Here is a 53,727-nt window from a genome sequence, read left to right as displayed (position 1 = left end):
AGGCGACGAAGAGCACGATGCCGGGGGCGAGCATCGCGTAGGGGACGCCGACCCGTGCGCGCCAGCCGGAGCGGCCGGAGCGGCGGGCCCTGCCCTGGCGGCGCGGGGGCGCCGCGCCGTCGGCGCCGCGCGTGATCGTGGGAGCGGTCATCGGGATCCTTCGTCCTGCTGTGGAGGGAGTGCTGGTGGTGCACCGGGACGGAGGCGGGGCCGTGAGCCCCGCCTCCGTCGCCGCTACTTGACCGAGAAGCCGCTGGAGACCAGGTCGTCCTCGGTGATCGACTGCATCGCTGCGACGGCGTCGACGAAGGCCTGCTGGGTCCTCGCGTCGGCGGCCTTGGCGAACTCGTCGTTGTAGGCGCTGAAGGCGACGTTGACGTTCGGTCCGTAGGTGAAGGACGAGACCGTGTCGGCCGCCTCCGCTGCCACGTCGTAGAAGTCGCTCTGCTGGCTGAAGAACTCGGGAGAGCTCGTCAGCGCGTCGGCCGCGGCGGTGGTCGCCGCGGGGTAGACGCCCGAGATGTCGGCCAGTGCGGCGACGGCCTCGGGGTCGCTGTTCAGCCACGTCGCGAACTCGACGGCGGCGTCGACGTGCTCGGACTGCGTGGTGACGGCCGTGCTCGAGCCGCCCCAGTTGCCGTTCGAGGGCGAGGAGGCGTCCCACTGCGGCAGGGTCGCCGCGGTCCAGAGGCCGGCGGTGTCGGGAGCGTTGCCGCCCAGGACTCCGGGGGCCCAGACCGAGCTGATCCAGCCGACCTGCGAGCCGTCGTTCAGACCGGCGTTCCACTCGGGCGTGTACATCGGCTTGTTGTCGATGGCGCCCTCCTCGACGAGGCCGCCCCAGTAGTCCGCGACCGTCTCGGTCGGGCCGGCGTCGATGTCGACGCCCCAGCTCTGGTCGTCGATCGACCACCAGGAGGCGCCGGCCTGCTGCGCGAGGCCCGTGAACCAGCCGGCGTCGTTCGCCGAGAAGGTGCCGAGGTACTTCGTCGGGTCGGCGGCGTGGACGGCACGCGCCACCTCGGCGTACTCCTCCCACGTCGTCGGGATCGCGAGCCCGAGGCTGTCGAGGATGTCGGTGCGGTAGTAGGCCATCATCGGGCCCGAGTCCTGCGGGATCGCGTAGACCGCGTCGCCGCCGAGGGTCACCGAGTCCCAGACGCCGTCGGAGTACTCGCCGGCGAGGTCGCCGGAGACGGTGTCCGAGAGGTCGGCGAGGGCGTCGGAGGCGACGAGGGTCGGGATCTTCTGGTACTCGGCCTGGATGAGATCCGGGGCGCCGCTGCCCGCGTTGATCGCGGTGAGCAGCTTGGTGATGGCGGGGTCGCCGCCGTCCTGCCGGTTCACCGTGACCTGGATGTCCGGGTTGTCGGCGTTCCAGATGTCGACGACCTGCTCGAGGTTCGGGGCCCAGGCCCAGTAGTTCAGTTCTACGGGTCCGGACTCGCCGGAGTCTCCGGAAGAAGTGCAGCCGGTGAGGGCCAGGGCGGCGACGGCCGCGGTCGCGATGGCGGTCCTGCGGAGTGATGTGCGCATTCGTCCTCCTTGTCGAAAGTGCTGTGGATGTGGTGCACCGGGCGCTCCGACGGGAGTGGGACGACGGTGTGCCTGTGAGCGGTTACAGTTACACACGCCGCGGCCGACCCTGTCAACTCCGACATTCCGCCGGGTCGACGCCGTCCCAGCCGTTTCTCGGGGAACTATTCCGTGCTAGAACTGGGAGCGCACACAGTCAAAGGAGATCGACGCATGACCAGCGACCTCAGCTCCCCCGCCGCGCCGGCGGCGGCCGGGCACCCGCGCACCGCCGCCCTCGGCCGACCAGGACGGGCGCTCCTGGGCGGTCGCTCCGAGATCCGCTACGGAGGCGACTACAACCCCGAGCAGTGGCCCCGCGAGGTCTGGGACGAGGACATCGCGCTCATGCGCAGCGCGGGCGTCAACCTCGTGAGCATCGGCATCTTCTCGTGGGCCCTCCTCGAGCCGCGCGAGGGCGAGTACGACTTCTCCTTCCTCGACGAGCTGATCGAGCTGCTGCACGGAGCCGGCATCGACGTCGATCTCGCCACCCCCACCGCCGCTCCCCCGGCCTGGTTCTGGACGAAGTACCCGGAGTCGCGCCCCGTCACCCGCGAGGGCGTCACCCTCGGCTGGGGATCCCGCGGGATGGTCAGCCCGAGCTCGCCCGAGTACCGGGCCGCGTGCGTCGCCCTCACGGAGCGCCTCGCCGAGCGCTACGCCGCGCACCCCGCGGTCGTCCTCTGGCACGTGCACAACGAGTACGGCGCGCCGATCAGCGACGACTACTCCGCGCACAGCGTCCGCGCCTTCCGCACCTGGCTGCAGCGCCGCTACGACTCCCTCGAGGCGCTCAACGCCGCCTGGGGCACTCTGTTCTGGGGGCAGGTCTACGGGGAGTGGGACGAGATCGACGCCCCGCGGGTCTCGGCCAGCGTCGTCAATCAGACCCAGCGGCTCGACTTCGCCCGATTCACCTCGGATGCGCTCCTCGAGTGCTTCCGCGCCGAGCGCGATGCGATCAAGCGCTTCGCCCCCGGCACTCCCGTCACGACCAACTTCATGGCGACGAACTGCCCGTCGGTCGACCTCTGGAAGTGGCGCTCCGAGGTGGACCTCGTCGCGAACGACCACTACCTCGTCGCCGAGCGCCGCGACAACCACGTGCTGCTGGCGATGGACGCCGACCTCACCCGGTCGCTCGCCGGCGGCGCTCCGTGGATCCTGATGGAGCACTCGACCTCGGCGGTGAACTGGCAGCCGCGCAACATCGCGAAGCGCCCCGGCGAGCTGGCGCGCAACAGCATGAGCCACCTCGCCCGGGGTGCCGACGCGATCCTCTACTTCCAGTTCCGCGCCTCGCGGTACGGCGCCGAGAAGTTCCACTCGGCGATGCTCCCGCACGCCGGCGTCGGCAGCAGGGTGTGGAAGGAGGTCGTCGCCCTCGGCGACGAGCTCGCAGGGCTGGCGGAGGTGCTCGGATCCCGCGTCCGCTCGCGCGCGGCGATCCTCTGGGACTGGGAGTCGTTCTGGGCGCAGGACCTGGAGTGGCGGCCCTCGGTCGAGCTCGAGCACCGCGAGCGCGTCATCGCCTACTACACCGAGCTCTGGCGTCGAGGCGTGACGGTCGACTTCGCGCATCCGCACGCCGATCTCTCGGGCTACGACATCGTCCTCGCTCCGGCGCTCTACCTCGTCGACGACGCGTCGCGGGCGAACATCGAGGGCTACGTCCGCGCCGGGGGCACCTTCGTCGCCTCCTACTTCTCGGGTGTCGTCGACGAGAACGACGCCGTGCACCCCGGAGGCGCACCCGGCTCTCTCCGCGAGGTGCTCGGAGTCGCGGTCCCGGAGTTCCTGCCGCTCTACGCCGACCAGACGGTCGCCCTGGCCTCCGGCGCCGCCGCGTCGGGCTGGGCAGAGGAGGTCGTCCTCGAGGGCGCCGACTCCGTCACGGACTACGCGGACGGCCCCGCAGCGGGCTCCCCCGCGATCACCCGCCACCACTTCGGCGAGGGCCGCTCGTGGTACGTCTCGACGCGCCTCACCGGCGACGACCTGGGCGCCGTGGTCGAGGACGCCCTGCGCGACGCCGGCATCGAGGCGGTCCTCGGCGACGAGGGCCTCGAGACCGTCACCCGCTCGGGCGACGACGCCGACTTCGTGTTCCACCTCAACCACTCCGAGGGCGACGTGTCCGTCGACGCCTCCGGGGTCGAGCTGGTCACCGGTGAGGAGGCGACGGGCACACTCGTCGTCCCGGCCGGCCTCGTCCGCGTGGTGCGCCGCCCGCGCTGACGCCGCCCCCACGGCCCCCGTCGGACCTCCGGGCCCGGCGGGGGCCGTCGTGCTGTCCCACGGACGCCGCCGGGTCTCGATACGGCCCTGAGGGCCCCCTCGAGCGGCAAGCCGGCGACACCTTGCTGGTCGAGCAGCCGCCGACGGCGGCGTATCGGGACCCGATTCCCTCCCGACGTCGGCCTCCCCACTCGACCGACGCCGCGACCCTCGCACGACGAAGGGGCCCGGTCCGAAGACCGAGCCCCTCAGTGCCACGACCGGAGTCGTGTCATGTGGTCGCTACTCGAGCGAGCCGTCGACGGTCTCCTCGAACGAGGTGACGTTGCCGGTCGAGTACTTGTAGATCGACACCGAGGCCTCGCTCGGGTCGCCGTTCTCGTCGAACGAGATCGGGCCGGAGAGACCGTTGTAGTCGATGTCGGTTCCGTCGGCGATCAGCGCGGCGCAGTCGGCGAAGGTCGTGCACTCGGTGCCGTCCTTCGAGACCGACTCGAGGTTGTCGCGGATGGTCGCGCCGTCCGTCGCTCCACCCTGCAGCGCCGCGAGGGCGAGCAGGACGGTCGCGTCGTAGGACTCGGGAGCGTAGCTGAACACCGTCAGCGGGTCGTTGCCCTGCTCCTCGACGAGGGCCTGGAGGTTGGACTGGAAGTCCTCCGACGCCTGGACGCCCGGGTTGGTGAACTGCGCGCCGGCGATGTCGACGTTGGTGTCCGCCTCACCGATGACTCCGTAGTTGCCGTCCGTGCCGTAGAGCTTCGAGAAGTCGAAGCCCTTCGCCGCGAGCTGCTCCGCGATCGTCTTGATCTCGTCGAACGAGATCACGACCAGCGCGTCGGGGTTCGGGGCGAGCACCGTGGTGAGCGCCGAGTTGAAGTCGGTCGAGGCCGGCTCGAAGATCTCCTCGGCCGCGACGGTCGCGCCGCCCGCCTCGAGGGTCTCCTTGATGTTCGACTCGAGGCCGGTGCCGTACGCGTCGTTCATGTACAGGATCGAGACGTTGGTCTTGCCGTCGCCCAGGATCTTGTTGCCGAGGATGCGTCCCTGGAGCACGTCCGAGGGAGCGGTGCGCCAGTAGAACCCGTCGTCCTCGTAGGTCGTGAAGTCGGGCGAGGTGTTCGCCGGCGAGATCTGCACGACGCCCGCCTGGGTCACCTGGTCGATGAAGGTCTTCGAGACGCCGGAGGACGCCGCGCCGACGATCGCCGACACGCCGTCGGCGATGAGGGAGGTCGCGGACTGCGTCGCGATGTCGGTCGAGGTGTCGCCCGAGTCCTTCTGCTCGACGTCGATCGAGATGCCTGCTGCGGCCTCGTTGATGTCGGCGACGGCGAGGTCGACGCCCGCGATCTCGGGCGGGCCGAGGACGGCCAGGGTGCCCGTCTGCGGCAGGATCGTGCCGATCTTGAGGGACAGGTCGCCGGAAGCGCCGTCATCGCTGCCCGAGTCGCCGCTGTCGCCGCCACCGGCGCAGCCGGCGAGGACGAGAGCGCTGGCGCCCAGAATGGCGACGCCGCCGAGGGTTGCCCGGAGGGACCGTGCGCGAGCCGAACCGGCCTTCGCGTAAACGCCCATGTTGCTCCTTGAGATGTGATTGTCGTCAGAGCGGTGCCGGAGGCAACCGCTCGGCAAACGTAACCTTCGAAGCACCCGTGAACAATACGGGGGTGTTACGAACGGGTTTCGCGACCCGATCGTTACTTTCCGTCGTAGTGAGCGCTCTCCACGACGCGATCCGCACCTCACACGGCCGTACGGCGCCTCCGACGCTCCGCGGCGACCAGATCGACTGAGAAGATCGCCAGGGCCGCCCACACCAGCGCGAAGCCGATCCAGCGCTCCGGGGGCATCGCCTCTCCGAGCACGAAGGCCCCCACCAGGAACTGCAGGACCGGCGTCAGGTACTGGATGAATCCGACGATCGACAGCGGGAGTCGCCGAGCCGCCCCGGCGAACAGCAGGAGGGGCACCGCCGTGACGATGCCGGCGGAGGCGAGGATCAGCGCGTGGCCGGTCCCCTCCGTTCCGAAGGTGAGGCCGACCATCGAGCCGACCACGACGAGCTGCACGATCGCGAGCGGAGTCAGCCACAGCGTCTCGAGGGTCAGGCCGCCCACCGCGTCGACGCGGCCGCCGACCCGGCTCTTGACCAGGCCGTAGAGGCCGAAGGAGAACGCCAGCGCGAGCGACACCCAGGGGAACGCGCCGTAGCCGATCGCGATCACCAGAACGGCCACCGCGCTGATCGCCATCGCCGTCCACTGCGCCGGGCGGAGGCGCTCCCGCAGCACGAGCACGCCCAGCAGCACCGTCACGAGCGGGTTCATGAAGTAGCCGAGCGCGGCCTCGATGACGTGCCCGGTGGTCGTGGCGATCACGTAGACCTGCCAGTTGATGTAGATCAGCACGCCCGCGATCGCCATGATCCCGAGCAGTCGCGGCTCGCGCAGCAGGGCCCGGAACCCGGACCAGCTGCGGGTGACCGTCAGCAGGATCCCGCAGAAGACGAGCGAGAAGAGCACGCGGAACGCGACGATCTCGAACGGCGAGGCGGGGGCCATCGCGATGAAGTAGAGCGGCATCGCGCCCCACAGCAGGTAGGCGCCGAAGCCGAACCAGAGTCCGGTCGAGGACATCGACCCCGTCGGGGCGGCCGCGGGCAGCGCCTCCACGCCTTCGCCGACGGGGACACCGGCGGTGGAGGGCTCGGCGGAGGGCGGCGGGGTGCGGGAGGCGGACACCCGTCCGATGGTACGCACGGTTCCGACCGCCGAGCGGTGGGGAACGGACAGACGGCGGCTCGATCAGGCCACCCGTCGCCAGGAGGACCGCGCCCGGACGACGAAGGGCCCGGCGACCGAGGTCGCCGGGCCCTTCGTCTGGTCCGCTCTAGCGGACGACGACCGCGAGGACGTCGCGCGCGGACAGGACCAGGAGGTCCTCGCCCGAGAACTTGACCTCGGTTCCGCCGTACTTGGAGTAGATGACCTTGTCACCCACGGCCACGTCGAGGGGGACGCGGTTGCCGTTGTCGTCGATGCGGCCGGGGCCCACGGCGACGACTTCACCCTCCTGCGGCTTCTCCTTGGCGGTGTCGGGGATGACGAGACCGGAAGCGGTCACCTGCTCCGCCTCGACCTGCTTGATGACGATGCGATCTTCGAGCGGCTTGATGGACACCGACACGGTTGACCTCTTTCTTGACGACGATGGGAGGAGCGCGCTCATTGGCACACACGCTCCGAGAGTGCTAGATCCACTGTAGAGGCTCCGCTGGCACTCGTGCAATCAGAGTGCCAGGAGCACCCGGTCGGGGCGGTGCGACCGTGGCCTAGCATGGGCCGGATGCGACGCGACGAGCTGGTCGAGCTCCTCTCCCCGGAGGGGCTCCGGCTCCTGGACTCCCTCGACGGCTACCGCCAGGACGATCCGGTCCGCGCCGTCGCCCGGCTGCGCGCCGACGGGCACTCCCCCGGACTCGTCTCCGCCGTCCTCACGCAGGCGCGTCTCCGTGAGAAGGCCACCGCGAAGTTCGGCGAGTTCGCCCGCTCGATGCTCTTCACCGACGCCGGTCTCGAGCAGGCCACACGGCTCCGGGTCGCCGCCCTGCACGCCGGGCGGTTCGCCGCTGCCGGCGTCAGGCGCGTCGCCGACCTGGGCAGCGGCATCGGCGGCGACGCCCTGGCCCTCGCGGCGATCGACCTCGAGGTGACGGCGGTCGACGCGGACGAGGTCACGGCGACGCTCGCGAGCTTCAATCTCGCGCCGTTCCCCCAGGCGAGCGCCGTGCACGCCGATGCGGAGTCGTTCGACCTGGAGGGCTTCGACGCCGTCTACCTCGACCCCGCGCGCCGCACGGCCGGGCACCGCGAGACCCGTCGCCTGTCGGACCCCGACGACTACTCCCCCTCGCTCGACTTCGCCTTCGGCCTCGCCGAGCACCGGCCCGTGGGCATCAAGCTCGGACCGGGCTTCGACCGCGACCGGATCCCGGCGGAGGCGGAGGCCCAGTGGGTCTCGGTCGACGGCGAGCTCGTCGAGACGGGTCTGTGGTTCGGCCCGCTCGCGCGGCCCGGCGTCCGCCGATCGGCCCTCCTCCTCGGCGCGGGCGGCGCGGCCGAGCTGACCGCCTCCTCCGACAGCGACGACGAGGAGGTGGGCGACCTCGCCGAGTACGTCCACGAGCCCGACGGGTCGGCCATCCGCGCCCGCCTCCTCGGCGAGCTCGCCCGCTCCAGCGGATCCCGCATGCTCTCCCCCGGCATCGCCTACCTCACGGGCGCGGAGCCGGCGACCTCGCCGTTCCTCCGGAGCTTCCGCGTGCTCGCGGAGCTGCCGCTCGACGAGAAGACCCTGGCGCGCGAGCTGAGGAGCCGCGGCATCGGGGTGCTCGAGATCAAGAAGCGCGGAGTGGACATCGACCCCGCACGGTTCCGCACGAAGCTCGGGCTCAGCGGGCGCGGCAGCGCGGTGCTGATCCTGACCCGCGTGCAGGGCAGGCACCGCGCACTGCTGGCCGAGCGCGCCTCCTGACGCGGGCGCCCGGGCTCAGGAGCCCGGGATCGCCGTCACGCGCCCGGAGTCAGGAGCCGGCCGCCGTGCTCGCCGCGCCGATGGCGACCGCGAAGATGACGATCGTGATCGCCAGGTAGATCAGCGAGACGAGGATCCCGGCGAAGCCCGTGATGATCGCCGTGAGGGCGAACCCGCGCGCCGCCGGCTCGCGACGCCTCCCGAGGAAGCCGAGGACGACCGCGGGGGCGGAGAGGATGAAGCCGAAGCCCCAGGCGAAGACCGTGATGACCAGACCGGCGATGCCGAGGATCATGCCGACCAGGCTGAGCGTGCGCGGTGGGGCGACCGGAGCGGGCGCGTAGGCGTAGGAGGGCGTCGGCGCTCCGGGTGCGGGAGCAGCGGGAGTGCCGTAGCTCGGCCGGCCGTACTGCGGAGCTCCGGCCGACGGAGCGGTCGGCGCGGTCGCGCCAGGAGGCGCCGGCGGGGCGGGCGGAGCCGGGGGCACCGGCGGCTGAGGCGGGATCGGACCGGAGCCCTGGCGGTCGTCGGGACCGGGCTGGGTGCTGTCGCTCATGCCGCAGAGTCTAGCCAGCCGCTCCGGAGGGGGTGGGCTCCGGTCAGCGGTCAGACCGGCAGGTAGCCGTCGTCGCGCAGTCCGCCGACGAACGCGGTGTAGGCGATGTAGCCCACGACGACGCTCACGACGACGAGGTAGCCCAGCGCGAACCCGGCGACCGCGAGGCCCCGACCGCGCTGACCCGCCCGCCCGGCCTGCGCGAAGCCCACGTGTCCGAGGACGATCGCCGCCGGAGCGAGACCCAGGATCCCGCAGATGAGTGCGGCGACCGCGAGCCCGTTGAGCGAGGGGCGCCGTGCGGACGGGCCGGGAGGGGCGTAGGCGCCGGCAGGAGGCGCCGACGTGAGGTCGGCGGGCACCGACGGCGGCGGGTACATCGCCGCGGCCGCACCGGCGGGAGGGGCGGGCGGCGGAGTCGGTGCGGCGGATCCGGCGACCGGACCGCTCGCGTCCTCGTGCTCCACGTGGTCTCCCCTTCTCGAGAGGACGCTCCTCCTCCGGCGTGCGGAGGAGGAGCGCCGTGATCAGTAGCCGGTCGTGGGTGCCGAGGCCGCCAGCGCGAAGAGGGCGACGAACGCGATGATCGAGACGATCACGGCCAGGAAGCCGATGACGATCGCGGCGATCGCGAGCCCGCGGCCCTTCTCACCCGTGCGCTTGATCTGCGACAGGGCGACGAACCCGAGCACGATGCCCACGACCGAGACGAAGAACGAGGCGATGAAGCCGATGATCGCCAGGATGTTGTAGCGGTCGGTGGCGGGCGTGTACGGAGCGGTCATGGGATCCCCCTTGATCAGGAACGAGCGGTTGCGCCCCAGCGTGACAGGGGCGCGGATCGACTGTCAAAAGCCTGGGTGCCGCTTGTGCCGGCCCGTGGCGGCGGGGTAGGCCGCTCAGTGCACCTGGATCTCGGTCACAGGCAGAGTGGAGTCGGCGCCGAAGGACAGGCTCGAGGGAGCGTGTCCCGCTTCGATGAGCTGGGCTCCGAGCGCCGCGATCATCGCTCCGTTGTCGGTGCAGAGCGAGAGCGGAGGGATCCGCAGCGCGATCCCCGCCGCGGCGCAGCGCTCCTCGGCGAGAGCCCTGACCCGCGCGTTCGCGACGACTCCGCCTCCCAGGAGGAGCCGGGGGACGTCGCGATCGCGGCAGGCGGCGACCGCCTTCGTCAGGAGGACGTCGGCGACCGCCTCGCGGAAGCTCGCCGCGACATCGGCGATCGGCACCTCCTCGCCCCTGTCCTGGCGCTGCTCCACCCAGCGCGCCACCGCGGTCTTGAGGCCCGAGAACGAGAAGTCGTAGCGGTGCTTCTCCCTGTCCTTTGGAAGACTCAGCCCGCGCGGGAAGCGGATCGCCGCCGGATCGCCTCCCGCAGCCACGCGGTCGATCTGCGGGCCGCCCGGGTAGGGCAGCCCGAGCACGCGGGCGACCTTGTCGAACGCCTCGCCCGCGGCGTCGTCGATCGTCTCGCCGAGCAGCTCCACGTCCGACACCAGATCGCGCACGTGCAGGAGCGACGTGTGGCCGCCCGAGACGAGCAGGGCGATCGTCGGCACCTCGACGGGGCTGCCCTCACCGCCGTCGGCGCGGAGCACGTCGGCTCCGACGTGCCCGACGAGGTGGTTCACGGCGTAGACCGGCTTCCCGAGCGAGACGGCGAGCGCCTTCGCGGCGCCGACGCCGACCATGAGGGCGCCCGAGAGCCCCGGTCCGCTCGTGACCGCGATCGCATCGAGATCCTGCAGCGAGACTCCGGCCTCGGCCAGCGCCGCCCGCAGCGTCGGCTCGAGGGCCTCGAGGTGGGCCCGCGCGGCCACCTCGGGCACGACTCCGCCGTACCGGGCGTGCTCCTCCATCGAGGAGGCGATCGTGTTCGCGAGCAGGGTCGTGCCGCGGACGATGCCGATCCCCGTCTCGTCGCAGCTGGTCTCGATGCCGAGAACGAGCGGGCCGGCCGTCATGGAGTCTCCTCGGAGGATCGGGTCGGGCCGGCCGCATCGCGCAGGTCCAGTCGCATCACGAGCGCGTCGACTCCGTCCGGCTGGTAGTAGGCGGGGCGGACCCCGATCTCCTCGAAGCCCTCCGAGGCGTACAGCGACTGCGCGACCGGGTTGTCGGCGCGCACCTCGAGGAACACCTCGCGGGCGCCGCGCTCCCGAGCGGTCGCCAGGAGCTCGCGCAGCAGACGCCGGCCGAGGCCCGCTCCCCGCGCGGAGGCGAGGACCGCGATCGTCTGCACATCGCCCTCGTGCGCCCCCACCGGGCAGAGCAGCCCGGCGTAGCCGACGAGCTCCCCGGCGCGCTCCGCCACGATGTAGCGCGTGTGGCGGCTGCGGATCTCCTCGGCCATCATCGTGCGCGACCACGCGTCGCTCGTGAACTCCGACTCCTCGATCGCCATGATCGCGTCGAGGTCGGGGGCGACGGCGTCGCGCAGCTCGACCGCGGTCATCCGGTCACCCGCTTGGGGCCGGCCGAGAGCGTGACGTCGGGAGAGCGGAGGTAGAGCGGCTCGTCGGCGACCGCCGGACGGCCGGCGGCCAGGGCGCGCGCGGCGACGACGCCGAGCTCTGCGGCCGAGACGCTCTCCTCCTCGAGGCGCGGCAGCCCGGGGAACGGCAGTGCGGGCGGCTTGTCGAGACCCGGCCCGGAGGTGCGGACGGGGATGCCGTCGGCGTCCAGACCCTCGTAGGCGCTCCAGTAGAGCTCGCGACGGCGCGCATCCGTGACCACGAGGAAACCGCCCTCGTGGCCGTGGCGCAGCGCGGCCAGGGCGATCGCGTCGTGCGACACCACGGGCACCGTCGGGATCCCCCGGCCGAACGCGAAGGCGCGCGCGGCGGCGATGCCGACCCGGAGCCCCGTGAACGGGCCCGGCCCCATGCCGATCGCGACCGCGTCGATGTCCGCGGCGGCGACGTCGGCCGCCTCCAGGGCCTCGAGGATCAGCCGGCCGATCACCTCGGCGTGCCGCATGGTGTCGGTCTCGGTCCGCTCCGAGCGGACCTCGCCGTGCTCGTCGACGACGGCGACGGAGGTGCCGGAGGAGGTGTCGATCGCGAGAAGCACCCTGACAGGGTACCGGCGGTCGATCAGCCCCAGCGGGTCCCGCGGAAGCTCACTGCGCGGGGCTCGATCGGCTCCTCGCCCTCTGCGGCGTCGGAGGCGGCCGTCGGACGGTCGATGACGACGTCGAGCCACGACGCCGAGACGCCGTCGAGCATCCCCGCGCCCCACTCGACGACGACGACCGAGTGCTCGAGATCGAGGTCGAGGTCGTCCAGCTCGACGGGCGACCCCACCCGGTAGGCGTCGACGTGCACGAGCGGGGGGCCGTCGTGGAGCGGCGGGTGCGTGCGCGCGATCACGAAGGTCGGGCTCGTCACCGGTCCGCGGACCCCGAGCCCCTCGCCGAGCCCGCGGGTGAACGTGGTCTTCCCCGCGCCGAGAGGCCCGGTGAGCACGAGCAGGTCTCCTGCGCGGAGCACCCGCCCGAGGGAGCGGCCGAGCTCCTCCATCGACTCCGGGTCCTCGACCTCGACCGTGCGGTCGGCGAACCAGGCGCGCTCAGGCACGGACGCCGCCCTGCCCGCCCACAACCCGGCGCTGCACCCGCTGGCCGATCCGGGTGACGAGCTCGTAGTTGATCGTGCCGCACCAGCGCGCCCACTCGTCCACCGACGGGACCCCCGTCGTCGGGTCGCCCCAGAGGGTGACCGCGTCGCCGACCTCCACGGGGGCGTCGCCGACGTCGACGACGAACTGGTCCATGGCCACGCGACCGGCGATGCGGTGGCGCCTCCCGCCGATCAGCACCTCGGCGACTCCCGATGCGCTTCGCGGGATGCCGTCGGCGTAGCCGAACGGGACGAGCGCGAGAGTGGTGCTGCCGGGTGCCCGGTAGGTGTAGTCGTAGCTGACTCCGGTGCCCGCGCCGACGCGACGCACGCCCGCCACTCGGCCCTGGAGAGTCATCGCGGGCACCAGCCCGAGCTCGAGCGAGCTCTCGCCGTCGAACGGAGACAGGCCGTAGACGCCGATGCCGGTACGCACCAGGTCGAGCCGCGTCTCGGGCAGGCGCAGGGCGCCCGCCGTGGCCGCGAGGTGCAGGAGGGGCGCGGCGATCCCGCGATCGCTCAGCACGGCGGCGCCCCGGCGCAGCACGGCGAGCTGCGCGAGATCCTCCTCGCGCGAGGCGTTCGAGAGGTGCGAGAACAGACCGGTGAGGTGCAGGGAGCCGACCGCGACGTGCCGCGAGAGGGCGTCGGCGAGGAGCGGCCACTCCTCCTCCGGAGCGCCGTTGCGACTGAGGCCGGTGTCGAACTTGAGCTGCACCGCGGCGCGCACGCCGCGATCCTCCGCCGCCTGGGCGAGGGCGTCGAGCTGCGCCCGCGTCGAGACGGCGACGTCGATGCCGTGCTCGACCGCGGCGTCGAAGTCCTCACCGGGGTCGTGCAGCCAGCACAGGAGTGGGGCGAGCACCCCCGCCTCCCTCAGCGCGACCGCCTCGCGCAGATCGGCGGTGCCGAGGGCGTCGGCGCCGCCGGCGAGCGCGGCCTGCGCGGCGGCGAGCGCGCCGTGGCCGTAGGCGTTCGCCTTGACGACGGCCATCAGGCGCCGCGCACCGGTGAGCTCGCGCAGTCGGGCGACGTTCGCCGAGATCGCGTCGGCGTCGATCAGCGCCTCGCGGAACGACAGCGGCGCGATCACGACTCGGCCACCACGAACGCGCAGGCGATGCCGGCGTCGTGCGTCATCGACAGGTGCACGCGCGCGATCCCCCGCGCCTCGGCCGCCGCCCGTGCCGCTCCGTGCAGAGCGAACGAGGGATCACCGTGCTCGTCCCGCTCGACGACCATGTCGTGCCAGCGCGCGCCGGCCGAGTCGCCGAGCGCCTTGATCAGCGCCTCCTTCGCCGCGAACCGGCCGGCGAGGGAGGAAATGGGGAGCCCGCGTTCGCTCTCGGCGAACAGACGGTCGCGCAGCCGCGGAGTGCGGAGGATCGCCCGCTCGAAGCGCGCCAGATCCACCACGTCCACACCGATCCCCACGATCACGGCGCGATCACTCGACCGTGACCGACTTCGCGAGATTGCGCGGCTGGTCGACGTCGAGGCCCTTGGCCGACGCGAGCTCCATCGCGAACATCTGCAGCGGAGTCACCGCGAGCAGAGGCTCGAAGAGCGGGTCCGCGAGCGGGATCGGCACGACCTCGTCGGCGATCTGGATCGCCGCAGTGTCGCCCTGCTCGGCGATCGCGATGACCCGCGCACCGCGCGCCTTGATCTCCTGGATGTTCGAGATGACCTTGCGCTGCAGCTCGTACGACTCGCTCGGGCTCGGGACGATCACGAAGACCACCTGTCCCGGCTCGATCAGCGCGATCGGCCCGTGCTTGAGCTCCCCCGCCGCGAAGCCCTCCGCGTGGATGTAGGCCAGCTCCTTGAGCTTCAGCGCCCCCTCGAGCGCGACCGGGTAGCCGACGTGGCGGCCGAGGAACAGGACCGCCCGGGTGTCGGCCATCCAGCCGGCCAGCTGGGCGATGTCCTCGGAGGCGTCGAGCACCCGGGACAGCTTCTCGGGGATCGCGGCCAGCTGAGCGGCCTGCGACGCGACGAGCTCGGCGGAGGCGGCGCCGCGCACCGTCGCGAGGTGCAGTCCGAAGAGGTAGAGCGCGGCGATCTGCGCGACGAACGCCTTCGTCGAAGCGACCGCCACCTCAGGACCGGCGTGGGTGTAGAGGACGGCGTCGGACTCGCGCGGGATGGTCGCGCCCTGGGTGTTGCACACGGAGAGCGTCTTGGCTCCCTTCTCGCGGGCGTACTTGACCGCCATCAGGGTGTCCATCGTCTCGCCGGACTGGCTGATCGACACCACGAGGGTGCGCGGCGTGAGCACGGGATCGCGGTAGCGGAACTCGTGGCTGAGCTCCACCTCCACGGGGACGCGCGCCCACTTCTCGATCGCGTACTTGGCGACCATCCCCGAGTAGGCCGCAGTGCCGCACGCGATGACGGTGATGCGGTCGATCTCGGTGAGGATCGGATCGAGGCCCTCGAGCTCCGGCAGGGTGATCGCGCCGTCGTGGATCCGTCCGCGCAGGGTGTTGGCGACCGCCTCCGGCCCTTCGGTGATCTCCTTGGCCATGAAGCTCGACCAGCCGCCCTTCTCGGAGGCGGACGCGTCCCACGCGATCTCGAACGGCTCCGTCTCGACGGCGTTGCCGAAGAAGTCGGTCACGGTCACGAGCTCCGGAGTGATGGTGACGATCTGGTCCTGGCCGATCGCGACCGCGCGGCGGGTGAACTCGACGAACGCCGCGACATCGGATCCGAGGAAGTTCTCGCCGTCGCCGAGGCCGATGACCAGGGGCGAGTTGCGACGCGCGCCGACCACGACGCCCGGCTGGTCCTGGTGCAGCGCGAGGAGCGTGAACGCCCCCTCGAGTCGCGCGACGATCGCCTGGAACGCGAGGACCAGGTCGCCCGTGCGGCGGTACTCGCGGGCGATGAGGTGCGCCGCGACCTCGGTGTCGGTCTCGCTCTCGAAGACCGCGCCCTCGGCGGCGAGCTCGTCCTTCAGCGGCTGGAAGTTCTCGATGATCCCGTTGTGGATGACCGCCAGCTTTCCGTCGTCGGCGAGGTGGGGGTGCGCGTTGCGGTCGGTCGGACCGCCGTGCGTCGCCCAGCGGGTGTGCCCGATCCCGGTCGTGCCCTCCGCGAGCGGACGCGCCTCGAGGTCCTCGACGAGGACGCTGAGCTTGCCCGAGCGCTTGCGGCTGTCGAGCTGCCCGTCGGCGTCGATCACCGCGACCCCCGCGGAGTCGTACCCGCGGTACTCCAGACGCTTCAGGCCCCCGAGCAGCACGGCCAGGCTGTCCCGCTCACCGACGTATCCCACGATTCCACACATGTGCTCGATCCTAAACGGGGCTCGATCCGGATCGCGGCAGGGGCTCGATCCCGTCGGGCTCCCGCGGCACCGGCCGGTAGGATCGGGGGTCATGCCGTCGTCAGCTCGTGATCCCGGGCGCGAGGCGCACCCCTCTCCGTTCGTCGAGATCTCGCGATCCGACTGGGCAGAGCTCGCTCGGACCACCGAGCTCCCGCTGACCGAGACCGAGGTCGTCCAGCTCCGCGGGCTCGGCGACCGGCTCAGCCTGACCGAGGTCGCCGAGGTGTACCTCCCGCTGTCGCGGCTGCTCACCCTCTACGCGGGCGGGGCGCGTCACCTGCATCGGGCGACGAGCCTCTTCCTGGGCGAGCGGGCGGAGGCGACCCCGTTCGTCATCGGCGTCGCCGGGTCGGTGGCGGTCGGCAAGTCGACGATCGCGCGGCTCCTGCGCGAGCTGCTCGCGCGCTGGGACGACACCCCCCGCGTCGAGCTGGTGACCACCGACGGCTTCCTCCTGCCCAATCGCGAGCTCGAGCGCCGGGGCCTGATGAGCCGCAAGGGGTTCCCGGAGTCGTACGACCGGCGCGCCCTCCTCCGCTTCGTCTCGGAGGTGAAGGGCGGTGCGGCCGAGGTGCGCGCGCCGTTCTACTCCCACCTCTCCTACGACATCGTCCCCGACGCCGAGATCGTGGTGCGGCGCCCCGACGTGCTCATCGTCGAGGGGCTGAACGTGCTGCAGCCGCCGGTGCCGGGTCACGGCCTGGCCGTCAGCGATCTGTTCGACTTCACCGTCTACGTCGACGCGCGCACCGGCGACATCGCCCGCTGGTACGAGGAGCGCTTCCTCGCGCTGCAGCAGGGCGCCTTCACGAACCCGAACTCCTACTTCCACCGCTACGCGTCCCTGACACCCGACGAGGCGCTGGATCGCGCCCGCGGCATCTGGTCGACCATCAACGAGCCGAACCTCGTGCAGAACGTGCGGCCGACCCGCTCCCGCGCGAGCCTCGTCCTGCGCAAGCAGGCCGATCACGCCGTCTCCTCGGTCCTCCTCCGCAAGATCTGACGCGGCGAGGAGGGCCAGCAGGCCAGTTCACCGCCCTCAGCGTGCCGTGACGGCAGAGCACTCCTGCCGGCACCCATGGGTCTCGATACGCCCCTGCGGAGTTACTCGACCACCAGGACGGCACCAGCGCTCGGGCGAGATCTCAGCCACCGGGCCGTCGCAGATCACCCGACGTGCTGCCCTTCGATCGGCGACCACCCTCGAGGCATCGGCCGGGAGCGGCGACTACGCGGATCGGAGCTGCGCGAGAACGACTGCCGCGAGCGACTCCGCGAGCCGGTCGGCCGTCTCCTGGGTCTTCGCCTCGACCATCACGCGCACCATCGGCTCGGTGCCGGAGGGTCGCAGGAGCACGCGTCCGTCGGTCCCGAGCTGCGCCGAGGCGGCGGCCACGGCGGCGGCGATGACCTCGTCGTCGTGCACGCCCTCGCGGTCGACTCCGCGCACGTTGACGAGGGTCTGCGGGAACACGCTCATGACCGAGGCGAGCTCCGCGAGAGTCCTGCCGGTGCGGGCCATCTCGGCCGCGAGCTGCAGGCCGGTGAGCACGCCGTCGCCGGTCGTGGCGTAGCGGCTCATGATGACGTGGCCGGACTGCTCGCCACCGAGCGAGTACTCGCCCTCGGTCATGGCCTCGAGGACGTAGCGGTCGCCGACGGACGTCTCGATCACCCGGATCCCCGCGTCGGCCATCGCCAGCTTCAGCCCGAGATTGCTCATGACCGTGGCGACGAGCACGTTGTCGCGGAGCACACCGCGGCGCGCCATGGAGGTGGCGAGGATCGCCATGATCTGGTCGCCGTCGACGACGCGACCGGAGGCGTCCACGGCGAGGCACCGATCGGCGTCGCCGTCGTGCGCGATCCCGAGGTCGGCGCCGACCGCGCGGACCGCGTCGGCGACGTTGTCGAGGTGGGTGGAGCCGACGCCGTCGTTGATGTTCAGACCGTCGGGGTCGTTGCCGATCACGGTCACGGTGGCGCCCGCATCCGTGAAGACCTCGGGCGAGATGCCGGCGGCGGCCCCGTGGGCGCAGTCGATGACGACGTGCAGGCCGTCGAGGCGGGTGCTGCCGAGCGACCCGAGCAGGTGGACCACGTAGCGGTCCTCGGCATCGGAGAAGCGGCGGATGCGGCCGACATCGGCGCCCGTCGGCGTGAGCGGTGGCACGCCGAGCGCCGCCTCGATCCGGTTCTCGAGCTCGTCCGGGAGCTTGCGCCCGCCGGCGGCGAAGAACTTGATGCCGTTGTCGGCGGCGGGGTTGTGCGAGGCGGAGATCATCACGCCGAAGTCGGCGCGCTCGTCCGCGATCAGGTAGGCGGTCGCCGGGGTGGGGATGACGCCGGCGTCGAGGACGTCGACGCCCGCGCTCGCGAGGCCCGCGGCGACGGCCGCTCCGATGAACTGACCGGAGATGCGGGGGTCGCGGGCGAGCACGGCGACGGGCCGGCGGCCCTCGGCCCTGGCGGCCGCTCCGAGTACACGGGCGGCCGCCTGGGCGAGGCCGAGAGCGAGGTCGGCCGTGACCTCGCGATTCGCGAGGCCACGGACGCCGTCGGTTCCGAAAAGGCGCGGCATAGCGCTGTCCACTTCTCGAGCTACTGGTCGGACGGCCCAGGGGCCGCCGCGACTAGCGCTTCGAGAACTGGGACGCCTTGCGGGCCTTCTTGAGACCGGCCTTCTTGCGCTCGATGACGCGAGCGTCGCGGGTGAGGAAGCCGGCCTTCTTGAGGATGGCGCGGTTGTTCTCGCGGTCGATCTCGTTCAGCGCGCGGGCGATCGCGAGGCGGAGCGCACCGGCCTGGCCGGAGGGGCCGCCTCCGGTGATCTTCGCGACGACGTCGTACGAGCCGATGAGGTCGAGGACCTTGAACGGGTCGGTGATCAGCTGCTGGTGCAGCTTGTTGGGGAAGTACTCCGCGAACTCGCGGGCGTTCACGGTCAGGCCGCCGGAGCCCGGGACCAGGCGCACGCGGGCGATGGCCTGCTTGCGTCGGCCCACGGCTGCGCCGGAGACGTTGAGGACGGCGCGGGGCGTCGAGGACGCCTCGGTGGCCGGGCTTTCGGTGGAGTAGCTCTCGGGAGCCACGTCGATCTGGTCTGCGATCTTCGCCACGGTGTAGGTGATCCTTTGTCTTCGAAGTCTGAGGTGTCGGGGAGGGCCGGAGCCTACTGGGCGACCTGGGTGAAGGCGTACGCCTTGGGCTGCTGGGCCGCGTGAGGGTGCTCGGAGCCCGTGTAGACCTTCAGCTTGCGCAGCTGCGCACGACCGAGGGAGTTCTTCGGGAGCATGCCGCGGATGGCCTTCTCGACGGCGCGGGTCGGGTTCTTCTCGAGGAGCTCGGCGTACGTGGTAGCCGAGAGGCCTCCCGGGTAGCCGGAGTGGCGGTAGGCCTTCTTCTGGAGGAGCTTCTGGCCGGTGAGGGCGACCTTCTCGGCGTTGACGATGATGACGAAGTCGCCCATGTCCATGTGCGGCGCGAAGGTCGGCTTGTGCTTGCCGCGCAGGAGCGCTGCGGCGTGGGTGGCGAGACGGCCGAGCACGACGTCGGACGCGTCGATGACGATCCAGTCGTGCTGGACGTCAGCCGGCTTCGGAGAAAAAGTGCGAGTCACGTGAGTGCTGCTTTCTGGTCGGAGTGAGGTGTTCGTGAATCCCGCTCCGTGGCCGTTCGACCCGCGAGGGGGCCGAACCGATCCGGTGGAGGGCTCAACTTCGGGTGGTCGGCACACGGCCGAAAACACCAAGGGTCGACATTACAGCAAACGGCTCATCAGCGGAAGCCGCGCCCGGGAGGGTGACGCGCAGGGTGCTCGCCCGGGCGACGTGACTCAGGCGGGATCCTGACCCAGCGCCGAGAAGACGTCGGCCGCGAGCGATTCGAGTGGCTCCTGGTCGCCGACGTAGGACCGGAGGGACAGCAGCCGATCAGCGGCGAGGACGACGAGTGTCGCGGCCGGGTCGACGGCCGGGTCGCCCGCGCGGAAGAACGCCTGGTCGCCCAGATCGCTCGGCTCGGTCGCGCCGGCCGCCTCCTGCTGGGCGAGGGAGTCGCTCGTCGCCCCGGTCGCGGTCTGCAGCACGAGCGCCGAGGTGTTGCCCGCCATCGACCACGAGCAGCCGGCCCCGGTCGAGGAGGGGGTGACGAATCCTGCGGGCAGCTCGAGGGCCGCCTCGATCGTCTCGACGGGGAGCACGGTGGCGCAGTCGAGAGTCTCGGTGACGGGCGCGGGCTCCTCCGTCTCGACGGTCGCCGACGCTTCCGGAGTGGACTGCGCCGGAGCGGACTCGACGGGAGCCGACTCCACCGGGACCCGGGTCGGGGCGGCGCTCACCACTGCGCCTTCCGGGATGTCGATGGTCGACGACGAGCACCCGGCGAGAGCGAGCACGAGGGCGGCCACCACGGGTGTGGCGACGCGGAGCGAGCGGATCATTCGGAGTCCTTCCCCTCGGCACCCGCGGCCGGCAGGGTCCGTCGGACCCGGGTCAGAGCGGCGCGCTCGGCGAGCGAGGCATCCTCAGGATAGTCGACCTCGCGCAGGATGAGGCCTCGCGCCGGCATGACCGCGAAGGCGTTCGTGCGCGCGGCGGCGTCGCGGAGCCCCGGCAGCTCGTCGGCGCCGAGCTTGCCCAGCCCGACGGCGACGCAGGCGCCGACCAGCGCTCTCACCATGCTGTGGCAGAACGCATCGGCGCGCAGGTGCGCGTGCAGCACGCCGTCGGCGTCGCGCTCCCAGACGAAGTCGAGGAGGCTGCGGATCGTCGTCGCGCCCTCGCGCGCCCGGCAGAACGACGCGTAGTCATGGAGGCCGAGCAGAGAGTCGGCCGCCCGCGCCATCTCGCGCTCGTCGAGCGACTCGTTGATCCAGGTGGTGTACGTGCGCTCGAGAGGATGACGGGTGGAGGAGGCGTCGGCCAGGCGGTACTCGTAGCGGCGCCACCGCGCGGAGAAGCGGGCGTCGAAACCCTCCGGGGCGAGGGAGACCCGGTGCACGGACAAGTCCGAGTACTGCCCGAGGATCCCGCGCAGTCGCCTCTGGAGGACCGCCTCGGGCGGCAGCGTCTCGTCACCCGCCCGTCGCGGGCCGCTGAGCCTGCGCCACTGCTCCGGCGTCAGATCGAGGTGCGCGACCTGGGCGCTCGCGTGCACGCCGACATCGGTGCGCCCCGCGACGGTGACCACCGGACGCTCGTCGGCCCGCAGGACCAGCGCGAGGGCCTCCTCCAGGACGCCCTGCACCGTGCGCAGCCCCGGCTGCTTGGCCCAACCGGAGAAACGGGAGCCGTCGTAGGCCAGGTCGAGGCGGACGCGGTGAAGCACCCGTCGAGTCTAGGTCGTGGGCCGGAACCGGTCAGGCGACGACGAGGCTCACGTCGACCGCGGCGAAGGCCGAGACCGCCCAGTCGACGAGCAGGCCCTGGTCGCCCACGAACGACACGATGTGCAGCTCGTACCCGCCCGCGAGGACGGCCAGCTCGGACGGCGTCGAGGTCCGCGGGTCGCCGGCCAGCCAGTAGGCCGCGGCGCCCAGCGGTGCCGGGGTGGCCCCCTTGGCCTCTCCGCCGCCGGTGAAGGTCTCGGCGAGCGGCGCGGAGTCGATCCTGAGGACGAGGGCGGAGGGATTCCCCGCGATCGAGTAGGTGCAGTCGCCGCCGCCGGCCGCTGCAGAGACGGTGCCCGCCGGGAGCCCGACGCTCTCCTCCACGACCGAGGAGGGGAGCGCTGTCGCGCAGTCGATCGCCGGCCCTGCCGCCGCCGACGCGGTCTCCACGGGAGTGCTGATCGCGGGAGGCGGCGTCCCCGCGTCCGTGCTGCCTGACGGTGTGCCGGAGGACTCCGGCACATCGATCACGGAGTCGGAGCTGCACCCCGTCAGCGCCAGGACGACGCAGGCGGTGAGGAGAACCGGGAGTCGCAGGCGCACGCAGCCCCTTCCGAGGATCGTCGAGGCGGCGGGCCCCGGGAGCGCCGGTCGTGACGCGATCACCGTCGAAGAGGACGATCACGCCATCGTATGCGACGTTCCGCGCCACTGCGCAGACGACGAGAGCCCCCCGTCCCGGTGGGGCGGAGGGCTCTCGAGGAGGGTGCGTGACTACTTGGTCTCGCTGGTCTCCTCGATCGGCGCGTCCTGGACGGGCGCGTCCTCGACGGTGGTCTCCTCGACGGGCGCGTCCTCGACGGGCGCGTCCTCGACCGGAGCCGAGACGGGCGCCGCCGAAGTGCGCGACTTCTTCGCCTTCGGGCTCACGGGCTCGAGGACGAGCTCGATGACGGCCATGGGCGCGTTGTCGCCCTTACGGGGACCGATCTTCGTGATGCGGGTGTAGCCGCCCTCACGCTCGGCGACCAGCGGCGCGATCTCGGTGAAGAGCTCGTGCACGACCGACTTGTCGCCGATCGTCGCGAGGACGCGTCGACGGGCGTGCAGGTCGCCTCGCTTGGCGAACGTCACGAGACGCTCGGCGAGGGGACGCAGGCGCTTGGCCTTGGTCTCGGTCGTCTTGATGCTCTTGTGCGTGAACAGGGCCGCGGCCAGGTTCGCGAGCAGCAGACGCTCGTGTGCGGGACCGCCTCCGAGGCGGGGGCCCTTGGTGGGCTTGGGCATGGGTTTACTCCAGTACTAAAGGGGTGTCAGCAGGTCGATCGCGAGAGAGCCGCAGGCTCCGGAAGCTCCAGACCTAGATGCTCTCGTCGTCGTAGCTGTAGAAGTGGGCGCCGTCGAACCCGGGGACCGAGTCCTTCAGCGACAGGCCCAGCTCCGTCAGCTTCTCCTTGACCTCATCCACCGACTTCTGTCCGAAGTTGCGGATGTTCATGAGCTGCGTCTCCGAGAGGGCGACGAGCTCGTTGACGTTGTTGATGCCCTCGCGCTTGAGGCAGTTGTAGCTGCGCACCGAGAGGTCGAGATCCTCGATGGGCATCGACAGCTCGGTCGAGAGGACGGCGTCGACCGGCGCGGGGCCGATCTCGATGCCCTCGGCCGCGTTGTTGAGCTCGCGGGCCAGACCGAACAGCTCGGTCAGCGTGCGACCGGCCGACGCGATGGCGTCGCGCGGCGAGATCGCCGGCTTCGACTCGACGTCGACGACGAGGCGGTCGAAGTCGGTGCGCTCACCGGCACGGGTCGCCTCGACGCGGTAGGTGACCTTGAGCACGGGCGAGTAGATCGAGTCGACCGGGATCTGGCCGGCCTCGGAGAACTCGCTCCGGTTCTGGGTCGCCGAGACGTAGCCGCGGCCGCGCTCGATGGTCAGCTCGAGCTCGAACTTCGCCTTGTCGTTCAGCGTGGCGATGACGAGCTCCGGGTTGTGGATCTCGACACCGGCCGGAGCCGAGATGTCGGCAGCCGTGACCTGGCCGGCTCCCTGCTTGCGCAGGTAGGCGGTGATCGGCTCGTCGTGCTCCGAGGAGACGACGAGTCCCTTGATGTTCAGGATGATCTCGGTGACGTCCTCGCGGACGCCCGGGACCGTCGTGAACTCGTGCAGGACTCCGTCGATCCGGATGCTGGTGACAGCGGCGCCGGGGATCGAGGACAGCAGGGTGCGACGCAGCGAGTTGCCGAGCGTGTAGCCGAAGCCGGGCTCGAGGGGCTCGATGACGAAGCGGGAACGGAACTCCGAGATGTTCTCCTCGGTGAGCGTCGGGCGCTGTGCGATAAGCACTGATGATTCCTTTCCGTCACGTGTCCGCTATATGACACGTGCGTGTGCGAGGTATGAAGTTGTGAAAGAAATGCGCGATCCGCCGGTCGGCCCCATTCCCCGCCCGGAGGCGGTTCCTGCGGCCGACCGACGGCTGCGAGTGCTGGTGCTAGACGCGACGACGCTTCGGCGGGCGGCACCCGTTGTGCGCCTGCGGGGTGACGTCGTTGATCGAGCCGACCTCGAGGCCTGCGGCCTGGAGGGAGCGGATCGCGGTCTCGCGACCGGATCCGGGGCCCTTCACGAAGACGTCGACCTTCTTCATGCCGTGCTCCTGAGCCTGGCGCGCGGCCGACTCGGCAGCGAGCTGGGCGGCGAAGGGCGTCGACTTCCGCGAGCCCTTGAAGCCGACTCCGCCGGACGAGGCCCAGCTGATGACGGCCCCGGAGGGGTCGGTGATCGAGACGATGGTGTTGTTGAACGTCGACTTGATGTGGGCCTGGCCCACTGCGATGTTCTTCTTCTCCTTGCGGCGCGGCTTACGAGCGGCCGACTTGGGGGTAGCCAATTCTTTATCTCCTCTAGGTCCGTGTCGCCCGCGTTACTTGCGGCCGGCCTTCTTCTTGCCGGCGACGGTGCGCTTGGGTCCCTTGCGGGTACGCGCGTTCGTCTTGGTGCGCTGTCCACGGACCGGGAGGCCGCGACGGTGACGGAGGCCCTCGTAGGAGCCGATCTCGACCTTGCGGCGGATGTCGGCGGCGACCTCGCGGCGGAGGTCTCCCTCCACCTTGTAGTTGCCCTCGATGTAGTCGCGGAGCGAGACGAGCTGGTCGTCGCTGAGGTCCTTGACGCGGATGTTGCCGTCGATCCCGGTGTCGCTCAGGGTCTTGAGCGCCCGAGTGCGGCCGACTCCGTAGATGTAGGTCAGTGCGACCTCCACGCGCTTCTCGCGCGGGATGTCTACTCCTGCCAGACGTGCCATTGTGGCTTCTCCTGTGAGTGAGTGGAGGTGTGAAGCACCGTCGGTGCCCCGGCCTCCGACCGGGGGTGTCCTCGCCGTTCACCGGGGTCTCCCCCGGCGCCGCGCGATTCTGACGGTGCGATGTGTTCAGTTCTGTCGTGCTGCGGAGCGGCGGACCGCTCCTCGCGCTCCTGCCGGAGCAGCGGGCTCATCCCCTGGGGGATCAGCCCTGGCGCTGCTTGTGGCGGGGGTTGCTGCTGCAGATGACCATCACGTTGCCGTGGCGGCGGATGATCTTGCAGTGGTCGCAGATGCGCTTGACGCTGGGGTTGACCTTCATTGTTCTTGTCCTTGATTTCGCTGGCGTCGTGCTCCCGGCGGATGCCGGGGCCGTTCCTTACAGGACACGCACGTCGCGAATCTCAGCGGAGCGAACGTCTACTTGTAGCGGTAGACGATCCGGCCGCGGGTCAGGTCGTAAGGGCTCAGCTCCACGATCACCCGGTCCTCGGGGAGGATTCGGATGTAGTGCTGACGCATCTTGCCCGAGATATGGGCGAGAACTTTGTGTCCGTTGGTCAGCTCCACGCGGAACATCGCGTTGGGGAGCGCCTCGACAACCGCACCTTCGATTTCGATGACACCGTCTTTTTTGGCCATAGCCTCACTGTCGTTCGGAAGTAGTGTGTGTACTGGTCGTGCGAATGTTTCCGCGCCGATCCATCCCCGGGCGAGCGCCCGGAACGAGGTGCGCGGGCGTGCCGGAGCACGCGCAAAACACCAAGGGTCGATACTACGCCAATCCGGCCTCCTCCGCCAGCTCGGGCGTGTCGCACGGACGGGGCCCTCCGGCTCGGAGCAGGACGGCGCGCAGGATGCGCCGCCGCGGAGCCGCGTGCGCGCGCCGCCTAGGCTTTCCCCGTCACACGGAGGGAGTGCAGATGGCCCGCACGAGGAGATCGTCGACGAGCGAGCGCCACTGGTACTCGCATCCCCTGGTCACGGTCGTCGTCGCGATCGTGGTGATCGCTCTCGTGCAGACGTTCTTCGTGAAGGTGTACACGGTCCCGACGGGGTCGATGGAGAACACGCTCCAGGGCGGCGGCTTCTTCGGCGACCGCATCCTCGTCGACCGCACCGCCGCCCTCCAGGGCGATCCGGAGTCGGGGCAGATCGTCGTCTTCTCGCGCGACGCCGCGTGGGGGGCGACCGACACGACGGGGAACCCGCTCTCGGAGGCGGTGATGTACTTCGGCGACGTCACGAACATCGGGCCGTCGCACGAGGAGTTCCTCGTGAAGCGGGTCATCGCGGCCGGAGGGCAGACCGTGTCGTGCTGCGATGCCGAGGGGCGCATGCTCGTCGACGGGCAGCCGCTCGACGAGTCGTACGTGTTCGAGGACTTCCCGTTCGCCGAGGGCTCGCTCGACTGCACGACCGAGCCCGCCTCGACGCGGTGCTTCCAGGAGTACACCGTGCCCGAGGACACGCTCTTCGTCCTCGGCGACCACCGATCCAACTCGAACGACTCGATGGGCAACTGCCGCGGCGCACCGGGGCCGATCGACTCCTGCGTCAAGACGGTGCCGGTCGAGCGGGTGACGGGCCGCGTCTTCGCGGTCGCGTGGCCGCTGACGCGGTGGCGCCTGTTCTGACGCCTCCCCCGCCGCGGGATCGCGCGCGACTCCGCCCGCACGACGGCGAATGGACGGGACCGACGCCGCAGCGTTCGATCCCGTCCCTCCGGGGTTCGATCCCGTCCCTCCGGGGATGCCTCGCGAGAGGCGGGAGTCTCAGCCGCGCACGACGGCGACGACCTGCGGGAAGAGCGGGTGGTCGGCGGCGAGGCCGGTCACCTCCGCGACGAACTCCTCCGGGGCGAGCGTCGCCAGCTTCTCCTTCAGCTCGACGCTCTGCGGGTCCTCGGGGACGTCGAAGCGCAGTGCCGCCCCGATGGCGGCGAGCAGCCCCGAGGGCGTCCGGCCGCGCTCGGCGAGCTCGGCCGCCGGTCCGATGAACCGCTCGTGCCGCGAGAGCTTGCGCAACGGCTGCCGGCCGACGCGGTCGACCGTGTCCGTCAGGTAGGGGTTGGCGAAGCGCTTGAGCGTCTTCTCGAGGTAGGCCTGCTGCTCGTCGTCGCTGAAGCCGTGCTTCTGGACGATCAGAGCCTTCGTGTCCTCGAGGGCGGCCGCGACGGCGTCGTGCACCTCGGGCAGGGCGAGCGCGTCCGAGAGCTTGTGCGCGCCGGCCGCGAAGCCGACGTAGGCGGCGGTCGCGTGTCCCGTGTTCACCGTGAAGAGCTTGCGCTCGATGAACGGCTCGAGGTCGTCGACCCAGGTCGCCCCGGGCAGCGACGGCTCGCCGCCCTCGAACGGCGTGCGGTCGATGACCCACTCGAAGAAGCTCTCGACGGTGACGTCGAGACCCTGGCCCGCCTCCTGGTTGGGGACGATGCGGTCCACGGCGGTGTCGGCGAAGACGGCCCGCGCGCGCAGGCGCTCCCACTCGTCGGGCCCGAGGCTCGCGGCGACCTCGGTCTGCAGCAGCCGCGTCGCACTGATGGCGTTCTCGCACGCCATCACCGCGAGGCGGGGGGCCGACTCGGCGCGGGCCGCGAGGCCCTTGGCGATCACCGGGGCCACGAAGCGGAGGATGTTCGGACCGACGGCCGTCGTGACGATGTCGGCCGTCGCGATCTCGCGGACCAGCGCCTCCTCGTCCGAGGACGAGTTGATCGCGCGGAAGCGGTCGACCACGTGGGTCCTCGCCTCCTCCCCCACCTCGTGCACCTCGTAGCTGTCGGCGGCGGCGAGCTGGTCGATGAGGGCGGCGTTCACATCGGCGAAGACGAGCTCGTAGCCGGCGCCGTGCAGGATCAGCCCGACGAAGCCGCGGCCGATGTTGCCGGCACCGAAGTGGACGGCCGTGGGCATCAGGAGTTGACCTCGCCGAGCAGGCTGTAGAGCGCCTGCGCATCGGGGGCGTCGAGGAGCTTCTGCACCTCGTCCTCCTCCGAGAAGATGATCGCGATCTTCGAGAGGATCTCGAGGTGCTCGTTGTTGACGCCGGCGATGCCGACGACGAAGCGCACCTCGTTGCCGTCCCAGTCGATCGGCTCGGCGTAGCGGACGAACGAGAGCGCGGAGGAGCGGATCTCGTCCTTCGCGTCGTTGGTGCCGTGCGGGATGGCGAGCAGGTTGCCCATGTAGGTCGAGACGGTGGCCTCACGGGCGAGCATCGCCTCGTGGTAGGCGGGGGTGACCGCTCCGACTCCGACGAGCATGTCGGCCGCCTCCTTGATGGCGGTCTCCTTGCTGGTCGCGGTGCCGGAGGCGTTGATCTGTCCGATGGTGAGCACGTCGCTCATGTCTTCTGTCCTTCCGAGGGTTGGAAAACGGCGAGGGAACCCGCAGGGCGGAGCTGTTCGCTCAGTCGCACCCTACGGGTTCCCTCCTCGTGCGTGCCGGGTGGCCGGACTACTTGCCGTGCTGCTCTGCGACCAGAGAGACGACCTCGTCGTACTTCGGGCTGTTCATGAAGTTGTCGACCGAGACGTGGATCGCACCCGGGGTGCGCTGGCGGGCGCGCTCCGTGAGCTCGGCCTGGGTGATGACCAGGTCGACGTCGTCCTCGAGAGCCGCAATCGCCTTGTTGGTGACCGTGACGTCCTCGAAGCCCGCCTTCTTCATCTTGTTGCGGAGCACCGAGGCGCCCATGGCGGAGGAGCCCATGCCGGCGTCGCAGGCGAACACGATGTTGCGCACCTGGGTCGCCGTGGCCGTCGCCGAGGCGCCGTCCTGGCCGGAGGCGCCGCTCTGGTTGAGCAGCGAGCCGACCGAGCTCTCCTTGCCCTTGTTCGAGGCGTTCGCGGCGACCGCGGCGGCGAGCTTGTCGTCGCCCTCCGCCATCGCGTCGAGGTCGCGCTTGCGGCTGCCCCGGATGATGAACGACGCGACCAGGAACGACACGGCCATGGACAGCAGCACCGAGAGGATGACTCCGAGGTAGCTGTCGCGCGAGGTCTGCAGGAGCACCGCGATGATCGAGCCGGGCGAGGCGGGAGCGACGAGGCCGGAGTCGAACGCGACGTTGGTCGCGACACCGGTCATGCCACCGAGGATGACGGCCGCGACCAGCGCGGGCTTCATCAGCACGTAGGGGAAGTAGATCTCGTGGATGCCGCCGACGAAGTGGATCAGCGCGGCGCCGGGGGCGGAACCGCGGGCGATGCCCACTCCGAAGATCGCGAACGCGAGAAGGACGCCCATGCCGGGGCCGGGGTTCGCCTCGAGGAGGAACAGGTACGACTTGCCCGTCTCCTGCGCCATGACGGTGCCGAGCGGGGTGAGGACGCCCTGGTTGATGGCGTTGTTGAGGAAGAGGATCTTCGCCGGCTCGATGAAGATCGAGGTCAGCGGGAGGAGCCCGGCGTTGACGAGGAAGTCGACGCCGTCACCGAGGACGCCGGTGAGGAACGAGATGATCGGGGCGATGCCGAAGAAGGCGCCGAGGGAGAGCAGCAGTCCGAGGATTCCGGCCGAGAAGTTGTTGACCAGCATCTCGAAGCCGGGCTTGATCTTCCCGTCCCAGATCGAGTCGACCTTCTTCATGAGCCACGCGGACAGCGGGCCGATGATCATGGCGCCGAGGAACATCGGGATGGTGGCGCCGACGATGACGCCCATGGTCGCGATCGAGGCGACCACGCCACCGCGCTGGCCGTAGACCATGCGGCCACCGGTGTTCGCGATGAGCAGGGGCAGCAGGTAGGTGATCATCGGGCCGACGAGGCCGATGTACTGCTGGAAGGTGGCGCCGTCCTCACCCTCGGCGAGGGTGGTGCGTGCACCCTCCCAGCCGATCTGGGCGGCGTCGCCGAAGCCGCCGAGGATGCCGTTGGGCAGCCAGCCCGCGGCGATGAAGAGCGAGGTGATGAGGCCCCACGCGATGAAGGCCGCGATGTTCGGCATGACCATCCCCGAGAGGAAGGTGCCGAAACGCTGGACGTGGACGCGCGCTCCACCGCGCGTCGACGTCGCTGACGTCGTTGTCATGTGGTGTTCTCCGATTTCTTGGCGAGGGAGTCCGGCTGCTCCTGAGGCTGCCGGCTCCCGCGGGACGGGTCGTGAGGGGGTGGTGTATTCGGGGTGGTGCGAGTGGGGTCGTGCTGCGGGTGGTGCTGTCGGTGGTGCTTGCTGTCGGTGGTGGTGGTGCGGGGAACGGTCCCGAGGGACCGGGGTCGGGGGGCCGATGCTCAGGAGGCGGCGATCGCCTCGGTCACGGCGGAGCGGGCCGCTGCGGCGCTGTCGGCCGCGAGCGCGAGCTCGGCGAACCGCTTCGCGTCGTCGAGGGTGTGCTCGGCCAGCTCGGCGCGGACGTCGGCGAGAGCCGACGGCGACATCGAGAGGCTCGTCGCGCCGAGGCCGACGAGGACCACGGCGAGGAGCGGGTCGGCGGCGGCCTCGCCGCAGATGCCGACGGGCTTGCCGAGGGCCGCGCCCGCCCGACCGACCTCCTGGACGAGCCGGAGGACGGCCGGGTGCCACGGGTCCTGGTACGCCGAGACGGTGCCGAGCATCCGGTCGGCGGCGAGGGTGTACTGGGTGAGGTCGTTGGTGCCGATCGACGCGAAGTCGGCGACCCCCAGGATCCGATCGGCGAGGAGGGCCGAGGAGGGGACCTCGACCATGACACCGGCGGTGCGGATGCCGAGCTCCTTCGCCATCGCGGTGAAGTAGCGGGTCTCGTCGACCGTCGCCACCATCGGCGCCATGACCCAGAGGTCGGCGTCGGTCGCCGCATCGGCCTGCGCGAGGGCGGTCAGCTGATCCCGGAGGATCTGCTCGCTGGCGCGGAGCGCCCGCAGCCCCCGCAGCCCGAGGGCGGGGTTCTCCTCGTGGTTGTCGTTGAGGAACGCGAGGGGCTTGTCCGCTCCGGCGTCGAGGGCGCGGACGACGACCTTGCGACCCGGGAAGGCGGCGAGCAGGCGCGTGTACTGCTCCGCCTGCTCGGCGACGGTCGGCGCCTCCTTCGCGTCGAGGAAGAGGAACTCGGTGCGGAAGAGGCCCACGCCCTCCGCTCCGAGCTCGACGGCCTGCTCGGCGCCGTCGGCCGAGCCGAGGTTCGCGAGGAGCGGCACGGCGTGCCCGTCGGCGAGGGCACCGGGCACGACGGGAGCGGCGAGCATCTCGGCCCGCTGCGCGATCGACGACTTGGCGTCGCCGATCTCGGCGTCGGAGGGGTTCACGGTGACGACGCCGGACGAGGCGTCGAGGATCACGAGCTGGCCGTCGCGCAGATCGAGAGCTCCGGTCGTGCCGACGATGGCCGTGATCGACTTCTCGCGGGCGAGGATCGCGGTGTGGGACGTCGGGCCCCCGTCGCTCGTGATCAGACCGAGGACCTTGTCGAGGTCGAGCAGCGCGGTGTCGGCGGGCGCGAGGTCGCGGGCGACGAGGACGAACGGCTCGTCCGACTCCGGAACACCCGGGGCGGCGACGCCGCGCAGGTGGGCGACGACCCGCTGCGAGACATCGTCGAGGTCGGTCGCGCGCTCGGCCATGTAGCCGCCCATCGCGACGAGCAGGTCGCGGAAACCGGCGAAGGCCTCGTGCACCGCGCGCTCGGCGGTCTTGCCCCCGGAGATGCGCGCCTTGACGTCGTCCGCGAGGGAGGGGTCCTCGGCCATCAGCGCCTGGGCGTCGAGGACGTCCTTCGCCGACCCACCGGCGCGCTCACCGCGGTGCCGGATCGTCGCCGCTGTCGCGGAGAGCGAGACGACCGCCCGCTCCTCCTCCTGCGCGACGGAGCGCGTGCTGGCGGTGTCCTCGGGCTCGGGGAGCGGGTCCGGCATGCGCAGGATCGGCCCGAGGGCGAGTCCGCGGCCGACTCCGGTGCCCTGGAGCTTCGCGGAGGCGTAGGCGGTGGAAGGAGTGGACAGCGTCATGAGTTCTCGGTTCCTGTCGTTCGGTCTCGTCGGTGAGACGGGGAGCGGGGGTGTCGAGGAGGGGTGAGGGAGGGCTTCAGGGACCGGAGGCTTCAGGGGCCGAGGTCGTCGGGGCGGTGATGCGACCCATTGAGGGTCGCCGTTGCGTCTCGCGGTCTTCCGCAGCTATCGGCGCTTGTGAGCGCCGCGCTGCCGCGTGTCGTGACGCGAAGCGTCACGCATCGTGATCCGTCGAGAGGAAGGCCGCCAGCTCGTCGAGCACGGCCTGCTCGTTGTCGCCCTCGACGGTGAGGGTGAGGTCGTCGCCGTGCTCGATGCCGAGCGAGATGATCCCGAGGATCGAGGCGGCGTTGACCGCCGTGGACTCGCCCTTCTTCACGAGGACCTTCTGGCCCGACTTCGCCGCGGCCTGGCTGAAGAGCGAGGCGGGACGGGCGTGGAGGCCCTTCGACGATGCGACCTGAACAGTGCGCTCGACCATGAATGCTTCTCCTTGATCCTGCAGCCGTGGCCGCATCAGTGGTGCCCGGGATCGGGCTCGGCACCCGGAGCGACCGGGCGGACGGAGGTGTCCCCGCCCTGATCCGCCCCGACCGCGCGAGCGGCGAAGAGGATCGGGAGGGTGTCGAGCACGGCATCGGCACCGTGACCTCCGAAGACGTCGTGCGGGAGGAGAGCCGCGGCGACTCCGACCTGCTCCGCCAGCCGGCGGAGCCCGTCGAACTGCGGCTCGAGATGCGGTCCCACCAGAAGCACGTCGGCCTCCGGCAGCGAGTCGGGGAGGCCCGCGAGCGTCTCCGACCGGAACGAGGCATCCATGCCGCGATCCTTCGCCCCTGCTCGTAACCTGTGGGCCAGGAACGTGCTCGACGCACCTGCCCCGCAGACGATCAGGATCTTCCGCACCTCGTTCGCCTCCTCGCGTCCGGGTCGTGCTCCGGTGGACGCGGACGTCGTCGGAGCAGTGCCTTCAGTGAAGCATTGCGAAGGTGGCACTCACCCTTCCAGCAGAGAATCTTCCGCGGGGGAGGAAGACGGTTCGCGCGGGGCGGCGGCGCGGGGGTCCCGGGCGCGTCGGCGAGATGGTTGACTGCTGGGACGACGACTCGCGGATCTCGCGACGACCGGGTCCGCGGCCGGGCGGTGACGCTCCTCGCAGCGGATCCGATCCCCATGCCTGGAGCACTGGATGCCTGACAACCGCGAACGCCTGCTGGAGTACCTCTCCCGCGCCGACGGTTGGGTGACGGCGCACGAACTGGCCGATCGTCTGGGAGTGACCACTCGCAGCGTGCGCAGCTACGTCACCTCGATCAAGACCCAGGCCGCCCCGCTCGAGCCGGTGGAGTCGTCGGCGAACGGCTACCGCCTGGCGCGAGACAGCTACGCGGCCTTCCTCGAGGCGCAGCGCAGTCGTGAGATCGAGCCCGACACCCCCCGAGACCGCCTGTACAGCATCGTCCGCCGCCTCGTCGACTCCGACGACGGGCTCGACGTCTTCGCCCTGTCGGAGGCGCTCTCGGTCAGCGAGTCGACCGTCGAGGCGGATCTGCGCCGGGTGAAGGCCCTCGCCGACGAGGCGGGTCTCGCGCTCGCCAGACGCGGCCCCTCCGTGCGGCTCGAAGGCAGCGAGGAGGCACGCCGCCGGCTGATCTCGCGCATGTTCCGCGACGAGAGCGCGCAGGGGGTCTTCACTCTCGACGACGTGCAGCGGGAGTTCGCCTCCCCCGGCCTCGGCGCCTTCAAGACCGAGCTGCTCGCCGAGCTCGAGGCCCGCGGCTACTACATCAACGACTACGGCGTGAACAGCGTTCTGCTGCACATCGCGATCGCGGTCGACCGCGTCTCCCGCGGCATCGGCGACCCCTCCGAGGACCGCCCCTCCCCCGAGATCCACGGCGAGCTCGCGGCGCTGCTCGCCGATCTCGTCGAACGCCACTTCGCCACCCGGCTCACCGACGCCGAGCTGGCGCAGCTCGCCATCCTGATGACGACCCGCGTCGCGACGCCCGGCCAGAACGAGCCCGTCTCGGCCGTGGTCGAGAACTACGTCGACCCGGAGGACCTCGCGGTCGTCCGCGAGCTCGTCGCCGAGGTGAACCGGGAGTACCTCGTCGATCTCGACGACGAGGGCTTCATCGTGCGCCTCGCGCTGCACGTCCGGAACCTGATCGCGCGCGCCTCGGAGGGCGGCTACTCCCGGAACCCGCTCACCCGCTCGATCAAGACGAGCTTCCCGATGACGTACGAGATCGCCGTGTTCCTCGCGAGCGGTCTGCAGCGACGGAGGGGCATCGTCGTCAACGAGGACGAGATCGCCTACATCGCGCTGCACGTGGGCTCCTTCCTCGAGCGGGTGTCGCGGCGCGAGGAGCGGTTGTCGTGCGTGATCGTCTGCCCCAACTACTACGACCTCGCCCACATGCTCCGACTCCGGGTCGAGCGCTCGCTCGGCACCGAGGTCGAGGTCCGCTCCCTGATCACCCGGAGCGACGTCGACTGGGACAGGCTCACGGCCGACATCGTCATCACCACGATCGACGAGCGTCCGTATGCCGACGACGTGGTCGTGGTGCAGCCGTTCCTGACCGATCACGACGTGGAGTCCGTGCGGCGTGCGATCGCGCGCGTCCGCCGCCACCGCCGGCGCGCGCAGATCAAGGACGAGCTGCTGCAGTTCTTCGACGGAGCGCTGTTCTTCCGCAACCTCCACGCCCGCGACGAGTCGGCGATGATCCGGCTCCTCGGCGAGCGGATGATCGCCGAGGGCATCATCGACGACGACTACGTCGACGGCGCGATCGAACGGGAGCGGATGAGCTCCACCGCGTTCACCGACAACCTCGCCGTGCCGCACGCGATGACGATGAGCGCGCGCCGCACCTCCATCGCGATCGTGGTGAACGACGTGCCGATGGAGTGGGGCGAGCAGCGCGTGAACGTCATCGCGATGATCGCGTTCGCCTCCGCGGGCCGGAGCACGTTCCAGTCGGTCTTCGACCAGTTCGTCGAGGTCTTCGCGGAGCGCGCCGAGGTGCAGCTGCTGATCCGGCGCTCCACCGACTTCGGCGCCTTCATCGAGGAGCTCGTCCGCGTCTTCGACAGCTGACCGTCGAGCACCGTCGCTGCCGAAGACCGCGGTCCGCGAAGCCGACACCCGTGGGTTCGCTCCGCGCGCGTCCCGACCCCGCCCGCTCGGCGGTCGGATCGGGTGGGGTGCCTCGTCACGTTCAGAGGACATCTTTCGTCCTGGAAGAGAGCCGGAGCGCTCCCCCGCTGCAGCGGAGGGAGGGTGCTGTCGTCCTCTCGCGCCTGGCTCGGGTCTGGCGGGCGCCCGAAGGGCGCGGGATGGCGCGAGAGGACGACAGCACCCTCCCGATCCCCTCAGACGGCTGACGACTGCCGGCTCCGCGAGCTCGGGTCAGCCGAAGGGAGTCGGCACGATGCCGTACGGGGCCAGGCCCGCCGCGCCGCCGTCGGCCAGGGTGGTGACCCAGATCCCGTCGCGGTGCACCGCGACCGAGTGCTCCCAGTGCGCCGCCGTGCTGCCGTCGACGGTCGCCACCGTCCAGTCGTCGTCACGGACGACGGTCTCGGCGCTGCCCGCCGTGATCATCGGCTCGATGGCGACGACCAGACCGGGCTTCACCTCCGGTCCGCGCTGCCGCACCCGGTAGTTGAACACCGGCGGGGCCTCGTGCATCGTCCGGCCGATGCCGTGTCCGATGTAGTCGGTGAGGATCCCGTACACGCGTCCGGCGCGCTCGGCCTCCTCCTCGACGTACTCCTCGATGGCCGCACCGACCTCGTTGAGGTGACGCGCGGTCGCGAGCGCCGCGATCCCGCGCCAGAGCGCGCCCTCGGTGACGCGGGAGAGCTGTGTGCGCGCCGCGATCTCGTCGGGACGGGCAGGGTCGGGCAGCACGACCGTCATGGCCGAGTCGCCGTTCCAGCCGTCGATCTCGGCTCCGCTGTCGATCGACACGATGTCGCCGGGTTCGAGCACGCGAGGGCCCGGGATCCCGTGGACGACCTCGTCGCCGACGGACGCGCAGATGGTGTGCCGGTAACCGGGGACGAGCTGGAAGTTGGAGTGGCCCCCGCGGGCGACGATCGCCGCCTCCGCGACGGCGTCGAGCTCGAGCGTCGTGACGCCGGGCCGGATCGCCGCGCGGACCGCGTCCAGCGAGGCGGCCGTCGCCAGCCCGGGGGCGAGCATCGACCGCAGCTGCGCGGGGGTCTTGTAGAGGGAGGAGCGGAACGCCACGGGTCAGGCGACGGAGGAGTCGTCCACGAGGCCGCTGACGCGGTGACCCTCGAGGGCGGTCACGATGCGCTCGGTGACCTCGTCGACCGGTCCGAGGCCGTCGACGACCACGACGAGCCCTCGGGCCGCGTAGACGTCGATCAGCGGCGCCGTCTGCTCCTCGTAGAGGGCGAGGCGGCGGCGGATCACGTCCTCCGTGTCATCGCTGCGGCCCTGCTCGGCCGAGCGCTTGAGCAGACGCCCGACGACCTCGTCGGGGTCGGCCGTCAGCTGCACGACGGCGTCGAGCCGGTTGCCGTCGGCCGCGAGGATGCGGTCGAGCTCGTCGACCTGCTCGGTCGTGCGGGGGTAGCCGTCGAGGAGGAAGCCCGTCGAGACGTCCGCCTCCTGCAGCCGGTCGTGCACTATCGCGTTGGTCAGCTCGTCGGGGACGTACTGGCCGGCGTCGAGGTAGGCCCTGGCCTGCAGCCCCAGCTCGGTCTCGTTCGCGACGTTCATCCGGAAGATGTCGCCCGTCGAGATCGCCGGGACTTCGAGGACCTCGCACAGGCGCGCGGCCTGGGTGCCCTTGCCGGCTCCGGGAGGGCCGATCAGCAGGAGTCGGAAGCCCACCGGGGTCGAGGTCATCGGAGGAGCCCTTCGTAGTGGCGCTGCTGCAGCTGGGAGTCGATCTGCTTCACCGTCTCGAGTCCGACTCCGACGATGATCAGGATGGACGTTCCGCCGAAGGGGAAGTTCTGGTTGGCGCCGACGAGAGCGAGAGCCACGAGCGGGACCAGCGCGATCAGGCCGAGGTAGATCGATCCGGGCAGCGTCACCCGCGTGAGCACGTAGTTGAGGTACTCGGCGGTCGGCCGGCCGGCGCGGATGCCGGGGATGAAGCCGCCGTAGCGCTTCATGTTGTCGGCGACCTCGTCGGGGTTGAACGTGATCGCGACGTAGAAGTAGGTGAAGCCGACGATCAGGAGGAAGTAGAGCGCCATGTAGAGCGGGTGATCGCCCTGGGTCAGGTAGTTCGTGATCCAGGTGACCCAGCCCGGCGCCTCCTCGCCGGCGGCCGGCTGGTTGAACTGCGCGATGAGGGCGGGGAGGTAGAGCAGCGACGAGGCGAAGATGACCGGGACCACGCCCGCCATGTTCACCTTGATCGGGATGTAGGTGTTGTTGCCGCCGTAGGTGCGACGACCGACCATGCGCTTCGCGTACTGCACAGGGATGCGCCGCTGCGACTGCTCCACGAAGACCACCGCCACCACGAGCACGAGCCCGACGGCGAGGACGAGGAGGAAGACGTCGAAGCCGCGCGACTGCGCGATCGACCAGAGCGAGTTCGGGAACTGCGCGGCGATCGAGGTGAAGATGAGCAGCGACATGCCGTTGCCGATGCCGCGCTCGGTGATGAGCTCGCCCATCCACATGATGATTCCGGTGCCCGCCGTCATGGTGATGACCATGAGGAGGATGGAGTACCAGGCGTCGGTCGTGATCAGAGCCGAGCACTCGGGGACGTCGGAGTTGCCGAAGAGGGCTCCCGACCGCGCGACCGTGATGAGGGTCGTCGACTGCAGGACGCCCAGCGCGATCGTGAGGTAGCGCGTGTACTGCGTCAGCCTCGCCTGCCCCGACTGGCCCTCCTTGTAGAGGGTCTCGAAGTGGGGGATCACCACGCGCAGCAGCTGCACGATGATCGACGCCGTGATGTAGGGCATGATCCCGAGCGCGAAGATCGACAGCTGGAGCAGTGCTCCACCGCTGAAGAGGTTCACGAGCTCGTAGAGACCGGAGGTGCCCTGGTTGCCGGCGAGACAGGCCTGCACGGCGCTGAAGTCGACGAACGGAGCGGGGATGAAGGATCCCAGCCGGAAGATCGCCACGATCGCGAGGGTGAAGCCGATCTTGCGGCGGAGGTCGGGGGTGCGGAAGATCCGCGCAACGGCGCCAAACACTACCTAGGGTCTCCTGCTCAGTTCTTGGTGCGGGATACAGGTCGAGCTTGCCACCCGCTCCCCGAGGGCTGAGGCCCTGAGGGAGTCGGCGTGGCAAGCTCGACCGACAAGTCGCGTGGTGCTACTTGATGGATCCGCCCGCAGCGACGATCTTCTGCTCCGCGGAGCTGGAGACCTTGTCGACTGCGACGTTCAGCTTAACCGCAATGTCGCCGTCGCCGAGGACCTTCACCTTCTCGTTCTTGCGAACGGCACCCTTGGCGACGAGGTCGCCGATGGTGACGTCGCCGCCCTGAGGGTAGAGCTCCGAGAGGGCGGACAGGTTCACGACCTGGTACTCGACGCGGAACGGGTTCTTGAACCCGCGCAGCTTGGGAGTGCGCATGTGCAGAGGCATCTGCCCACCCTCGAACCCGAGGCGGACCTGGTTGCGAGCCCTGGTGCCCTTGGTGCCGCGACCGGCGGTCTTGCCCTTGGATCCCTCACCACGACCGACGCGCGTCTTCGCCTTCTTGGCGCCGGCGGCGGGGCGGAGGTGGTGGACCTTGAGCACCTGCTCCTTGGTGGCGGGCGCCTCGGAGGCGCCCTTCTTCGTGGAGGCCTGCGCCGGAGTCGTGGACTCCGTCGCGACGGCCTGGTTCTTGTCAGCCATTAGTCAATCTCCTCGACCTTCACCAGGTGGGCGACGGTCTTCACGTATCCGCGGTTCTGAGAGTTGTCCTCGCGGACGACGCTCTGACCGATCTTCCTGAGGCCGAGCGAGCGCAGCGTGTCGCGCTGGTACTGCTTCTCGCTGACCTTCGACTTGATCTGGGTCACCTTGAGCTGGGCCATCAGGCACCTGCCTTCGCGTTGGACGCGGCGGCGAGGGCGTCGGCCTCGGCACGGACGAGACGGGCCGGCGCGACCTGGTCGAAGTCGAGACCACGACGGGCGGCGACGGCGCGCGGCTCCTCGAGCTGCTGGAGAGCCTCGACGGTCGCGTGGACGATGTTGATGGTGTTCGACGAGCCGAGCGACTTGCTCAGCACGTCGTGGATGCCGGCGCACTCGAGCACGGCGCGGACGGGACCGCCGGCGATGACACCGGCACCCGCGGCGGCGGGGCGCAGGAGCACCACACCGGCAGCGGCCTCACCCTGGACGGGGTGCGGGATGGTCGAGCCGACGCGCGGGACGCGGAAGAAGTTCTTCTTCGCCTCCTCGACGCCCTTGGAGATGGCGGTCGGGACCTCGCGGGCCTTGCCGTAGCCGACGCCCACCAGTCCGTTGCCGTCGCCGACGACGACGAGCGCGGTGAAGCTGAAGCGACGACCGCCCTTGACGACCTTGGACACGCGGTTGATGGTGACGACGCGCTCGAGGAACTGGCTCTTATCGGAGTCACGTCCCCCGCGGTCGCGGCCGCCCTGGTTGCGGTCGCGGCCGCCGCGGCGGGGCTCGCGAGCCTCCTGCTGCGGCTGCGTGGACGCAGCGGTCTCGACGGGGGCCTCCGACACGGCGGCGACCTCGGGTTCCTTGTTCTCTGCGGGGGTCACAGGTTGAGCCCTGCCTCTCGTGCTCCATCGGCGATCGCGGCGACGCGACCGGCGTACTTGTTGCCGCCGCGGTCGAAGACGACCGCCTCGACTCCGGCGTTCTTGGCGCGCTCCGCGACCAGCTCGCCGACCTTGCGGGCCTTGGCGGTCTTGTCGCCGTCGAACACGCGGAGGTCGGCCTCGAGGGTCGACGCGGACGCGAGGGTACGACCCTGGGCGTCGTCGACGACCTGCACGAAGACGTGGCGGGCCGAGCGGTTGACGACGAGGCGGGGGCGCTCGGCGGATCCGACGACCTTCTTGCGCAGGCGGTCGTGACGACGACCGCGAGCAGCGGACTTGCTCTTTCCTCTGGTTCCGAGTCCCATGATCACTTACCGCTCTTTCCGGCCTTGCGGCGAACGACCTCGCCGGCGTAGCGCACGCCCTTGCCCTTGTAGGGCTCGGGCTTGCGGATCTTACGAATGTTGGCGGCCACCTCACCGACGGCCTGCTTCGAGATGCCGTGCACGGTGAGCTTGTTGTTGCCCTCGACCGTGAACGAGATGCCCGCGGGCGGGGTGACGACGACCGGGTGCGAGAAGCCGAGCGCGAACTCGATGTCCGAGCCCTTCGCCAGCACGCGGTAACCGGTTCCGACGACCTCGAGGCCCTTGGAGTAGCCCTGCGTGACACCGATGATGTCGTTCGCGATGAGCGTCCGGGTGAGGCCGTGGAGCGAGCGCGACTCGCGCTCGTCATCGGGGCGCGAGACCAGCACCTGGCTGCCCTCGACGGACACCTGGATGGGGCTGGCGATCGAGACCGTCAGCTCGCCCTTGGGGCCCTTGACGGTGACGACGGATCCGGCGACGGAGACGTCGACGCCCGTCGGGATCTCGATGGGGAGTCTTCCAATACGCGACATGAGGGGTTACCACACGTAGGCGAGGACTTCCCCACCCACGCCCTTCTTCTCGGCCTGGCGGTCGGTCAGCAGACCGCTCGAGGTGGACAGGATGGCGACGCCGAGGCCGCCGAGCACGGTGGGGATCTCGGAGGACTTCGCGTAGACGCGCAGACCCGGCTTCGAGACCCGCTTGATGCCGGCGATGGAGCGCTCGCGGTTTGGGCCGTACTTGAGGGAGATGGAGAGCGTCGTGCCGACGCGCGCCTCCTCGACCTTCCAGTCGGCGATGTAGCCCTCGCGCTTGAGGATCTCGGCGATGTGCGCCTTGAGCTTCGAGCCGGGGAGGGTGATGGAGTCGTGGTGCGCGGAGTTCGCGTTACGGATTCTGGTCAGCAGATCTGCGACCGGATCAGTCATGGTCATGGCTGATGGTGCCTTTCTCGCCTGGTTTCGGCACCCTTTACAAGAGTGACGACCTGTGGTGTGGGACGGCGCCGACGACGTCGACGCCCATGCGGCCGCGCGAACGCAGGCCAACGAGCCATGCTACATGGCTGAGGGCCGGCGGTCGAGGGCCGAGTTCGTGGGGAACCGCCCCGCCGCCTCCCCGGGAGGAGGCGGCGGGAAAGACAGAACCGGGGAGCGGTTCTCACCGCTCCCCGGCTCCGAGGTGTTGCTACGCGTTGTCCGCCGACTTGAACGGGAAGCCGAGCTGCTTGAGCAGCGCGCGACCCTCGTCGTCGGTCTTCGCGGTGGTCACGACGGTCACGTCGAAGCCGCGGACCCGGTCGATGCGGTCCTGGTCGATCTCGTGGAAGATCGACTGCTCGGTGATGCCGAAGGTGTAGTTGCCGTTGCCGTCGAACTGGCGGTCCGACAGTCCGCGGAAGTCGCGGATGCGGGGCAGCGCCACCGAGAGCAGACGGTCGAGGAACTCCCACGCGCGGTCACCGCGGAGGGTGACGTGCGCGCCGATCGCCTGACCCTCGCGCAGCTTGAACTGCGCGATGGACTTGCGGGCCTTCGTGACCTGCGGCTTCTGGCCGGTGATCGCGGTGAGGTCCTTGATGGCGCCGTCGATGATCTTGCCGTCGCGGGCAGCCTCGCCGACACCGGTGTTCACGACGACCTTGACCAGTCCGGGGACCTGGTGGACGTTCGTGAAGCCGAACTGCTCCTTGAGCGTGGCGATGATCTCGGCCTGGTACTTGGCCTTGAGCCGCGGCTGAACCTTCGCAGCCACTGCGGTGGTGTCAGTCATTACAGTTCCTCACCCGACGCCTTCGCGTAGCGAACGCGAACGGTCTTGGTCACGCCGTCCTTGGTGACGGCCACGTTGCGGTGGCCGACACGGGTCGGCTTCTTGGTCTTCGGGTCGACGACCGCGACATTGGAGATGTGGATCGATGCCTCGACGGTCTCGATGCCGCCCTCCTTCGAGCCGCGCTGCGACTGGCCGACGCGGGTGTGCTTCTTGACGAAGTTCACGCCCTCGACGACGACTCGGTTGCGCTCGACCAGGACCTCGAGAACCTTGCCCTGCTTGCCGCGGTCTCCGCCGCGGGCCTGGGTAGCGCCCGAGATGACCTGGACGAGGTCACCCTTCTTGATCTTGGCCATGACTAGATAACCTCCGGTGCCAGCGAGACGATCTTCATGAACTTCTTGTCGCGGAGCTCGCGACCGACCGGTCCGAAGATGCGGGTGCCGCGGGGGTCCCCGTCGTTCTTGAGGATCACGGCGGCGTTCTCGTCGAACTTGATGTACGAGCCGTCGGGACGACGGGTCTGCTTGACGGTGCGGACGATGACCGCCTTGACGACGTCGCCCTTCTTCACGTTGCCACCGGGGATCGCGTCCTTGACGGTGGCGACGATGATGTCACCGAGACCGGCGTAGCGGCGGCCGGAGCCACCGAGGACGCGGATCGTGAGGAGTTCCTTGGCGCCGGTGTTGTCGGCGACCTTCACTCGGGATTCTTGCTGAAGCATGTGTCTCTCCTGCTAACTCAAGTAGGCCGCGGCCTACTTGGCCTTCTCGAGGATCTCGACCAGGCGCCAGCGCTTGGTGGCGCTGAGGGGACGGGTCTCGCTGATGACGACGAGGTCGCCGATGCCCGCGGTGTTCAGCTCGTCGTGAGCCTTGACCTTGGACGTGCGGCGGATGACCTTGCCGTAGAGGGGGTGCTTCACGCGGTCCTCGACCTCGACGACGATGGTCTTCTCCATCTTGTCGCTGGTGACGTAGCCGCGGCGGGTCTTGCGGTAGCCGCGAGCGCCCTCCTGCTTGACGTCGTGGGCGGCCGACTCGTGGCCGGCGGTGTCATTGACGGTTGCCATTACTTGGCCTCCTCGTTCGACTCGGTCGCCTCGACCTCGGCCTTGGCGGCCTTCTTGGTCTTGGGCTTCTTCTCCGCCTTGGCCGGAGCCTCGACGGGTGCGGGGGTGGCGCGGATGCCCAGCTCGCGCTCACGGATGACCGTGTAGATGCGGGCGATGTCGCGCTTGACGGCACGCAGGCGGCCGTTGGTGTCGAGCTGACCGGTGGCCGACTGGAAGCGGAGGTTGAACAGCTCCTCCTTGGCCTTCTTCAGCTCGGAGACGAGACGCTCGTCCTCGAAGGTGTCGAGCTCGGTGGGGACGAGCTCCTTGGATCCGATCGCCATTACGCGTCTCCCTCCTCGCGCTTGATGATGCGTGCCTTGAGAGGCAGCTTGTGAATGGCACGAGTCATCGCTTCGCGAGCGAGCTTCTCCTCGACGCCGGCGACCTCGAAGAGGACGCGACCCGGCTTGACGTTCGCGACCCACCACTCGGGCGAGCCCTTACCGGAACCCATGCGGGTCTCGGCGGGCTTCTTGGTCAGCGGGCGGTCGGGGTAGATGTTGATCCACACCTTTCCACCGCGCTTGATGTGACGGGTCATCGCGATACGAGCGGACTCGATCTGACGGTTGGTCACGTAGGCGGGGGTGAGGGCCTGGATGCCGTACTCACCGAACGACACCTTCGTGCCGCCGGTGGCCTGGCCCGAGCGACCCGGGTGGTGCTGCTTGCGGTGCTTGACTCGACGGGGAATCAACATGGTTATGCCTCAACTCCTGCTGCGACGGGCGCCTCGCTCTGCTGGCGGGGGGCGCGACGCGGTCGGTCGCTGCGCTCGGGGCGCGACGACTTGCTGTTCGCCTGCTCGCGGGCGAGCTCCTTGTTGGTGATGTCGCCCTTGTAGATCCAGACCTTCACGCCGATGCGGCCGAAGGTGGTCTTCGCCTCGTAGAAGCCGTAGTCGATGTTCGCGCGGAGGGTGTGCAGCGGCACGCGTCCCTCGCGGTAGAACTCCGAACGGCTCATCTCGGCGCCGCCGAGGCGGCCGGAGACCTGGATGCGGACACCCTTGGCGCCGGCGCGCTGCGCGCCCTGCAGTCCCTTGCGCATCGCGCGGCGGAAGGCCACGCGGGCGGAGAGCTGCTCGGCGATGCCCTGGGCGACCAGCTGAGCCTCGGCCTCGGGGTTCTTGACCTCGAGGATGTTGAGCTGGATCTGCTTGGCGGTGAGCTTCTCGAGGTCGGCGCGGATGCGCTCGGCCTCGGCGCCGCGGCGGCCGATCACGATGCCCGGGCGGGCGGTGTGGATGTCGACGCGGACGCGGTCGCGGGTGCGCTCGATCTCGATGCGGGCGACGCCCGCGCGGTCGAGCTGCGTGGCGAGGAGCCGGCGGATCTTGACGTCCTCAGCGAGGTAGTCGCTGTACCGCTGGCCCTTCTTGGTGCTGTCGGAGAACCAGCGCGACACGTGGTCGGTGGTGATTCCCAGACGGAAACCGTAGGGGTTTACTTTCTGACCCATTACTTGGTCCCCTCCTCAGGAGTGGCCAGCACGACGGTGATGTGGCTGGTGCGCTTGTTGATGCGGAAGGCACGACCCTGGGCACGGGGCTGGAATCGCTTGAGGGTGGTTCCCTCATCGACGAAGGCGCGGGACACGAACAGGTCCTGGTCGTCGAGGTACTCGTTCGAGGCATCGGCCTTGACACGAGCGTTCGCCATCGCCGAGGCGACGAGCTTGTAGACGGGCTCCGAAGCGCCCTGCTCTGCGAACTTCAGGATGGCCAGGGCCTCCTGGGCCTGCTTGCCGCGGATCAGGTTCACGACACGGCGAGCCTTCTGGGGGGTGACGCGGATGTGTCGCACGCGTGCGATCGACTCCACCATTTCTCTCCTCCTTCTCGTCGCCGCTTAGCGGCGACGGCCCTTCTTGTCGTCCTTCTCGTGACCGCGGAAGGTCCGAGTGGGGGCGAACTCGCCGAGCTTGTGGCCGACCATGGTCTCGGTCACGAACACGGGGATGTGCTTGCGTCCGTCGTGGACCGCGATGGTGTGTCCCAGCATCGCCGGGATGATCATCGAGCGGCGCGACCAGGTCTTGATGACGTTCTTGTTGCCGGCTTCGTTAGCGGTGAACACCTTGCGGAGCAGGTGGTCATCGACGAAGGGGCCCTTCTTGAGACTGCGAGGCATCTTCTACAACTCCTACTTGCGCTTCTTACCGGCGGTGCGGCGGCGAACGATGAGCTTGTCGCTCTCCTTGTTGGGGCGACGGGTGCGTCCCTCGGACTGACCCCAGGGGCTGACCGGGTGGCGACCACCGGAGGTCTTGCCCTCTCCACCACCGTGGGGGTGGTCGACCGGGTTCATCGCGACACCGCGGACGGTCGGGCGGACGCCCTTCCAGCGCATGCGGCCGGCCTTGCCCCAGTTGATGTTCGACTGCTCGGCGTTGCCGACCTCGCCGATCGTGGCGCGGCAGCGCGCGTCGACGTTGCGGATCTCGCCCGACGGCAGGCGGAGCTGCGCGTAGGGGCCGTCCTTGGCGACGAGGCGGACCGAGGCGCCGGCCGAGCGGGCGAGCTTGGCGCCGCCTCCGGGCTTGATCTCGATGGCGTGGATGACCGTACCGGTCGGGATGTTGCGCAGCGGCAGGTTGTTGCCGGGCTTGATGTCAGCTCCGGCACCCGACTCCACGATGTCGCCCTGGGCGAGCTTGTTCGGGGCCAGGATGTAGCGCTTGGTGCCGTCCACGAAGTGGAGCAGCGCGATGCGCGCCGTGCGGTTGGGGTCGTACTCGATGTGAGCGACCTTGGCGTTGATGCCGTCCTTGTCGTTGCGACGGAAGTCGATCAGGCGGTACTGGCGCTTGTGGCCACCACCGATGTGACGCGTCGTGATGCGGCCGGAGTTGTTGCGGCCACCGGTCTTGGACAGCGGGCGAAGGAGCGACTTCTCGGGCGTCGATCGGGTGATCTCGGCGAAGTCGGCGACGCTGGAGCCGCGGCGACCAGGGGTCGTGGGCTTGTACTTGCGAATAGCCATTGTCTGTTTTCCTCTACGCTTCTTCGGCTCAGCCGACGTTCGTGAAGATGTCGATGGAGCCGGACTTCAGCGTGACGATCGCGCGCTTGGTGTCCTTGCGCTTGCCGGTGCCGAACTTCGTGCGGCGGGTCTTGCCCTGACGGTTCAGGGTGTTGATCGACGCGACCTCGACTCCGAAGATCTTCTCGATGGCGAGCTTGATCTCGGTCTTGTTCGAGCGCGGGTCGACGACGAAGGTGTACTTCCCCTCGTCGATCAGGCCGTACGACTTCTCGGAGACCACCGGGGAGATGATGACGTCGCGGGGGTCCTTGTTGAACGCGGCGGACTGGCTCATGCGTTCACCTCTTCCTTCTTGGTCTCGGCGCCCGACTTGACGGCGACGAACGCGTCGATCGCAGCCTTCGAGAAGACGATGTCGTCGGAGACGAGCACGTCGTAGGCGTTGAGCTGGTCGACCGGCAGGATGTGCACGAACGGCACGTTGCGCAGCGACAGCTCGGCGATGTAGTCGTCGCGCTCGAGCACCACGAGGACGTTGCGCGACACCGAGAGGGCGTCGAGCAGGACGAGGACGTCTTTGGTCTTCGGGGTGTCTCCGAGGGCGAGGGACTCGACCACGTGGATGCGGGCACCGCGGGCGCGGTCGGAGAGAGCGCCGAGCAGAGCCGCGGCGATCATCTTCTTGGGGGTGCGCTGGGCGTAGTTGCGGGGAGTCGGTCCGTGGACGACGCCACCACCGGTCATGTGCGGGGCGCGGATCGAGCCCTGACGAGCGCGACCGGTTCCCTTCTGCTTGAACGGCTTGCGTCCGGCTCCGGAGACCTCGCCACGGTTCTTCGTCTTGTGGGTTCCCTGGCGCGCCGCGGCGAGCTGGGCCACGACGACCTGGTGGATGAGGGGGATGTTGGTCTGGACGTCGAAGAGCTCGGCGGGGAGCTCGAACGAGCCCGCCTTCTGGCCCTGGACGTCGATGATGTCGACAGAGGTAGCCATGGAACTACGCTCCCTTCACGGCGTTGCGAACGAACACGAGGCGACCGCGCGCACCGGGGACGGCGCCCTTGACGAGCAGCAGGCCCTTCTCGGCGTCGACGGAGTGCACCTTGAGGTTGAGCACGGTGACGCGCTCGCCACCCATGCGGCCCGCCATGCGCATGCCCTTGAAGACACGGCTGGGGGTCGAGGAGGCGCCGATGGAACCGGGCTTGCGGTGGTTGCGGTGCGAACCGTGCGAGGACGAGACGCCCTTGAAGTTGTGACGCTTCATCACACCGGCGAAGCCCTTGCCCTTGCTGGTGCCGACGACGTCGACCTTGGTGCCGGCCTCGAAGACGGCGTCCACGGTCAGCTCCTGGCCGGCCGAGTAGGAGCTCGCGTCGGCGGTGCGGACCTCGGTGAGGTGGCGGCGGGGCGTGACGCCCGCGGCGTCGAAGTGACCGGCGGAGGGCTTGTTCACCTTGCGCGGGTCGATGGCACCGGCGGCGATCTGGACGGCGGTGTAGCCGTCCTTCTCCTCCGTGCGGACCTGGGTCACGACGTTGGGGCTGATCTCGATGACCGTGACGGGGACGAGCTTGTTGTTCTCGTCCCAGACCTGGGTCATGCCGAGCTTCGTGCCGAGGAGGCCCTTGCTGGTCTTCAGCGTGGGGGAAACAGTGACAGACATGGTGGCACTCCTCCTTAGAGCTTGATCTCGATGTTGACGTCGGCCGGCAGGTCGAGACGCATGAGCGAGTCGACGGCCTTGGGCGTCGGGTCGATGATGTCGATGAGGCGCTTGTGGGTGCGCATCTCGAAGTGCTCGCGGCTGTCCTTGTACTTGTGAGGCGAACGGATCACGCAGACCACGTTCTTCTCGGTCGGAAGCGGCACCGGGCCGACGACCGTTGCTCCGGCACGGGTCACCGTGTCGACGATCTTGCGCGCCGACGTGTCGATGACCTCGTGGTCGTACGACTTCAGTCGGATGCGGATCTTCTGTCCCGCCATGTGTGATCTCTCACTCTCTTGTTATTGCGTCGTACGCGACGGACCTCTCGGTCCCGCCTCGCATTGGACGCGCTCGCGAAGGAACTCCGGTCACCCGGAAAAGTGCACCAGTGTTCTTCTGTCAAAAGCACCGCACTCAGGGCGCTCGTCCGACGTGCAGAACGCACGACGCACGGAGAGCCCGTTGAGTTGTCGGTTGTTTCGTTCTGCTACCCGCCGCCTCGATGACGCATCCGCTGGGCCGCCCTCTCGGGTCGAGCCGCTGCGGCGCCGTCTCGGCACTGCCTGGCAGTGTTCCACCCGACCGCAGCACGCTGCGTGGGCAGAAATTTTGAACTAGAAGAGTCTCCCACAGATACCCCACCCGTGCAACCCGGGCGTGTCGCGCTCGGGGCCCCTCTCCTGCCCCGGTATCCCGGGGCAGGAGGTCTCGGGAGTCAGTCGAACAGGAGAGCGCGGAGGGTGGTCTCGGCGGACGCCGGTCGGGTGGGATCGATGGTCTCCCCGGCGCGGAAGTGATCGAGGAGCCGGGGGTCCACGTAGCTGGCGCGCGCGACCGTCGGGGTGTTCCCGAGGACGGAGGAGGCGTCGCGCATCGCCTGCGCGACGGCCGCGTTCCGCAGGCGCTGCGTGGGCTGCGGACCCGCCTTCGCCAGGCTGAGTGCGGCGGCCACTGTTCCGTGAAGGGTGCGGAAGTCCTTCGCCGTGAAGTCGTCGCCCGCGCGCTCGCGCACGTAGTCGTTGATCTCGGGGGCCGAGATCGGACGCCACTCCCTGCCGTCCTTCCACGCGAGGAGCCTGGCGTTCGGGCCGCGCCGCTTCAGCAGCCGGACGACGCGCGCCAGATCGTGATCGAGGATCTCGCTCGTCCAGGCCTGGTGGCTCTTGCCGGGGAACGCCAGGGCGACGCGGTCGCCGTGCGTGGTCGCGTGCGCGCACAGCAGCGTCGACAGGCCGATGCTCCCGTGCTCCTTCGCGTAGCGCTCGCTGCCCACGCGGAGGGAGCCGGTGTCGAGCATCCGGAACGCCGTCGCGAGCGCCCGCTCCCGAGTCGGCCTCTCGCCCCGGAGGTCGATCGTCACCGCTCGGCGGGCACTCGGGAGGGACTCGGCCAGCCGGAGGGCACGGTCGAACTTGATCCGGTCCTTCTGCTCGCGCCAGGTCGGGTGGTAGATGTACTGCCGGCGCCCAGCGGCGTCGACGCCCATGGCCTGGATGTGCCCGTTGGGGTAGGGCGCGATCCAGACGTCCTTCCACGCGGGCGGGATGCCGAGATGATCGAAGCGGGCGCGCAGCTCCGGGTCGGTGACCGTCGTCCCGCGAGGATCGCGGTAGCTGAACCCCGAACCGGCACGGACCCTGGTGTAGCCGCGCCCGCTCGAATCGGTCCTGCGGAGTCGTTGCTTGCGCGCGTCTGCCATCGTTCCGACGTTAGGGCGAGGACGGACCCGCGGGTACGGCTTGACGAACGCGGCGGCGAGAACCGCTACTCGTTGCCGAGGCGCTTGTCGGCCTGCCGCTTCAGGTCCTCGATGCGCTCGTCGTACTTCCCGCCGGTGAGACGGCTGGCGATGTCGCCGGTCTTCTCGAGCACCTGGTCCGAGACCCGCTCGGCCTTCTCGCTGCGCAGGGCCTCCTGCGCCTTCTCGCTGTTGAGCAGTTCGCCGGCACGACGGCCGAGCTTCCCGAGATCCACCATGATTCCTCCTCGATCGTCGCACCCGTGAGCCGAGCGCGCCCCAGTGTCTCGGGAGAGGCTGGACGAACGATGCGGACGGAGGGCGGCGGTCAGCCGACGAGGTCGAGGACCCGCGTCGCCGCGTCGGCGAGGGCCCGTCCGTAGGAGGGACCGTGACCGGCGGCGTGCACGGCGAGGGGGTGCAGCTGATGCAGCGGCACCCGGTCGGCGGCGCCGGGTCGGAGGGGGCGCACCTCCTCGTAGCCGGCGAGGATCTCGGACAGGTGCGGCGCCCCGAACAGCGCCAGCATGGCCAGATCGGTCTCGCGGTGGCCGCCGTGCGCGGCCGGATCGATCAGCACCGCCCCCTCCGGCGACCACATCACGTTGCCCGTCCAGAGATCGCCGTGCAGGCGCGCCGGCTCCTCGCCGTCGTCGAAGTCGCCCGCGCCGATCGGGACGAGCGCGCGCTCGACGGTCCGCGCCTCCGCAGCACTGAGATTGCCGGCCTCGACCGCAGGGGCGAGGAAGGGTCGCACCCGCTGCTGGGCGTAGAACAGTCCCCAGGAGTCGACCGGATCGCAGGGCATGGAGCGCCGCCCGATGTAGGCGGGTCCGTCCCATCCGTCGGGAGGGGACCCGAACGCCGGCGCTCCCGCCGCGTGGGTCCGCGCGAGTGCTCGGCCGAAGGCGCGGGCCGCACCGGCGCCGGGACGCCCGGTCGGGATCTCCTCGAGCGAGATGCTGCCGACGCCGACCTCGACCACCTCGACGCAGCGCACTCCCCCTTCGGCCTCCGCCGCGCGCAGCCAGGCGAGCCCCGCCGCCTCCCACTCGAAGAAGGACGGACGAGCGCCGCGATCGCGCTTCACGAACACCATGCCGACCACGCTAGCCCGGGGACGACGAGAGGGGCCGCCCGCATGACGCGGACGACCCCTCTCGAGAGATCAGTAGGAGAACCTACTTGACGATCTTGGTGACCGTTCCGGCACCCACGGTGCGTCCACCCTCGCGGATGGCGAAGCCGAGGCCCTCCTCCATGGCGATCGGCTGGATCAGCGCGACCGTCATGTCGGTGGTGTCGCCGGGCATGACCATCTCGGTGCCCTCGGGCAGCGTGATGACGCCGGTGACGTCGGTGGTGCGGAAGTAGAACTGCGGGCGGTAGTTCGCGTAGAACGGGTTGTGACGCCCGCCCTCGTCCTTCGACAGGATGTACGCGGTGCCCTCGAAGTCGGTGTGCGGCGTGACCGACCCCGGCTTGACGACGACCTGGCCGCGCTCGACGTCCTCGCGCTTGGTGCCGCGGAGGAGCAGACCGCAGTTCTCGCCGGCCCAGGCCTCGTCGAGCTGCTTGTGGAACATCTCGATACCGGTGACCGTGGTCTTCTGCGTCGGGCGGATGCCGACGATCTCGACCTCGGAGTTCAGAGCGAGGGTTCCACGCTCCGCACGGCCGGTGACGACGGTTCCACGACCGGTGATCGTGAAGACGTCCTCGATCGGCATGAGGAACGGCTTGTCCTTGTCGCGGATCGGGTCCGGGATGGACTCGTCGACGGCGTCCATGAGGTCGAGGATGGACTGGGTCCACGCCTCGTCACCCTCGAGGGCCTTGAGGCCGGAGACGCGGACGACGGGGGCGTTGTCGCCGTCGAAGCCCTGCGACGCGAGGAGCTCGCGGACCTCGAGCTCGACGAGCTCGAGGATCTCCTCGTCGTCGACCATGTCGGCCTTGTTCAGCGCGACGAGCAGGTAGGGGACGCCGACCTGCTTGGCGAGGAGGACGTGCTCGCGGGTCTGAGCCATCGGGCCGTCGGTGGCGGCGACCACGAGGATCGCGCCGTCCATCTGAGCCGCGCCGGTGATCATGTTCTTGATGTAGTCGGCGTGACCCGGGGCGTCGACGTGCGCGTAGTGGCGCTTCGGCGTCTCGTACTCGACGTGCGAGATGTTGATCGTGATGCCGCGCTGGCGCTCCTCGGGAGCGGAGTCGATCGACGCGAAGTCGCGCTGAACGTTGGTGGCGGACGGGAACTTGTCTGCGAGAACCTTGGAGATCGCCGCGGTCAGCGTCGTCTTTCCGTGGTCGACGTGACCGATGGTTCCGATGTTGACGTGCGGCTTGGTCCGCTCGAACTTGGCCTTAGCCACTGTGGGTCCTCCTCAGGACTTAGGTGCAAGCATCCGCATCCGACGCCGCACGGGGCGGCACGAGGACAGAGGGCTTGCGGGGGTTTTGTGTACTTATGTTACCGGCAGTGGTCGTACTGGTTTCGACTCGAGTACGGCAGCAAACCCGCACGACACTACCAGGCCCCCGCCGTCCACGAGGACGGCGGGGGTGGGAGGGCTGAGTTACTCGCCCTTGTTCTTCTGGATGATCTCCTCGGCCACGGCCTTGGGGACCTCGGAGTAGCTCTCGAAGGTCATCGAGTAGACGGCACGGCCCGAGGTCTTCGAGCGCAGGTCGCCGATGTAGCCGAACATCTCGGACAGCGGCACGTTGGCGCGGATGACCTTGATGCCGGTGGCGTCCTCCATCGACTGGATCATCCCGCGACGCGAGTTGATGTCGCCGATGACGTCGCCCATGTACTCCTCGGGAGTGCGGACCTCGACGGCCATGAGCGGCTCGAGGAGGACGGGCTGCGCCTTGCGCGACGCCTCCTTGAACGCGATCGAGCCGGCGATCTTGAACGCCATCTCGGAGGAGTCGACGTCGTGCGCGGCACCGTCGGTCAGGGTCGCCTTGACGCCCACCATCGGGTACCCGGCGAGCGTGCCCACCTGCATGGCGTCGCGGATCCCCGCGTCGACCGACGGGATGTACTCGCGGGGAACGCGTCCACCCGAGACGCCGTTGACGAACTCGTAGGTCTTGTCGGCCTCGACCTCCATCGGCTCGATGGTGATCTGGACCTTCGCGAACTGGCCGGAGCCACCCGTCTGCTTCTTGTGGGTGTAGTCGTACTTCTCGACTGTGCGACGGATCGTCTCGCGGTACGCGACCTGCGGCTTGCCGACGTTGGCCTCGACGTTGAACTCGCGCTTCATGCGGTCCACCAGGATGTCGAGGTGCAGCTCGCCCATTCCCTTGATGACCGTCTGACCGGTCTCCTGGTTCTGCTCGGTGCGGAAGGTGGGGTCCTCCTCCGCGAGCTTCTGGATCGCGGTGCCGAGCTTCTCCTGGTCGGCCTTGGTCTTCGGCTCGATGGCGACCTCGATGACGGGCTCGGGGAAGGTCATGGACTCGAGCACCACCTGTGCCTGGGGGTCGCTCAGGGTGTCACCGGTCGTGGTGTCCTTGAGGCCGATGACCGCGTAGATGTGGCCGGCCGTGACGGAGTCGACCGGGTTCTCCTTGTTCGAGTGCATCTGGAAGATCTTGCCGATGCGCTCCTTCTTGCCCTTGGTCGAGTTGATGACCTGGGCGCCGGAGTCGAGCTTGCCCGAGTAGACGCGGACGTAGGTCAGACGACCGAAGAACGGGTGCACCGCGACCTTGAACGCGAGCGCCGAGAAGGGCTCGGTCGAGTCGGCGTGACGCATGATGACCTTCTCCTCGTCGCGGACGTCGTGGGCCTCGATGGCCGGGACGTCGAGCGGTGAGGGGAGGTAGTCGACGACCGCGTCGAGCATCGGCTGGACACCGCGGTTCTTGAACGCGGAACCGCAGAGCACGGGGTAGATGTCGGAGTTGACCGTGAGCTTGCGGATCGCCGCCTTGATCTCGGCGACGGTCAGCTCCTCACCGCCGAAGTACTTCTCGAGCAGCTCGTCGGAGGTCTCGGCGACCGTCTCGAGCAGCTTGTGGCGGTACTCGGCCGCCTTCTCGGCGAGGTCGGCGGGGATCTCCTCGATCTCGTACTTCGCGCCCAGCGCGACGTCACCCTTGGAGTCGCCGCGCCACGTGAGCGCGCGCATCTCGACCAGGTCGACGACGCCCTCGAAGTTCGACTCGGCACCGATCGGCAGCTGGATGACCAGCGGCTTCGCGCCGAGGCGCTTGATGATCGTGTCGACGGTGTAGTAGAAGTCGGCGCCGAGCTTGTCCATCTTGTTGACGAAGCAGATGCGCGGGACGTCGTACTTGTCGGCCTGACGCCAGACGGTCTCGGACTGGGGCTCCACGCCCTCCTTGCCGTCGAAGACCGCGACCGCGCCGTCGAGGACGCGCAGCGAGCGCTCGACCTCGACGGTGAAGTCGACGTGACCCGGGGTGTCGATGATGTTGATCTGGTTCTTGTTCCAGAAGCAGGTCGTCGCGGCCGACGTGATCGTGATGCCGCGCTCCTGCTCCTGCGCCATCCAGTCCATCGTGGCAGCGCCGTCGTGGACCTCACCGATCTTGTGCGTGATACCCGTGTAGAACAGGATGCGCTCGGTGGTGGTGGTCTTGCCGGCATCGATGTGGGCCATGATGCCGATGTTGCGGACCTTGTTCAGGTCGGTGAGCACATCTTGTGCCACGGAGTTCCTCCGATAGGTGATGGAGCCAGCGCAACGGGTTCATGGCCGATCGGCTGGGTCTGGTGGTGGCGGTCGCCCGACCGCGTGGATCGGGCGATCCGCCGCCGGGCCCCGGCCCGCGACGCGAAGGCCGCGGGCCGGGGGTT

66 protein-coding genes (1 of these 66 running past the window's edge) are annotated in these 53,727 nt (G+C 69.7%); 5 read left to right on the top strand and 61 right to left on the bottom strand.

What is annotated here, in order from left to right; translation table 11 throughout:
• On the bottom strand, window positions 1-151 hold the 5' end (the start) of the coding sequence (locus B9Y99_RS02815; RefSeq protein ID WP_085475064.1) for a carbohydrate ABC transporter permease. 836 nt of this gene lie to the left of the window's left edge; only the first 151 of its 987 coding nucleotides appear in the window; its start codon is at window positions 149-151; its stop codon lies beyond the left edge, outside the window.
• Window positions 152-234: 83 nt separating this feature from the next.
• On the bottom strand, window positions 235-1,536 hold the full coding sequence (locus tag B9Y99_RS02810; RefSeq protein WP_085475063.1) for an ABC transporter substrate-binding protein: 1,302 nt from the start codon (window positions 1,534-1,536) through the stop codon (window positions 235-237).
• A 213-nt stretch (window positions 1,537-1,749) separates the two neighbouring features.
• Here B9Y99_RS02810 and B9Y99_RS02805 point away from each other — a divergent pair, with 213 nt between their 5' ends.
• Window positions 1,750-3,816 carry a beta-galactosidase gene (locus tag B9Y99_RS02805; protein ID WP_085475062.1) on the top strand — a complete coding sequence of 689 codons (2,067 nt, stop codon included), beginning with the start codon at window positions 1,750-1,752 and terminating at the stop codon, window positions 3,814-3,816.
• A 282-nt stretch (window positions 3,817-4,098) separates the two neighbouring features.
• On the opposite strand, the gene B9Y99_RS02800 is transcribed toward B9Y99_RS02805, so the two are convergent.
• From B9Y99_RS02800 to groES, 3 genes are all read right to left on the bottom strand, one after another.
• On the bottom strand, window positions 4,099-5,391 hold the full coding sequence (locus B9Y99_RS02800) for an ABC transporter substrate-binding protein (protein WP_085475061.1): 1,293 nt from the start codon (window positions 5,389-5,391) through the stop codon (window positions 4,099-4,101).
• A gap of 167 nt (window positions 5,392-5,558) precedes the next feature.
• The gene (gene rarD / locus B9Y99_RS02795; protein ID WP_085476206.1) at window positions 5,559-6,452 is read right to left on the bottom strand and encodes an EamA family transporter RarD; all 894 of its coding nucleotides are present in this window, start codon (window positions 6,450-6,452) and stop codon (window positions 5,559-5,561) included.
• A gap of 253 nt (window positions 6,453-6,705) precedes the next feature.
• The gene (gene groES / locus B9Y99_RS02790) at window positions 6,706-7,002 is read right to left on the bottom strand and encodes a co-chaperone GroES (protein WP_055787236.1); all 297 of its coding nucleotides are present in this window, start codon (window positions 7,000-7,002) and stop codon (window positions 6,706-6,708) included.
• A 159-nt stretch (window positions 7,003-7,161) separates the two neighbouring features.
• Here groES and B9Y99_RS02785 point away from each other — a divergent pair, with 159 nt between their 5' ends.
• On the top strand, window positions 7,162-8,349 hold the full coding sequence (locus tag B9Y99_RS02785) for a class I SAM-dependent methyltransferase (protein WP_085476205.1): 1,188 nt from the start codon (window positions 7,162-7,164) through the stop codon (window positions 8,347-8,349).
• Between the two features lie 49 nt (window positions 8,350-8,398).
• Here B9Y99_RS02785 and B9Y99_RS02780 read toward each other — a convergent pair whose 3' ends face one another.
• The 10 genes from B9Y99_RS02780 to glmS form a co-directional block, all read right to left on the bottom strand.
• Window positions 8,399-8,905: a DUF4190 domain-containing protein gene (locus B9Y99_RS02780; protein WP_085475060.1), complete on the bottom strand. Its 507-nt coding sequence runs from the start codon at window positions 8,903-8,905 to the stop codon at window positions 8,399-8,401.
• Window positions 8,906-8,955: 50 nt separating this feature from the next.
• On the bottom strand, window positions 8,956-9,372 hold the full coding sequence (locus B9Y99_RS02775) for a DUF4190 domain-containing protein (RefSeq protein WP_085475059.1): 417 nt from the start codon (window positions 9,370-9,372) through the stop codon (window positions 8,956-8,958).
• A 60-nt stretch (window positions 9,373-9,432) separates the two neighbouring features.
• Complete coding sequence (locus B9Y99_RS02770; RefSeq protein WP_085475058.1) at window positions 9,433-9,690, bottom strand: DUF4190 domain-containing protein; 258 nt, start codon at window positions 9,688-9,690, stop codon at window positions 9,433-9,435.
• A gap of 114 nt (window positions 9,691-9,804) precedes the next feature.
• Complete coding sequence (tsaD, locus tag B9Y99_RS02765) at window positions 9,805-10,869, bottom strand: tRNA (adenosine(37)-N6)-threonylcarbamoyltransferase complex transferase subunit TsaD (protein ID WP_085475057.1); 1,065 nt, start codon at window positions 10,867-10,869, stop codon at window positions 9,805-9,807.
• Complete coding sequence (rimI, locus tag B9Y99_RS02760; protein WP_085475056.1) at window positions 10,866-11,360, bottom strand: ribosomal protein S18-alanine N-acetyltransferase; 495 nt, start codon at window positions 11,358-11,360, stop codon at window positions 10,866-10,868. The genes tsaD and rimI overlap by 4 nt, the downstream gene beginning before the upstream one ends.
• Window positions 11,357-11,977 carry a tRNA (adenosine(37)-N6)-threonylcarbamoyltransferase complex dimerization subunit type 1 TsaB gene (gene tsaB, locus B9Y99_RS02755; RefSeq protein WP_085475055.1) on the bottom strand — a complete coding sequence of 207 codons (621 nt, stop codon included), beginning with the start codon at window positions 11,975-11,977 and terminating at the stop codon, window positions 11,357-11,359. The genes rimI and tsaB overlap by 4 nt, the downstream gene beginning before the upstream one ends.
• A 23-nt stretch (window positions 11,978-12,000) precedes the next feature.
• Window positions 12,001-12,426 (bottom strand): tRNA (adenosine(37)-N6)-threonylcarbamoyltransferase complex ATPase subunit type 1 TsaE, encoded by a 426-nt coding sequence (gene tsaE, locus B9Y99_RS02750; protein ID WP_085476204.1) that lies wholly within the window; start codon window positions 12,424-12,426, stop codon window positions 12,001-12,003.
• 49 nt (window positions 12,427-12,475) lie between these two features.
• The gene (gene alr / locus B9Y99_RS02745) at window positions 12,476-13,618 is read right to left on the bottom strand and encodes an alanine racemase (RefSeq protein WP_085475054.1); all 1,143 of its coding nucleotides are present in this window, start codon (window positions 13,616-13,618) and stop codon (window positions 12,476-12,478) included.
• Window positions 13,615-13,965: a holo-ACP synthase gene (locus B9Y99_RS02740; protein ID WP_085475053.1), complete on the bottom strand. Its 351-nt coding sequence runs from the start codon at window positions 13,963-13,965 to the stop codon at window positions 13,615-13,617. Before B9Y99_RS02740 ends, alr begins: the two co-directional genes overlap by 4 nt.
• 7 nt (window positions 13,966-13,972) lie before the next feature.
• Window positions 13,973-15,820, bottom strand: a complete 1,848-nt coding sequence (gene glmS, locus B9Y99_RS02735) for a glutamine--fructose-6-phosphate transaminase (isomerizing) (RefSeq protein WP_085475052.1) — start codon at window positions 15,818-15,820, stop codon at window positions 13,973-13,975.
• 91 nt (window positions 15,821-15,911) lie between these two features.
• On the opposite strand from glmS, the gene coaA reads away from it, so the two are divergent.
• Complete coding sequence (gene coaA / locus B9Y99_RS02730) at window positions 15,912-16,868, top strand: type I pantothenate kinase (RefSeq protein WP_085475051.1); 957 nt, start codon at window positions 15,912-15,914, stop codon at window positions 16,866-16,868.
• Window positions 16,869-17,093: 225 nt separating this feature from the next.
• Here the strand turns inward: coaA and glmM are convergent, their stop codons facing one another.
• The 12 genes from glmM to infA all read right to left on the bottom strand — a co-directional run bounded on the left by glmM (window position 17,094) and on the right by infA (window position 25,141).
• Window positions 17,094-18,446, bottom strand: coding sequence for a phosphoglucosamine mutase (gene glmM, locus B9Y99_RS02725; protein ID WP_085475050.1), 1,353 nt, complete (start codon window positions 18,444-18,446; stop codon window positions 17,094-17,096).
• Window positions 18,447-18,498: 52 nt separating this feature from the next.
• Window positions 18,499-18,984 (bottom strand): 30S ribosomal protein S9, encoded by a 486-nt coding sequence (gene rpsI, locus B9Y99_RS02720; protein WP_085475049.1) that lies wholly within the window; start codon window positions 18,982-18,984, stop codon window positions 18,499-18,501.
• A 53-nt stretch (window positions 18,985-19,037) separates the two neighbouring features.
• Window positions 19,038-19,484 (bottom strand): 50S ribosomal protein L13, encoded by a 447-nt coding sequence (rplM, locus tag B9Y99_RS02715; RefSeq protein ID WP_085475048.1) that lies wholly within the window; start codon window positions 19,482-19,484, stop codon window positions 19,038-19,040.
• 216 nt (window positions 19,485-19,700) lie between these two features.
• Window positions 19,701-20,306: a hypothetical protein gene (locus tag B9Y99_RS02710; protein WP_085475047.1), complete on the bottom strand. Its 606-nt coding sequence runs from the start codon at window positions 20,304-20,306 to the stop codon at window positions 19,701-19,703.
• Entirely contained in the window at window positions 20,303-21,193 is an 891-nt protein-coding gene (locus B9Y99_RS02705) for a tRNA pseudouridine synthase A (protein ID WP_085475046.1), read from the bottom strand. The genes B9Y99_RS02710 and B9Y99_RS02705 overlap by 4 nt, the downstream gene beginning before the upstream one ends.
• Window positions 21,194-21,224: 31 nt before the next feature.
• Window positions 21,225-21,797, bottom strand: coding sequence for a YgdI/YgdR family lipoprotein (locus B9Y99_RS02700; protein ID WP_129587868.1), 573 nt, complete (start codon window positions 21,795-21,797; stop codon window positions 21,225-21,227).
• A 171-nt stretch (window positions 21,798-21,968) separates the two neighbouring features.
• A complete protein-coding gene (gene rplQ / locus B9Y99_RS02695) occupies window positions 21,969-22,481 on the bottom strand; it encodes a 50S ribosomal protein L17 (RefSeq protein ID WP_085475044.1) in 513 nt (170 codons plus the stop codon).
• Window positions 22,482-22,554: 73 nt separating this feature from the next.
• Window positions 22,555-23,541: a DNA-directed RNA polymerase subunit alpha gene (locus B9Y99_RS02690; RefSeq protein WP_085475043.1), complete on the bottom strand. Its 987-nt coding sequence runs from the start codon at window positions 23,539-23,541 to the stop codon at window positions 22,555-22,557.
• A 148-nt stretch (window positions 23,542-23,689) separates the two neighbouring features.
• Window positions 23,690-24,088: a 30S ribosomal protein S11 gene (rpsK, locus tag B9Y99_RS02685; RefSeq protein WP_055787170.1), complete on the bottom strand. Its 399-nt coding sequence runs from the start codon at window positions 24,086-24,088 to the stop codon at window positions 23,690-23,692.
• A gap of 33 nt (window positions 24,089-24,121) precedes the next feature.
• Window positions 24,122-24,502, bottom strand: a complete 381-nt coding sequence (gene rpsM / locus B9Y99_RS02680; protein ID WP_068251511.1) for a 30S ribosomal protein S13 — start codon at window positions 24,500-24,502, stop codon at window positions 24,122-24,124.
• A gap of 202 nt (window positions 24,503-24,704) precedes the next feature.
• Window positions 24,705-24,821 carry a 50S ribosomal protein L36 gene (rpmJ, locus tag B9Y99_RS02675; protein WP_055787164.1) on the bottom strand — a complete coding sequence of 39 codons (117 nt, stop codon included), beginning with the start codon at window positions 24,819-24,821 and terminating at the stop codon, window positions 24,705-24,707.
• A gap of 98 nt (window positions 24,822-24,919) precedes the next feature.
• Window positions 24,920-25,141 (bottom strand): translation initiation factor IF-1, encoded by a 222-nt coding sequence (infA, locus tag B9Y99_RS02670; protein ID WP_022883252.1) that lies wholly within the window; start codon window positions 25,139-25,141, stop codon window positions 24,920-24,922.
• 281 nt (window positions 25,142-25,422) lie between these two features.
• Between infA and lepB the strand changes: the two genes are divergently transcribed.
• On the top strand, window positions 25,423-26,136 hold the full coding sequence (gene lepB / locus B9Y99_RS02665; RefSeq protein ID WP_165759515.1) for a signal peptidase I: 714 nt from the start codon (window positions 25,423-25,425) through the stop codon (window positions 26,134-26,136).
• Window positions 26,137-26,274: 138 nt separating this feature from the next.
• Here the strand turns inward: lepB and B9Y99_RS02660 are convergent, their stop codons facing one another.
• From B9Y99_RS02660 to B9Y99_RS02635, 6 genes are all read right to left on the bottom strand, one after another.
• Window positions 26,275-27,414, bottom strand: coding sequence for a mannitol-1-phosphate 5-dehydrogenase (locus tag B9Y99_RS02660; RefSeq protein ID WP_085475041.1), 1,140 nt, complete (start codon window positions 27,412-27,414; stop codon window positions 26,275-26,277).
• A complete protein-coding gene (locus B9Y99_RS02655) occupies window positions 27,414-27,848 on the bottom strand; it encodes a PTS mannitol transporter subunit IIA (protein ID WP_085475040.1) in 435 nt (144 codons plus the stop codon). Before B9Y99_RS02655 ends, B9Y99_RS02660 begins: the two co-directional genes overlap by 1 nt.
• 109 nt (window positions 27,849-27,957) lie before the next feature.
• Complete coding sequence (locus B9Y99_RS02650) at window positions 27,958-29,535, bottom strand: PTS mannitol transporter subunit IIBC (protein ID WP_085475039.1); 1,578 nt, start codon at window positions 29,533-29,535, stop codon at window positions 27,958-27,960.
• Between the two features lie 200 nt (window positions 29,536-29,735).
• The gene (gene ptsP, locus B9Y99_RS02645; RefSeq protein ID WP_085475038.1) at window positions 29,736-31,427 is read right to left on the bottom strand and encodes a phosphoenolpyruvate--protein phosphotransferase; all 1,692 of its coding nucleotides are present in this window, start codon (window positions 31,425-31,427) and stop codon (window positions 29,736-29,738) included.
• Window positions 31,428-31,641: 214 nt separating this feature from the next.
• A complete protein-coding gene (locus B9Y99_RS02640) occupies window positions 31,642-31,908 on the bottom strand; it encodes an HPr family phosphocarrier protein (protein WP_085475037.1) in 267 nt (88 codons plus the stop codon).
• Window positions 31,909-31,943: 35 nt separating this feature from the next.
• Window positions 31,944-32,333: a PTS sugar transporter subunit IIB gene (locus B9Y99_RS02635; RefSeq protein ID WP_165759514.1), complete on the bottom strand. Its 390-nt coding sequence runs from the start codon at window positions 32,331-32,333 to the stop codon at window positions 31,944-31,946.
• 283 nt (window positions 32,334-32,616) lie between these two features.
• Between B9Y99_RS02635 and B9Y99_RS02630 the strand changes: the two genes are divergently transcribed.
• Window positions 32,617-34,536, top strand: a complete 1,920-nt coding sequence (locus B9Y99_RS02630) for a BglG family transcription antiterminator (protein ID WP_085475035.1) — start codon at window positions 32,617-32,619, stop codon at window positions 34,534-34,536.
• 312 nt (window positions 34,537-34,848) lie between these two features.
• Here the strand turns inward: B9Y99_RS02630 and map are convergent, their stop codons facing one another.
• From map to fusA, 28 genes are all read right to left on the bottom strand, one after another.
• Window positions 34,849-35,694 carry a type I methionyl aminopeptidase gene (gene map, locus B9Y99_RS02625; protein WP_085475034.1) on the bottom strand — a complete coding sequence of 282 codons (846 nt, stop codon included), beginning with the start codon at window positions 35,692-35,694 and terminating at the stop codon, window positions 34,849-34,851.
• 3 nt (window positions 35,695-35,697) lie between these two features.
• Window positions 35,698-36,321 (bottom strand): adenylate kinase, encoded by a 624-nt coding sequence (locus tag B9Y99_RS02620; protein ID WP_085475033.1) that lies wholly within the window; start codon window positions 36,319-36,321, stop codon window positions 35,698-35,700.
• Complete coding sequence (gene secY / locus B9Y99_RS02615) at window positions 36,318-37,640, bottom strand: preprotein translocase subunit SecY (protein ID WP_085475032.1); 1,323 nt, start codon at window positions 37,638-37,640, stop codon at window positions 36,318-36,320. Before secY ends, B9Y99_RS02620 begins: the two co-directional genes overlap by 4 nt.
• Window positions 37,641-37,761: 121 nt before the next feature.
• Entirely contained in the window at window positions 37,762-38,292 is a 531-nt protein-coding gene (gene rplO, locus B9Y99_RS02610) for a 50S ribosomal protein L15 (protein ID WP_085475031.1), read from the bottom strand.
• Complete coding sequence (rpmD, locus tag B9Y99_RS02605) at window positions 38,292-38,474, bottom strand: 50S ribosomal protein L30 (protein WP_173232138.1); 183 nt, start codon at window positions 38,472-38,474, stop codon at window positions 38,292-38,294. Before rpmD ends, rplO begins: the two co-directional genes overlap by 1 nt.
• Window positions 38,474-39,178 (bottom strand): 30S ribosomal protein S5, encoded by a 705-nt coding sequence (rpsE, locus tag B9Y99_RS02600; protein ID WP_085475030.1) that lies wholly within the window; start codon window positions 39,176-39,178, stop codon window positions 38,474-38,476. The genes rpmD and rpsE overlap by 1 nt, the downstream gene beginning before the upstream one ends.
• Complete coding sequence (rplR, locus tag B9Y99_RS02595) at window positions 39,175-39,546, bottom strand: 50S ribosomal protein L18 (RefSeq protein WP_056037296.1); 372 nt, start codon at window positions 39,544-39,546, stop codon at window positions 39,175-39,177. The genes rpsE and rplR overlap by 4 nt, the downstream gene beginning before the upstream one ends.
• A gap of 2 nt (window positions 39,547-39,548) precedes the next feature.
• Window positions 39,549-40,085 (bottom strand): 50S ribosomal protein L6, encoded by a 537-nt coding sequence (gene rplF, locus B9Y99_RS02590; protein WP_085475029.1) that lies wholly within the window; start codon window positions 40,083-40,085, stop codon window positions 39,549-39,551.
• Window positions 40,086-40,091: 6 nt separating this feature from the next.
• Complete coding sequence (gene rpsH / locus B9Y99_RS02585; RefSeq protein ID WP_085475028.1) at window positions 40,092-40,490, bottom strand: 30S ribosomal protein S8; 399 nt, start codon at window positions 40,488-40,490, stop codon at window positions 40,092-40,094.
• A gap of 253 nt (window positions 40,491-40,743) precedes the next feature.
• A complete protein-coding gene (gene rplE / locus B9Y99_RS02580) occupies window positions 40,744-41,328 on the bottom strand; it encodes a 50S ribosomal protein L5 (protein ID WP_085475027.1) in 585 nt (194 codons plus the stop codon).
• Window positions 41,328-41,687 carry a 50S ribosomal protein L24 gene (rplX, locus tag B9Y99_RS02575; RefSeq protein WP_085475026.1) on the bottom strand — a complete coding sequence of 120 codons (360 nt, stop codon included), beginning with the start codon at window positions 41,685-41,687 and terminating at the stop codon, window positions 41,328-41,330. Before rplX ends, rplE begins: the two co-directional genes overlap by 1 nt.
• A gap of 2 nt (window positions 41,688-41,689) precedes the next feature.
• Window positions 41,690-42,058, bottom strand: coding sequence for a 50S ribosomal protein L14 (rplN, locus tag B9Y99_RS02570; protein ID WP_055787095.1), 369 nt, complete (start codon window positions 42,056-42,058; stop codon window positions 41,690-41,692).
• Window positions 42,059-42,091: 33 nt separating this feature from the next.
• Complete coding sequence (gene rpsQ / locus B9Y99_RS02565) at window positions 42,092-42,406, bottom strand: 30S ribosomal protein S17 (protein WP_085475025.1); 315 nt, start codon at window positions 42,404-42,406, stop codon at window positions 42,092-42,094.
• A complete protein-coding gene (rpmC, locus tag B9Y99_RS02560) occupies window positions 42,406-42,732 on the bottom strand; it encodes a 50S ribosomal protein L29 (protein WP_085475024.1) in 327 nt (108 codons plus the stop codon). Before rpmC ends, rpsQ begins: the two co-directional genes overlap by 1 nt.
• Window positions 42,732-43,151 carry a 50S ribosomal protein L16 gene (gene rplP, locus B9Y99_RS02555; RefSeq protein WP_085475023.1) on the bottom strand — a complete coding sequence of 140 codons (420 nt, stop codon included), beginning with the start codon at window positions 43,149-43,151 and terminating at the stop codon, window positions 42,732-42,734. The genes rpmC and rplP overlap by 1 nt, the downstream gene beginning before the upstream one ends.
• Window positions 43,152-43,153: 2 nt before the next feature.
• Entirely contained in the window at window positions 43,154-43,912 is a 759-nt protein-coding gene (rpsC, locus tag B9Y99_RS02550; protein WP_085475022.1) for a 30S ribosomal protein S3, read from the bottom strand.
• Entirely contained in the window at window positions 43,912-44,277 is a 366-nt protein-coding gene (gene rplV, locus B9Y99_RS02545; protein ID WP_082498847.1) for a 50S ribosomal protein L22, read from the bottom strand. Before rplV ends, rpsC begins: the two co-directional genes overlap by 1 nt.
• Before the next feature lie 24 nt (window positions 44,278-44,301).
• Complete coding sequence (gene rpsS, locus B9Y99_RS02540) at window positions 44,302-44,583, bottom strand: 30S ribosomal protein S19 (RefSeq protein ID WP_055787078.1); 282 nt, start codon at window positions 44,581-44,583, stop codon at window positions 44,302-44,304.
• Window positions 44,584-44,595: 12 nt separating this feature from the next.
• Window positions 44,596-45,435 (bottom strand): 50S ribosomal protein L2, encoded by an 840-nt coding sequence (gene rplB, locus B9Y99_RS02535; protein ID WP_085475021.1) that lies wholly within the window; start codon window positions 45,433-45,435, stop codon window positions 44,596-44,598.
• Between the two features lie 28 nt (window positions 45,436-45,463).
• A complete protein-coding gene (gene rplW, locus B9Y99_RS02530; RefSeq protein WP_085475020.1) occupies window positions 45,464-45,772 on the bottom strand; it encodes a 50S ribosomal protein L23 in 309 nt (102 codons plus the stop codon).
• Window positions 45,769-46,431 carry a 50S ribosomal protein L4 gene (gene rplD, locus B9Y99_RS02525; RefSeq protein ID WP_085475019.1) on the bottom strand — a complete coding sequence of 221 codons (663 nt, stop codon included), beginning with the start codon at window positions 46,429-46,431 and terminating at the stop codon, window positions 45,769-45,771. Before rplD ends, rplW begins: the two co-directional genes overlap by 4 nt.
• A gap of 4 nt (window positions 46,432-46,435) precedes the next feature.
• Window positions 46,436-47,104 carry a 50S ribosomal protein L3 gene (rplC, locus tag B9Y99_RS02520; RefSeq protein WP_085475018.1) on the bottom strand — a complete coding sequence of 223 codons (669 nt, stop codon included), beginning with the start codon at window positions 47,102-47,104 and terminating at the stop codon, window positions 46,436-46,438.
• Between the two features lie 14 nt (window positions 47,105-47,118).
• Window positions 47,119-47,427, bottom strand: coding sequence for a 30S ribosomal protein S10 (gene rpsJ, locus B9Y99_RS02515; protein WP_005050520.1), 309 nt, complete (start codon window positions 47,425-47,427; stop codon window positions 47,119-47,121).
• Between the two features lie 437 nt (window positions 47,428-47,864).
• Window positions 47,865-48,848, bottom strand: coding sequence for a DNA topoisomerase IB (locus tag B9Y99_RS02510; RefSeq protein WP_085475017.1), 984 nt, complete (start codon window positions 48,846-48,848; stop codon window positions 47,865-47,867).
• Window positions 48,849-48,913: 65 nt separating this feature from the next.
• The gene (locus tag B9Y99_RS02505; RefSeq protein WP_085475016.1) at window positions 48,914-49,126 is read right to left on the bottom strand and encodes an antitoxin; all 213 of its coding nucleotides are present in this window, start codon (window positions 49,124-49,126) and stop codon (window positions 48,914-48,916) included.
• A gap of 89 nt (window positions 49,127-49,215) precedes the next feature.
• Window positions 49,216-49,986: a fructosamine kinase family protein gene (locus tag B9Y99_RS02500; protein WP_085475015.1), complete on the bottom strand. Its 771-nt coding sequence runs from the start codon at window positions 49,984-49,986 to the stop codon at window positions 49,216-49,218.
• 82 nt (window positions 49,987-50,068) lie between these two features.
• Window positions 50,069-51,262, bottom strand: a complete 1,194-nt coding sequence (gene tuf / locus B9Y99_RS02495) for an elongation factor Tu (RefSeq protein ID WP_056037348.1) — start codon at window positions 51,260-51,262, stop codon at window positions 50,069-50,071.
• Window positions 51,263-51,466: 204 nt separating this feature from the next.
• Complete coding sequence (gene fusA, locus B9Y99_RS02490; RefSeq protein ID WP_085475014.1) at window positions 51,467-53,581, bottom strand: elongation factor G; 2,115 nt, start codon at window positions 53,579-53,581, stop codon at window positions 51,467-51,469.
• Window positions 53,582-53,727 lie beyond the last annotated feature (146 nt).

The sequence above is a fragment of the Rathayibacter oskolensis genome, assembly GCF_900177245.1.
Lineage (GTDB): Bacteria > Actinomycetota > Actinomycetes > Actinomycetales > Microbacteriaceae > Rathayibacter > Rathayibacter oskolensis.
Note: the sequence above shows the minus strand (reverse complement) of the source record. Positions and strands in the feature narration are given on the sequence as shown.

Coding starts and splice junctions, on each gene's coding strand:
- B9Y99_RS02810 (WP_085475063.1), bottom strand. CDS start 1,536: ATGCGCACATCACTCCGCAGGACCGCCATCGCGACCGCGGCCGTCGCC.
- B9Y99_RS02805 (WP_085475062.1), top strand. CDS start 1,750: ATGACCAGCGACCTCAGCTCCCCCGCCGCGCCGGCGGCGGCCGGGCAC.
- B9Y99_RS02800 (WP_085475061.1), bottom strand. CDS start 5,391: ATGGGCGTTTACGCGAAGGCCGGTTCGGCTCGCGCACGGTCCCTCCGG.
- rarD (WP_085476206.1), bottom strand. CDS start 6,452: ATGTCCTCGACCGGACTCTGGTTCGGCTTCGGCGCCTACCTGCTGTGG.
- B9Y99_RS02785 (WP_085476205.1), top strand. CDS start 7,162: ATGCGACGCGACGAGCTGGTCGAGCTCCTCTCCCCGGAGGGGCTCCGG.
- B9Y99_RS02780 (WP_085475060.1), bottom strand. CDS start 8,905: ATGAGCGACAGCACCCAGCCCGGTCCCGACGACCGCCAGGGCTCCGGT.
- B9Y99_RS02770 (WP_085475058.1), bottom strand. CDS start 9,690: ATGACCGCTCCGTACACGCCCGCCACCGACCGCTACAACATCCTGGCG.
- tsaD (WP_085475057.1), bottom strand. CDS start 10,869: ATGACGGCCGGCCCGCTCGTTCTCGGCATCGAGACCAGCTGCGACGAG.
- rimI (WP_085475056.1), bottom strand. CDS start 11,360: ATGACCGCGGTCGAGCTGCGCGACGCCGTCGCCCCCGACCTCGACGCG.
- tsaE (WP_085476204.1), bottom strand. CDS start 12,426: ATGGAGGAGCTCGGCCGCTCCCTCGGGCGGGTGCTCCGCGCAGGAGAC.
- glmS (WP_085475052.1), bottom strand. CDS start 15,820: ATGTGTGGAATCGTGGGATACGTCGGTGAGCGGGACAGCCTGGCCGTG.
- coaA (WP_085475051.1), top strand. CDS start 15,912: ATGCCGTCGTCAGCTCGTGATCCCGGGCGCGAGGCGCACCCCTCTCCG.
- glmM (WP_085475050.1), bottom strand. CDS start 18,446: ATGCCGCGCCTTTTCGGAACCGACGGCGTCCGTGGCCTCGCGAATCGC.
- B9Y99_RS02710 (WP_085475047.1), bottom strand. CDS start 20,306: ATGATCCGCTCGCTCCGCGTCGCCACACCCGTGGTGGCCGCCCTCGTG.
- rplQ (WP_085475044.1), bottom strand. CDS start 22,481: ATGCCCAAGCCCACCAAGGGCCCCCGCCTCGGAGGCGGTCCCGCACAC.
- rpsM (WP_068251511.1), bottom strand. CDS start 24,502: ATGGCACGTCTGGCAGGAGTAGACATCCCGCGCGAGAAGCGCGTGGAG.
- rpmJ (WP_055787164.1), bottom strand. CDS start 24,821: ATGAAGGTCAACCCCAGCGTCAAGCGCATCTGCGACCACTGCAAGATC.
- infA (WP_022883252.1), bottom strand. CDS start 25,141: ATGGCCAAAAAAGACGGTGTCATCGAAATCGAAGGTGCGGTTGTCGAG.
- lepB (WP_165759515.1), top strand. CDS start 25,423: ATGGCCCGCACGAGGAGATCGTCGACGAGCGAGCGCCACTGGTACTCG.
- B9Y99_RS02660 (WP_085475041.1), bottom strand. CDS start 27,414: ATGCCCACGGCCGTCCACTTCGGTGCCGGCAACATCGGCCGCGGCTTC.
- B9Y99_RS02655 (WP_085475040.1), bottom strand. CDS start 27,848: ATGAGCGACGTGCTCACCATCGGACAGATCAACGCCTCCGGCACCGCG.
- B9Y99_RS02650 (WP_085475039.1), bottom strand. CDS start 29,535: ATGACAACGACGTCAGCGACGTCGACGCGCGGTGGAGCGCGCGTCCAC.
- ptsP (WP_085475038.1), bottom strand. CDS start 31,427: ATGACGCTGTCCACTCCTTCCACCGCCTACGCCTCCGCGAAGCTCCAG.
- B9Y99_RS02640 (WP_085475037.1), bottom strand. CDS start 31,908: ATGGTCGAGCGCACTGTTCAGGTCGCATCGTCGAAGGGCCTCCACGCC.
- B9Y99_RS02630 (WP_085475035.1), top strand. CDS start 32,617: ATGCCTGACAACCGCGAACGCCTGCTGGAGTACCTCTCCCGCGCCGAC.
- B9Y99_RS02620 (WP_085475033.1), bottom strand. CDS start 36,321: ATGACCTCGACCCCGGTGGGCTTCCGACTCCTGCTGATCGGCCCTCCC.
- rplO (WP_085475031.1), bottom strand. CDS start 38,292: ATGGCTGACAAGAACCAGGCCGTCGCGACGGAGTCCACGACTCCGGCG.
- rpmD (WP_173232138.1), bottom strand. CDS start 38,474: ATGGCCCAGCTCAAGGTGACCCAGATCAAGTCGAAGGTCAGCGAGAAG.
- rplR (WP_056037296.1), bottom strand. CDS start 39,546: ATGGGACTCGGAACCAGAGGAAAGAGCAAGTCCGCTGCTCGCGGTCGT.
- rplF (WP_085475029.1), bottom strand. CDS start 40,085: ATGTCGCGTATTGGAAGACTCCCCATCGAGATCCCGACGGGCGTCGAC.
- rpsH (WP_085475028.1), bottom strand. CDS start 40,490: ATGACCATGACTGATCCGGTCGCAGATCTGCTGACCAGAATCCGTAAC.
- rplE (WP_085475027.1), bottom strand. CDS start 41,328: ATGACTGACACCACCGCAGTGGCTGCGAAGGTTCAGCCGCGGCTCAAG.
- rplX (WP_085475026.1), bottom strand. CDS start 41,687: ATGGCCAAGATCAAGAAGGGTGACCTCGTCCAGGTCATCTCGGGCGCT.
- rplN (WP_055787095.1), bottom strand. CDS start 42,058: ATGCTTCAGCAAGAATCCCGAGTGAAGGTCGCCGACAACACCGGCGCC.
- rpsQ (WP_085475025.1), bottom strand. CDS start 42,406: ATGGCAACCGTCAATGACACCGCCGGCCACGAGTCGGCCGCCCACGAC.
- rpmC (WP_085475024.1), bottom strand. CDS start 42,732: ATGGCGATCGGATCCAAGGAGCTCGTCCCCACCGAGCTCGACACCTTC.
- rplP (WP_085475023.1), bottom strand. CDS start 43,151: ATGTTGATTCCCCGTCGAGTCAAGCACCGCAAGCAGCACCACCCGGGT.
- rpsC (WP_085475022.1), bottom strand. CDS start 43,912: ATGGGTCAGAAAGTAAACCCCTACGGTTTCCGTCTGGGAATCACCACC.
- rplV (WP_082498847.1), bottom strand. CDS start 44,277: ATGGTGGAGTCGATCGCACGCGTGCGACACATCCGCGTCACCCCCCAG.
- rpsS (WP_055787078.1), bottom strand. CDS start 44,583: ATGCCTCGCAGTCTCAAGAAGGGCCCCTTCGTCGATGACCACCTGCTC.
- rplB (WP_085475021.1), bottom strand. CDS start 45,435: ATGGCTATTCGCAAGTACAAGCCCACGACCCCTGGTCGCCGCGGCTCC.
- rplW (WP_085475020.1), bottom strand. CDS start 45,772: ATGAGCCAGTCCGCCGCGTTCAACAAGGACCCCCGCGACGTCATCATC.
- rplD (WP_085475019.1), bottom strand. CDS start 46,431: ATGGCTACCTCTGTCGACATCATCGACGTCCAGGGCCAGAAGGCGGGC.
- rplC (WP_085475018.1), bottom strand. CDS start 47,104: ATGTCTGTCACTGTTTCCCCCACGCTGAAGACCAGCAAGGGCCTCCTC.
- rpsJ (WP_005050520.1), bottom strand. CDS start 47,427: ATGGCGGGACAGAAGATCCGCATCCGACTGAAGTCGTACGACCACGAG.
- B9Y99_RS02510 (WP_085475017.1), bottom strand. CDS start 48,848: ATGGCAGACGCGCGCAAGCAACGACTCCGCAGGACCGATTCGAGCGGG.
- B9Y99_RS02505 (WP_085475016.1), bottom strand. CDS start 49,126: ATGGTGGATCTCGGGAAGCTCGGCCGTCGTGCCGGCGAACTGCTCAAC.
- B9Y99_RS02500 (WP_085475015.1), bottom strand. CDS start 49,986: ATGGTGTTCGTGAAGCGCGATCGCGGCGCTCGTCCGTCCTTCTTCGAG.